Annotated in this window: 41 protein-coding genes and 1 tRNA gene (1 of these 42 running past the window's edge); 29 read left to right on the top strand and 13 right to left on the bottom strand. The window is 51.5% G+C overall.

All coding sequences use genetic code 11. The features are described from left to right. Nucleotides 1-151 precede the first annotated feature (151 nt). Nucleotides 152-706, top strand: coding sequence for a hypothetical protein (locus tag GKC03_05135; GenBank protein ID NYT11922.1), 555 nt, complete (start codon nt 152-154; stop codon nt 704-706). A gap of 197 nt (nt 707-903) precedes the next feature. On the opposite strand, the gene GKC03_05130 is transcribed toward GKC03_05135, so the two are convergent. Next, a tRNA-Pro gene (locus GKC03_05130) sits at nt 904-977 on the bottom strand. Nucleotides 978-1051: 74 nt separating this feature from the next. Continuing rightward, a complete protein-coding gene (locus GKC03_05125; protein ID NYT11921.1) occupies nt 1052-1828 on the bottom strand; it encodes a sulfite exporter TauE/SafE family protein in 777 nt (258 codons plus the stop codon). Between the two features lie 164 nt (nt 1829-1992). On the opposite strand from GKC03_05125, the gene GKC03_05120 reads away from it, so the two are divergent. The 9 genes from GKC03_05120 to hutH all read left to right on the top strand — a co-directional run bounded on the left by GKC03_05120 (nt 1993) and on the right by hutH (nt 9741). Next, on the top strand, nt 1993-2919 hold the full coding sequence (locus GKC03_05120) for a hypothetical protein (GenBank protein ID NYT11920.1): 927 nt from the start codon (nt 1993-1995) through the stop codon (nt 2917-2919). Between the two features lie 9 nt (nt 2920-2928). After that, a complete protein-coding gene (locus tag GKC03_05115; protein NYT11919.1) occupies nt 2929-3597 on the top strand; it encodes a hypothetical protein in 669 nt (222 codons plus the stop codon). A 65-nt stretch (nt 3598-3662) separates the two neighbouring features. Continuing rightward, a complete protein-coding gene (locus GKC03_05110) occupies nt 3663-4160 on the top strand; it encodes a redoxin domain-containing protein (GenBank protein ID NYT11918.1) in 498 nt (165 codons plus the stop codon). 49 nt (nt 4161-4209) lie between these two features. After that, complete coding sequence (locus GKC03_05105) at nt 4210-4713, top strand: redoxin domain-containing protein (protein ID NYT11917.1); 504 nt, start codon at nt 4210-4212, stop codon at nt 4711-4713. 102 nt (nt 4714-4815) lie between these two features. Then, on the top strand, nt 4816-5499 hold the full coding sequence (locus tag GKC03_05100) for a helix-turn-helix domain-containing protein (GenBank protein ID NYT11916.1): 684 nt from the start codon (nt 4816-4818) through the stop codon (nt 5497-5499). Nucleotides 5500-5512: 13 nt separating this feature from the next. Next, complete coding sequence (locus tag GKC03_05095) at nt 5513-6568, top strand: hydroxymethylglutaryl-CoA synthase (GenBank protein ID NYT11915.1); 1056 nt, start codon at nt 5513-5515, stop codon at nt 6566-6568. Then, on the top strand, nt 6568-7734 hold the full coding sequence (locus GKC03_05090) for a thiolase domain-containing protein (protein ID NYT11914.1): 1167 nt from the start codon (nt 6568-6570) through the stop codon (nt 7732-7734). The genes GKC03_05095 and GKC03_05090 overlap by 1 nt, the downstream gene beginning before the upstream one ends. Beyond that, the gene (locus tag GKC03_05085) at nt 7735-8151 is read left to right on the top strand and encodes a Zn-ribbon domain-containing OB-fold protein (GenBank protein ID NYT11913.1); all 417 of its coding nucleotides are present in this window, start codon (nt 7735-7737) and stop codon (nt 8149-8151) included. A gap of 66 nt (nt 8152-8217) precedes the next feature. Continuing rightward, the gene (gene hutH, locus GKC03_05080) at nt 8218-9741 is read left to right on the top strand and encodes a histidine ammonia-lyase (GenBank protein ID NYT11912.1); all 1524 of its coding nucleotides are present in this window, start codon (nt 8218-8220) and stop codon (nt 9739-9741) included. Here the strand turns inward: hutH and GKC03_05075 are convergent, their stop codons facing one another. Both GKC03_05075 and GKC03_05070 read right to left on the bottom strand, forming a co-directional pair. Then, nucleotides 9742-14073, bottom strand: a complete 4332-nt coding sequence (locus GKC03_05075) for a hypothetical protein (protein ID NYT11911.1) — start codon at nt 14071-14073, stop codon at nt 9742-9744. Between the two features lie 113 nt (nt 14074-14186). Beyond that, nucleotides 14187-14675: a hypothetical protein gene (locus GKC03_05070; GenBank protein NYT11910.1), complete on the bottom strand. Its 489-nt coding sequence runs from the start codon at nt 14673-14675 to the stop codon at nt 14187-14189. A 173-nt stretch (nt 14676-14848) separates the two neighbouring features. Here GKC03_05070 and GKC03_05065 point away from each other — a divergent pair, with 173 nt between their 5' ends. Both GKC03_05065 and GKC03_05060 read left to right on the top strand, forming a co-directional pair. Further along, entirely contained in the window at nt 14849-16075 is a 1227-nt protein-coding gene (locus tag GKC03_05065) for a threonine synthase (protein ID NYT11909.1), read from the top strand. Nucleotides 16076-16130: 55 nt separating this feature from the next. After that, entirely contained in the window at nt 16131-16841 is a 711-nt protein-coding gene (locus GKC03_05060; GenBank protein NYT11908.1) for an AAA family ATPase, read from the top strand. Here the strand turns inward: GKC03_05060 and GKC03_05055 are convergent. After that, complete coding sequence (locus GKC03_05055; protein ID NYT11907.1) at nt 16838-19018, bottom strand: DEAD/DEAH box helicase; 2181 nt, start codon at nt 19016-19018, stop codon at nt 16838-16840. The genes GKC03_05060 and GKC03_05055 overlap by 4 nt on opposite strands. Further along, a complete protein-coding gene (locus GKC03_05050) occupies nt 19008-19928 on the bottom strand; it encodes a DMT family transporter (protein NYT11906.1) in 921 nt (306 codons plus the stop codon). Before GKC03_05050 ends, GKC03_05055 begins: the two co-directional genes overlap by 11 nt. 236 nt (nt 19929-20164) lie before the next feature. Here GKC03_05050 and lonB point away from each other — a divergent pair, with 236 nt between their 5' ends. The 8 genes from lonB (at nt 20165) to GKC03_05010 (ending at nt 27040) form a co-directional block, all read left to right on the top strand. Beyond that, complete coding sequence (gene lonB / locus GKC03_05045) at nt 20165-22096, top strand: ATP-dependent protease LonB (protein NYT11905.1); 1932 nt, start codon at nt 20165-20167, stop codon at nt 22094-22096. A 91-nt stretch (nt 22097-22187) separates the two neighbouring features. Then, nucleotides 22188-22712 (top strand): nicotinamide-nucleotide adenylyltransferase, encoded by a 525-nt coding sequence (locus GKC03_05040; GenBank protein ID NYT11904.1) that lies wholly within the window; start codon nt 22188-22190, stop codon nt 22710-22712. Between the two features lie 8 nt (nt 22713-22720). Then, the gene (locus tag GKC03_05035; protein NYT11903.1) at nt 22721-23194 is read left to right on the top strand and encodes a CinA family protein; all 474 of its coding nucleotides are present in this window, start codon (nt 22721-22723) and stop codon (nt 23192-23194) included. Between the two features lie 69 nt (nt 23195-23263). After that, nucleotides 23264-23440, top strand: coding sequence for a hypothetical protein (locus GKC03_05030; GenBank protein ID NYT11902.1), 177 nt, complete (start codon nt 23264-23266; stop codon nt 23438-23440). Nucleotides 23441-23552: 112 nt separating this feature from the next. Further along, nucleotides 23553-24389 carry a recombinase RecA gene (locus GKC03_05025; GenBank protein ID NYT11901.1) on the top strand — a complete coding sequence of 279 codons (837 nt, stop codon included), beginning with the start codon at nt 23553-23555 and terminating at the stop codon, nt 24387-24389. Nucleotides 24390-24393: 4 nt separating this feature from the next. After that, nucleotides 24394-25089: a KaiC domain-containing protein gene (locus tag GKC03_05020; GenBank protein ID NYT11900.1), complete on the top strand. Its 696-nt coding sequence runs from the start codon at nt 24394-24396 to the stop codon at nt 25087-25089. A gap of 52 nt (nt 25090-25141) precedes the next feature. Further along, a complete protein-coding gene (locus GKC03_05015) occupies nt 25142-25495 on the top strand; it encodes an META domain-containing protein (protein NYT11899.1) in 354 nt (117 codons plus the stop codon). A gap of 99 nt (nt 25496-25594) precedes the next feature. Further along, a complete protein-coding gene (locus GKC03_05010) occupies nt 25595-27040 on the top strand; it encodes a bifunctional metallophosphatase/5'-nucleotidase (GenBank protein ID NYT11898.1) in 1446 nt (481 codons plus the stop codon). A 3-nt stretch (nt 27041-27043) separates the two neighbouring features. On the opposite strand, the gene GKC03_05005 is transcribed toward GKC03_05010, so the two are convergent. After that, the gene (locus GKC03_05005; protein ID NYT11897.1) at nt 27044-27910 is read right to left on the bottom strand and encodes a sulfurtransferase; all 867 of its coding nucleotides are present in this window, start codon (nt 27908-27910) and stop codon (nt 27044-27046) included. Between the two features lie 208 nt (nt 27911-28118). Here GKC03_05005 and GKC03_05000 point away from each other — a divergent pair, with 208 nt between their 5' ends. Further along, nucleotides 28119-29024 carry a phosphoribosylaminoimidazolesuccinocarboxamide synthase gene (locus GKC03_05000; protein NYT11896.1) on the top strand — a complete coding sequence of 302 codons (906 nt, stop codon included), beginning with the start codon at nt 28119-28121 and terminating at the stop codon, nt 29022-29024. Nucleotides 29025-29037: 13 nt separating this feature from the next. Further along, the gene (locus GKC03_04995) at nt 29038-29283 is read left to right on the top strand and encodes a MoaD/ThiS family protein (GenBank protein ID NYT11895.1); all 246 of its coding nucleotides are present in this window, start codon (nt 29038-29040) and stop codon (nt 29281-29283) included. Here GKC03_04995 and GKC03_04990 read toward each other — a convergent pair whose 3' ends face one another. Both GKC03_04990 and GKC03_04985 read right to left on the bottom strand, forming a co-directional pair. Next, complete coding sequence (locus GKC03_04990; GenBank protein NYT11894.1) at nt 29284-29709, bottom strand: UPF0179 family protein; 426 nt, start codon at nt 29707-29709, stop codon at nt 29284-29286. Between the two features lie 12 nt (nt 29710-29721). Further along, the gene (locus GKC03_04985; GenBank protein ID NYT11893.1) at nt 29722-30789 is read right to left on the bottom strand and encodes an NAD(P)-dependent glycerol-1-phosphate dehydrogenase; all 1068 of its coding nucleotides are present in this window, start codon (nt 30787-30789) and stop codon (nt 29722-29724) included. Nucleotides 30790-30860: 71 nt separating this feature from the next. On the opposite strand from GKC03_04985, the gene GKC03_04980 reads away from it, so the two are divergent. The 4 genes from GKC03_04980 (at nt 30861) to GKC03_04965 (ending at nt 36129) form a co-directional block, all read left to right on the top strand. Continuing rightward, complete coding sequence (locus tag GKC03_04980) at nt 30861-32060, top strand: DUF63 family protein (protein ID NYT11892.1); 1200 nt, start codon at nt 30861-30863, stop codon at nt 32058-32060. A gap of 559 nt (nt 32061-32619) precedes the next feature. Next, nucleotides 32620-34998: a GAF domain-containing protein gene (locus tag GKC03_04975; protein NYT11891.1), complete on the top strand. Its 2379-nt coding sequence runs from the start codon at nt 32620-32622 to the stop codon at nt 34996-34998. 94 nt (nt 34999-35092) lie between these two features. Further along, the gene (locus GKC03_04970) at nt 35093-35476 is read left to right on the top strand and encodes a response regulator (GenBank protein NYT11890.1); all 384 of its coding nucleotides are present in this window, start codon (nt 35093-35095) and stop codon (nt 35474-35476) included. Between the two features lie 77 nt (nt 35477-35553). Further along, a complete protein-coding gene (locus tag GKC03_04965) occupies nt 35554-36129 on the top strand; it encodes a flavodoxin family protein (protein NYT11889.1) in 576 nt (191 codons plus the stop codon). A gap of 6 nt (nt 36130-36135) precedes the next feature. Here the strand turns inward: GKC03_04965 and GKC03_04960 are convergent, their stop codons facing one another. Then, nucleotides 36136-37818 (bottom strand): response regulator, encoded by a 1683-nt coding sequence (locus tag GKC03_04960; protein ID NYT11888.1) that lies wholly within the window; start codon nt 37816-37818, stop codon nt 36136-36138. A 235-nt stretch (nt 37819-38053) separates the two neighbouring features. Then, nucleotides 38054-38779 carry a hypothetical protein gene (locus GKC03_04955; GenBank protein ID NYT11887.1) on the bottom strand — a complete coding sequence of 242 codons (726 nt, stop codon included), beginning with the start codon at nt 38777-38779 and terminating at the stop codon, nt 38054-38056. Between the two features lie 872 nt (nt 38780-39651). On the opposite strand from GKC03_04955, the gene GKC03_04950 reads away from it, so the two are divergent. Beyond that, nucleotides 39652-40395, top strand: a complete 744-nt coding sequence (locus tag GKC03_04950; protein ID NYT11886.1) for a hypothetical protein — start codon at nt 39652-39654, stop codon at nt 40393-40395. A gap of 2 nt (nt 40396-40397) precedes the next feature. Here the strand turns inward: GKC03_04950 and GKC03_04945 are convergent, their stop codons facing one another. Together GKC03_04945 and GKC03_04940 are read right to left on the bottom strand one after the other, a co-directional pair. Beyond that, nucleotides 40398-41444 carry a hypothetical protein gene (locus tag GKC03_04945; protein NYT11885.1) on the bottom strand — a complete coding sequence of 349 codons (1047 nt, stop codon included), beginning with the start codon at nt 41442-41444 and terminating at the stop codon, nt 40398-40400. Between the two features lie 42 nt (nt 41445-41486). Beyond that, complete coding sequence (locus tag GKC03_04940; GenBank protein NYT11884.1) at nt 41487-42329, bottom strand: flavodoxin family protein; 843 nt, start codon at nt 42327-42329, stop codon at nt 41487-41489. A gap of 117 nt (nt 42330-42446) precedes the next feature. Here GKC03_04940 and rfbD point away from each other — a divergent pair, with 117 nt between their 5' ends. Continuing rightward, nucleotides 42447-43370 (top strand): dTDP-4-dehydrorhamnose reductase, encoded by a 924-nt coding sequence (rfbD, locus tag GKC03_04935; GenBank protein ID NYT11883.1) that lies wholly within the window; start codon nt 42447-42449, stop codon nt 43368-43370. Continuing rightward, on the top strand, nt 43367-44416 hold the 5' portion of the coding sequence (locus GKC03_04930; protein NYT11882.1) for a glucose-1-phosphate thymidylyltransferase. It continues 24 nt past the right edge of the window; the window shows 1050 of its 1074 coding nt (coding positions 1-1050); the start codon lies at nt 43367-43369; the stop codon falls past the right edge of the window. Before rfbD ends, GKC03_04930 begins: the two co-directional genes overlap by 4 nt.

The raw sequence follows: 44416 nt of genomic DNA, 5'->3' as shown, positions 1-44416 counted from the left end.
ATCCCCAAGTCTCTAGAAGCCCTGTCTAGCAGATTGGTTCGACGATCAACGGACTCTTATCTAGTTAACTATCGTGAATACATTTAAATATAGTTTACTCAAAATGTGTTCTTAGGTCCCAATTTGGGGGACCTTTTAATGGAGGAGTAAAATGGCCAGATTAGTGAGAACGCTGCTCGTTGCTTTTGTAGCGACGGTCATGATCGCCATGGCATTTGCCGTGGCGATTGCCGCACCAGCTGCAGCAGCGACCACGCATACTCCTGATGAAGGAGTCAAGGTAACGGCAGGGGGATGGTTCATCTCCGAGAATAAGCCAGGCACAACTCTCGATTTGATAGGACATGAATGTTACTTCGGCGTCGTAGGAATGTACGACCTCAAGAAGGAGGAATGGAGAGGCCAGGGTTCATTCATGGACAAGAACTACTCAGATGGCACTCTGAAGGCGATCCTGACAATAGATGACGGTCAGGTCAAAGTGCCCAACACAGGGCTCTACTGGCTCTATGGGATTGCCCGGGTCTCCGTTGACCAAGAGAAAATTGGTGAGTACGCATTCACAATGACACTTGAAGACTGGGTTAATCCCTCAGGCGATCATTACTACACTGTCCAAATGCAAATAGACCTTCCCGGACCAGATTTCCTTGTATGGGTATCTGGGTATGATGATCTTGGCGGTGGCATTGTAGTATCCCACTAAACACCTTATTCTCTTTTTTTTATATCTGTCATTCCAACTTCTGGATTGTTTCATCTTCATATTCCTTGACCTTCAAGAGAATTAGAGCCTGGATCTTGATATTGAAAGAGGAAAGAGGAATGAGGACTTTCATTCTAGACCTCAAACCCTTGACCTTGTGATATTGCCGAAAAATAATGATCGGGATAGTGAACTAGTGGGGCTGCCCGGATTTGAACCGGAATCTATGACTCCCGAAGCCACAAGGATAACCAAGTTACCCCACAGCCCCCTGATCGATTGCCCCCAAAATCACGCCTCCATTTATATACATGTTGGTCAACCATCCATTTGGTCTTCTCTCAATCATTCAGGTAGGGAGGTCATCACCAGGATTATAGCGTTGATAGTCAGCATGGCCAGGACCAACCAGCGGAACTTGTCAGCCGGGACCCTATCGAATATCCTGATTCCCACCCACGCACCTATAAGTAGCGGGACCACTAGCACTAACGCCTCCGCAAGATAGGTAAGAGTCACGTCACCGCTGACTATCAAAATGGTAGCCCTGTATGCCATCAAGCTTCCGAAGAAGGCGGTGAATATTGCCTTCATCTCCTCGTTCTTCCATATTCCAGCGTAGACCATGAAGGCCCCATAGAGGATCATGGGCGGACCGGGAATGGCCACCGACCCACCAAGTATTCCTGCGATAAAACCCACGATCACACCCGTGATTTTGCCCGGCCTATAATCCGACTCCTCGATTCTCCTCTTGGCTCTATCAGAGAGCCGCACCGTGGCCAATAGCACCACGCCGATGAGCAGCACCAAGGCGATGGCCATTCTTATCGCATCCTCGTTCATCTCCTTGAAGAACAAGACGCCTATGGGCAGTCCCGCGGCAAGCCCAACTATGGGCACTATCCACTCTTTCCATCTGAAATGCTCCCGGACGCTCCACCACACCCTAGTGTTGGTGACAATGGCCAGAAAGGTGAAGACTATAGAGGCTGAGCTGGCACTTCTTATCAAGGGCAGTAGCCCCATGGATACCTGGGCGAAGCCGAATCCGGCGATAGCGTGCACCAATGCCGCCGTGAATATGATTGCTGAGGAGAGAAGGATGACCGCCCAATCCATTTGATACAACCCATGATGATACTAGGAATCGGTCATGATTATTATTTACCCCGTTAACCCTGTAATCTCGAACATCATCGCAAATGGATTTCCAGCGATATGCTCAGCAAAACATTAAGGCCCGAAGATACACATTTCCCTTCCTGATCTAGGGGCTTTGTACGATGGGCAAATATCTCTTCACTGGTCTGGCTATCTTGACCATTGCATTGATGGTCGCACTCTCACCACTCGCCTCCTCCTATGGTTCCTACTCAGGTAATCAGGAGTACGGTGCAACCAGCTGCCACGAGGTGGAGAGTACGGTCACCGTTACCATGGAATCAAATCCCACTGGCGGCATCATTTCACCCAACCAGCCTGTCAGGGTTTGGGTGAACGTTACCGGGGAGATCTCAGGTGACGAGCTAGGAGCGCTTATCTCCTCCAACACCGCAGAGGAGGGAAGTCTTCCCACCGAAAATGGATGGACAATTCTCACGGATCCAAGTGGCGAGACCCAGTACAACTATTACAAGGATCCAGAGTATGATGGTGAGGCTTCTTTCCTTTGGGTATTAGAGGCGCCCATGGAAAATGACACCTATCCGATTTATTCAAAGGTGGTGCATGCTGGCGATACCTTATACTCAAAGGCCGCTGGGCCGATTCTGTTCCAGGTGGGTGAACCTGTATCGGAACAGGTCGTCGTTCAAATCCTGGAGCCTGTTCATGGCTCGAGCGTGGGGGACTCCATCATCATCACCGCTATCGTGACCGTTCCCTCCTGGTCCGATGTGACTATAGAGTCAGTCAACCTAATCGTTGACTGGGAATTAGTTACGACGAAATACGAGAATCCATACTCATGGATTCTGGACACCAAGGAGTACGCAAATGGAAATCACATCATCGAGGTGATCGCCCACGACAGCATGGATGCTGCCCATTCTGCTACAGTCAATGTAACTGTGAACAATTTGGGCGACGATGATGTGCTTGGCAATCTTGGTCTTAACATGACCGCGGGGATCATGGCCTCACTCGCTCTTGTGTCTTTACTGACCCTATTGGTCCTCTACGCCAGGGACAGACTCAGAGGTGGTGGTTGATTGGTCAGTATGAGCTCGTTGCACACTATGACCGCAGAACTTCACACTGGTTTCCTGGTCCTTGCCTTCATCGGGATCGGGGGCACATTCCTTCTCCAGATAGTATGCTGGTTGGAACGACCCAAGTTCCTTCTGAACTTCGCCAGGAAGACAAGAGGTTACCTGGAAGCTGCGGGAATCGTCGCAGCTTTACTCGGAGTGGTTGCACTGCTGCTCTCCGCGATCACCGGATCCATTGCCTGGTCAACCGATATGCTATTAGGATCTCCTGAGGCAATGAACAAGATCGTGATGACCGCGGCAGCAACGACAATATGGGCAGGAGCGGTCTTCATCCGCCTCCGCTTCGGCAGGGGATTGTGGACCTGTCCCGCTATGGCTGGACTCTACGCCGGTCTGTCCCTCATCGGCATCGTACTAATCGGTATCACGGGTTCGATGGGTGCCCACATCACCACCGGAGAGAGCCTCTTGGATTTCCTTTGGGATCTTCTTGGGTTCGATCCCTCCCAGAGCATGATGGCCTCGGACCAGACCGCGATTATTATCGTTGTAATCTCAGCCATCATTATCGTTGGATGCTCATTGATCGCGATCAGGAGCGGTCTCTCCAAACAGTCATTCCGATGCGAGACAGGCACTTGCTCTTACTGGGACGAACCAAGGATCAGGGATTGACCGTATGCATTTTCCGCTGATCGGCAATGGTGCATTTCATTAGGTGGCAATGTATTCCAAGTCCAATGACCATCCAGCCAGATTCTCACCTCAAGGTTGGAATGAAAGCTCCAGATTTCTGCCTTCCTGGTTCGCCAACTTGCGATTTCAGATTGAGCCAAGAAGTCAAGAATGGTCCGGTGGTCGTGCACTTCTATGTTTCGGACTTCGGCATCATGTGCAACATCGTGATGAAGACGTTCGTGAAGTACAAGGACGAGTTCGATGACCTGGGAGTGCAATTCGTAGGCATTAGCGTCGACGATCCCCCCCTGCATGGAGTATGGAAGGGAAAGCTGAAGATCCCCTTCAAATTGCTCAGCGATGAGGAAGGCAAGGTTGCTAAGGAGTACGGGGTGCTTATGGAGGACGAGCTGTACTTCAAACTGGCAAATCGAGCTGTCTTCCTGGTCGATAAGGAAATGGAGATAAGATTTCGCTGGGTCGCTCATGATCCCGCTTACGAACCCAATTACGAGGAGGTCATGGAGGCCGTCCGTGACCTGGTAAAAGGTCACCCGTAATCATGTCGGGGGATTGAAGTTATCTACCTCTTGCTCCTTTTGAGGTATCATGCGCCAAAGGCCCGACTCCCACCTATGCACCGGAGAGGAAGCTCCGGATTTCAGGGTCATGGATGCCAATGAGCAATGGTTCAACCTGGGCGAGGAGCTTAAGTCGGGCCCCATAGTTCTGGTATTCTACCCAGCGGATTTTGGAGTGGTATGCTCAATCGAGATGAGGGAGTTCAAGGAGGCCAAGAAAGAGTTCGATTCGCGCGGCTACAGGGTTGTCTGGATAAACACCGATTCGATACGCTCCCATAGAGGATGGGGGGGCAAGATGAAGGTCCCATTCCGCATGCTCAGCGATGCCAACGGTAAGGCGTCAAAGCTCTTCGGGGTCTTCATAGAGAACGAGAACGGACTTCTCAAGAGATTTTCGAACAGGGCGATATTCGTGATACAGAAGGATGGATGCATCACATACAAGTGGGTGGCGGACCAACCCGCCGTCAGCCCTGATCTAACGGAGATCATCGCATCTCTCGATCGAAAAACGGATGTGAATCGTTGATTTGCGGTTAATGCCTGGACAATGTCGTTTTTCACATGAATTCGAATTATGTCGTATTCGGAATTCGACAAATTTAAATATACTTAGAATCTACCATCCAACATGCGTGAAGAGCTGAGGGAAAAGATCGCAGGAGAAATCACTCTCTCGGACGACGCTGGAAAGACCATAAGGAAATGGAGGGAGGAGTTCGCGATCTCCCAGCAGGAGCTGGCGAGGAAGCTCAGGGTTTCCCCCTCGGTCATCAGCGATTACGAGTCTGGAAGGAGGAAGTCCCCCGGCATCGTGATCGTCAGGCGCATCGTGAATGGACTTATCACAATAGATGAAGAGCACGGTTCGCCAACGATCAAGAAATACAACCTGGGGGAGAAGAGCGATTGCATCATCAGCATCAAGGAATTCAAGACCAGCATGTCGGCCGAGAAGTTCATGAGATTGGTGAATGGTGATAATCTCACCCACACCGTCTCGCTCAACCGTGATATCCACGGATTCACTGTGATAGACTCGATGAAGGCCATCACATCACTCTCATCTCTTGATTACCTCAAGATCTATGGGTGGAGCAGCGAGAGGGCTTTGATCTTCACTGGAGTCAAGTTCGGACGATCACCGATGATAGCGATAAGGGCCCATCCACTCAAACCGGCCCTGGTCGCCTATCACAAACCGGAACACGTGGATGATCTAGCTATCCGTCTTGCCACCCTTGAGGGAATTCCATTGATAAGAATCGATATGCCAGTCAAGACACTCGTTGAGAAACTCGAGAGCATTGACTAGGAGGAGGATCTTAATGGATGTAGGAATTGTAAGTTACGGAGCATATATCCCAAGGTACCGGATCGCCCCCCAAGAAATTGGAAAGGTATGGGGTACCGATGGGGAGGCTCTGAGCCGGGGGTTGCTCATTTTCAGCAAGTCGGTCCCATCTCCGGATGAGGATGTCATCACCATTTCGGTGGAGGCCGCCCGGAACATGATGAAAAGGGTCAACATCGATCCACAGGAGATCGGAGCGATCTATGTGGGATCGGAGTCGCACCCTTACGCTGTCAAGCCCAGCGGGACGATAGTGGCGGAGGCGATCGAGGCCTCGCCCAACCTGACCGTCGCTGACTTCGAATTCGCCTGTAAGGCCGGAACAGCGGCCATACAGACATGTATGGGCCTTGTCGGCTCTGGAATGGTGAAGTACGGTGTTGCCATTGGGGCGGACACCTCCCAGGGAGCTCCCGGCGACCCGCTGGAGTATTCAGCTTCAGCGGGTGGAGCGGCCTTCCTGATAGGGTCGCAGAAGCTCATTGCGAAGATCAATCACACCTCTTCGTACACCACCGACACCCCGGACTTCTGGAGGAGGGAGGGCCAGCCCTATCCATCCCACGAGGGGCGCTTCACGGGAGAGCCCGCTTACTTCAAGCACATCATAGCCAACGCCAAGTCCTTGATGGAGATGGCGAAGTCAAAACCCGAAGATTACGATTATGCGGTATTCCACCAGCCCAACGGCAAGTTCCCATTGAGGGTGGCCAAGCAGCTGGGATTCACAGAGGACCAGATCGAGGTTGGTCTGCTAACGCCCTTCATCGGGAACACCTATTCCGGATGCGTCCCCCTGGGGCTGTCGGCAATTCTCGACGTGGCCAAGCCCAATGAGCGTATCATGGCGATGGCATACGGTTCTGGGGCGGGGGCCGATGGCTTCGATATAACCGTTACCCCTGGGATAAAGCGTATCCGCAAGACCGCCGCTCCCACCGTGAGGGAACTGGTGGAGAACAAGAAGTTCATAGATTACGCAACTTACGCCAAGTTCCGCGGCAAGATCCTAATGAAGGGAGTGATCTGATGAGAGAGGTCGCGATTATTGGAATCGGCATAACAAGGTTTGGCGAGGTCTGGGATAGATCATTTAGAGACATCGGTATCGAGGCCGGTCTCGCTGCGGTCTACGACGCTAACCTCTCGGGGGAGGAGATCGATGCCCTCTATGTGGGCAACATGTCCGCCGGGAGATTCATCGATCAAGAGCACATAGGTGCGCTGATAGCCGACTACTCTGGCATGGCCAGGGATCACATCCCGGCCACCCGGATCGAGGCGGCTGGAGCATCTGGTGGGCTAGCTCTCAGGCAGGGATACATGGCCGTCGCTTCAGGCATTCACGATATTGTGGTGGTTGGCGGTGCGGAGAAGATGACCGACGTAGGGGACGTGGCTTCCAATGCCATCCAGGCTACGGCTGCGGATCAGCAGTGGGAGTCCATCATGGGGGCCACCTTTGCCTCGCTTCACGCCATCATCGCCCGCCGGCACATGTTCGAGTACGGTACCACCAGGGAGCAGATAGCCCAAGTTGCGGTAAAGAATCACAAGCACGGCTCGTTGAACCCCAAAGCCCAGTTCAGGCGGGAGATCAAGCTCGGGACGGTCCTTCACTCGTCCCCCGTGGCCGAGCCTCTAGGCATGTTCGACTGCGCTCCGAACTCCGACGGTGCGGCTGCCGTGGTCCTGTGTGCCATGGAGACCGCCGAGAAATACACCGATAAACCAGTCAAGATACTCTCATCAGCTCAGGCAAGTGACACTCTCGCCCTGCACCATCGGAAGGACATCTGCAGTTTCGAAGCGACAGCCGTGGCCGCAAGGAATGCCTACGAGATGGCGGGTATCAAAGCAAGTGATATCGATGTGGCGGAGGTCAACGACAACTTCACCATCTCTGAGATCCTGGCGATCGAGGACCTTGGATTCTTTAAGAAGGGCAAGGGAGGCCAGGCGACTGAGGAAGGTCAGACCGAGCTTGGTGGTAAGATTCCGATCAACACCTCAGGTGGACTTAAAGCGCGCGGAGATCCTATTGGCGCGACAGGCGTGGCCCAAGCGGTGGAGATAGTCGCCCAGCTCAGAGGAGAGGCGGACAAGCGTCAGGTCGATGGTGCGAAGATCGGCCTCGCCCAGAACGTGGGAGGAACGGGGTCGACAGTCGTTGTTCACATATTGGGGGTGGTCTAGATGCCAGCACCAAGATACTGGAGGGACAACCCCAGCAGGTACAACCTAATGGGTTCGAGATGCGGGAGTTGCGGCAAGATGTTCTTCCCTCCACGGTCCGTATGCCCCGACTGTCGTCGAAAATCCATCGGGAAGATGGAGAAGGTCCGCCTCAAGGGCGAAGGGGAGATCTTCTCGTACTCGGTGGTGCATGATGCACCGTCGCAGCTGGAGATACTGAAGCCTTACGTCATGGCCATGATCAAGCTGGACGAGGGCATCATGATCACAGCCCAGGTCATCGACTGCGAACCAACGGAAGTTGACATCGGGATGAGGGTTAGGTCCACACTGCGCAAGCTGGGGGACGAGGGTCCCGGCGGTGTGATCCACTACGGCTACAAGTTCGTGCCCGTTAACACCCGGCCCAGCGAGTGAAACCCGAAGGGGCCAATGCCCCCGATTGTTTTTTCTTCTCTTTCTCCCTAATCATTACGTGTTACCATGGACACTGTGGTGATCGACGGGGAGAATCTCACTCTAGAGATGTTAATAATGGTCTCTAGGGGAGAGGCGACCGTCCTTGTCTCAGATGAGGCCAGAACAAGAATCGCGAGAAGCAGGAAAAGCCTTGATAGTATCCTGGAAAGCGGAGAGATCGCGTACGGCGTGAACACGGGTGTGGGCGAGTTCGAGAATGTGGTGATCCCGAGAGATCTGATCACAACACTCCAGAGGAATCTGGTTCGGTCAACCGCAGCTGGTGTTGGCGAACCGCTACCCAAGGAGACCACGAAGGCCATGATGCTTCTCAGAGCCAACGCACTGGCAAAGGGTTACTCAGGGGTGAGGCTTGAACTCGTCGATCTCATAGTGGAGATGATCAACAGGGATGTGATACCCTTTGTCCCTCGAAAGGGATCAGTTGGGTCTTCTGGGGACCTGGTTCCACTGGCTCACATCGCGTTGGTGATAATGGGCGAGGGTGAAGCCTGGGCGGAGGGTGAGAGGCTCCTCGGTGGCCAAGCCCTTGAGACTGTAGGACTGAATCCAATTGAGTTGCAGGCAAAGGAGGGCTTGGCTCTCATCAACGGGACCCAGTTCATGTGTGCCATAGGATGCATTTGTTTGAATAGGGCCCTTCTGCTCCTGAAGGCGGCCCAGATCGCCCTTGCCATGTCCCTGGAATCACTTTCCGGAACGGACCACGCCTTCGACGAGCGTCTATTCAAGGTGAGGCCACACCCTGGACCGTTAGCGGTAGCCCGGAATCTCCGTTTGCTTCTTGAGGAGAGCGAGATCGTCGCATCCCATAGGGAATGCCTCAAGGTGCAGGACGCCTACACCTTGAGGTGCGGACCCCAGGTGCTAGGTGCCGTGATGGATTCCCTCGCAAGAGGGAAAGAGGTACTGGAGATCGAGATGAACAGCGCCACGGACAATCCGCTGATCTTCGATGGGGAGGCTCTCTCAGGAGGTAACTTCCATGGCGAGCCACTTGCCCTCCCCCTTGATGCAATGGGCCTAGCGGTCCACGAGATCGCTTCCTTTTCCGAGAGGAGGATCGCGCGGTTGCTGGACGGCAAGTTGAGCGGTCTGCCTCGCTTCCTAACCCGCGATGAAGGTGCGGACTCGGGATTGATGATAACCCAGTATGTCGCGGCCGCTCTCACCAGCGAGAGCAAGCTTATGGCGAACAGCGCCTCGGCGGATTCAATTCCTACCAGTGCCAATCAGGAGGATTTCAACAGCATGGGGTCCATCGCCGCCGAGAAGCTGGAGAGGATAACGGGAAACGCCGAGTTGGTGGTCGCTATCGAGCTTCTGTGTGCTGCCCAAGCCCTGGAATTTCACAGCATGAGGCCCGGCCTTGGTTCCAGAGAGGCACTTTCATTCATCAGGAGTGGTGTTGAAAGGGTGATAGAAGACCGTCCCTTGAGCAAGGAAATCGAATGGATAAGGGACATGATCATTAACGGTCGTCTTGTCAAAAGTGTGGAAGAAACGCTACCCAGCTCTCTGGAGTAGTTACTCGGCTTCCAGCTGGAATGAGGACTCCAGACCGAAGGTGTCCTCAGATAGTACCGGACGACAGGAAAGGCTGAAATTGACCTCGATGTCCCCCTTCCTAAGGGGCATTATTTCGAATTCAATCTCCCTGCTCTCGTTGCTCCTAAGCTTCTTAATGCTTTCCAGACCTCTCACCTCTATCTCGCCGGAAAGCTCGATGCGAACGTCTCTTGCCATGGCCTTGCTCTCATTGGAGATCACAACTCTGGCCCTCATCCACTGGTCTGACGCTGCCGGGTCAAGGAAGTTGATGTCTATTGCCAGCTCTGGTAGATATGATGCAGCCTCTTCCTCCGCCCTTGATAGAGCCTCTTTCATTGTCTCGATCGCAGCCTTGTAGTCGCTCTTCCTCTCCCCATCCGCTTTAGCGACCAGGCTTATCACCCATTCCATCACCAGTCCGTTGCGTCGGGCATTTTCTATGAGGCTCTCGCAGCGCATCTTCAGCTCCATGAACTCGCGCCGTTCATCCATGGCCACTCCTATACTGTCCTCTGCCTCCTTGATCATGAAGAAGGCCTCGTTCAGATTGCCAGTTCCCAGCAGTTCCCTTCCCTGGGAGAGCAGGTATTCACTAGTAGAAACATCCGCCCCGGATTTGCTGGCCACCTGGATCCTTCCAGAGATCTCTCCCAGCGTCGTCTCCATCCTTTTCTCGATGATCTCCCTGAGCTGGTCGAGATTCTGATTCAGGGTCTTGAATTCATCAGGCTTCAGTCGTTTCATCTCCGTTTGGCGAACGACCTTCTCCAGGGGATCGCTTTCGTTCAGTCCAAGATCGCAGTATAGGCGGTATAGAGCGCGCATATCCTGCTGTCGGGACTCCATCTTATTTTCGATTTTCTTGCCCAATGCGGTATCTCCCCGACTCAGATTGAGACTCGCTTCCTCGAAGTCCAGCTGTCTCAGTGAACGCTCAGCCTCGTCGAAGTAGCCAGATACTGAAGAGATGTCCACGCCTTCATTCGAAGCAGCTTCCATTCTCTTCCTGAGCTTACCGAGGTCTCCCATCCTACGATCGTACAGTTCCTCCAAGGACCTGAGCTCGTCCCTGCACCGTATGGCATCGGAGAAAGCCGCCGTGTAAGCTCCCTCCTCCAAGCGAGAAATGGCGCTGTCAAGCAGGTCCTCCACTTTCTGCGATATCAGGCCACGGTCCTTTGCCTTCGTTACCTTGGCCCTTGTTTCCTCCAGAGTGCCCGTGGCCAGTTTCTTCTGCTTGTCTAGGCGCTCCAGCTCCTCCTCTAGATTATCGAGAAGCGTCAATGCGTGGGTGAACTTCCATTCCTCCAGCATCTTCCGGAAGTCCGACTTCATCCTATTGGCCTGATTCAGATCCGAGCCCTCAACCTCCATGGCCCTCTGGGTGATCTCCAGGTTCTTGAACCTCTCCATGAGCTTCGTGCGGGCGGTCTCAGCAGCCTGGTCTGCCGACTTCTTGGCGAGCTCCATGGCGATTCCGCCCCTTCCAGCCTGGGCCTGATCCTTTGCTTGTCTCAGGATCTCCACCGCACCGGCAGGCTCCATTCCCGCCTTGCGTACGTTCGAGATGACAGCCGAAGCCCTGGCTATCCCTTCAGAGGCCTTCCTCTCGATGATGAGGCCCTGATCCAGTTCTTTCTTGACAAGGTCCACAGCCCTCAGGGCATCGTTAACCCTGTCCTCGCCCAGCAGCTTCTCAGCCCTATCGACTATGTTACCAATGGCGGAGACATCCGCGCCCAGCTCTCTTGCCCTGGTGATCATCTCACGAGCCCTGGATATCTCACCTTTCAATCCCTGCACGATCCGATCCCTCATATCCCGTCTGATATTCTTGGTGGACGCGAGTGCCTGGATATGCTGTCCCATGTCCAGGAGGGACTGGGCCTTACTCAGTTCCACTTCCTCTTTGGAAACATCCAGGTCCAGCCTCTTTCCAGTGGCGATCAGGTTCTTGACCTCCTGTATCCTTCTTGGCGCCATCAGGAGGGCCGTCTTGGACTCCGCCTCGCCTAAGGTCTTCCTGGCAAGCTCACTAGCCTTATCGTACTCACCTGCGTCGAATAGCACCCTGGTCTGCTGTAGGAACTGCTCGGAGCTGTTCACATCGACTCCGTTTGCCTTTGCTTCCTCGATCAGTCCTTCGATGTCCTGGAGGTACTCGCTCACTTCCTCGTGCTTATTAAGCAGGCCTCTGAGTTCCTCGTCCGCCTCCTGGAGGATATCATAGGCATCCGCGACTTGGTCATTCTCCAGGGAACTGGATACGCGCTGGGCAAGTTTCTCTACCCTCAGGATCTCCACGCCTTTCTTTCGGGCGGCAGAAATCGATCTTGAGAGGGAATTCATTCCCTTTCTGATATGTTCCCTGACAACTGATCCAGCAAGTTGAAGAACCTCGCTGGCAGCCAGGATGCCCTCTTTGGTCCTTCCGTCAAGTCTCAAAGCCTCCGCTTCTGCCACCCTTTCATTTATGGTGGCGCTCTCCGCTCCCAGCCCCTTGTTGATCTCGAGCAGTCTTCGAGCTTCATTTAGTTGGTTCTCCAAGACCGCGTTCTCCTGTTTCTCCAGTTCTTGAATGGCCTTGTTGGCCATCTTGAATGCCTTGTCGAAGTCCTTTCCGTCGAAGGCCGACATGGCGTCTTCCAGCATCAATCTGGAAGAGGTGATATTAGCCATGCCTTCGTACTTCTCTAGAAGATTTCTCGCATGATCGATGGTCTTCTCAGAGTTTATCTCAAGGAATTCCCTGATGTACATTCTGCATTTCTCGAGGGGATCGTCTACATCGGTGTAGTCACCACTGCGGACCCGTGCCATGATATCATCGATCATCGCACTCTCCTTGGTAACATCAGAGCCCATCCTCATGGCGGAGGCGAGCATCAACTCAGCTCTCATTATCTCGCTACCAAGGTACTGCTGAATCTCTTTGTCCAGCTCTTTCTGGGCTGCCTTCATCTGCTCTACTGATTCACCCAATTCCGCCTTTAGAGCCAGAGTCCTTGCCGATCTCATAGAGTCTTCCGCTCGGGAGCAGTCCAAACCGTACCGATCGGCCCGGATCATCAGATTCTCAGTCTTCACCAGTTCCATCTCCACTTCACGGAATCCTTCGAGCTCCCTTTCTAGAACAATGTCCGCCTGATGGATAAGGTCCAAAGCCCCCTGGAAGTCCCCACCTTGAATGGTCACCTTGGATTCCTCGATAAGTCCGATCGCCTTCTTGGTGTCATTGCCGGTTCTCTTGGCTATCTGAAGCTTGGGCTTGAGATTGTAGATCTGCGTGGCCAGCACATTCAGCTCGTTCTCGTTCACTTTGTCGATTACATCGCGGCATATCTCCAAAGCGTTCAGGTACTCTCCATCCCTGGTCAGTCCTCTCCCCCTGGCTATGGGGGACCCCAGCTCGGAAACTTCCTCCTCATAACGTGAGAGCAGTTCCAGCCTGCTCTCGAGAGAGTCGAATTCCTTCAACAAAGCCCTTGAGAATGACTTGCGGAACTCCCCCTCCGCGATTGTCAAGTCAGAAAGACCCTCCTCCATGTCAGCCTGAGCTATCCGCTCGTCTGCTTTCTGGATCTGGTCGGAGACCCTGGAAAGCTCGATGGAAACGGACTTGGATTCTTCCATTCCTTTCTGGAGTTCAAGCTTCCTCTTGTGGTAAAGATTGATGAGACCATCGCTCACCGATTCCAGGCAAGAGGTGAGCAGGTCAATTGATTCCACGAAGTCCCCGCTCTCAAGTGACCTTCTTGCCTGAGAGAGCTGCTCCCTTTCACTGTCGGTATTGATGTTCTCGTTCTCGGCCAGGAGCAGCAGGGACTGGGCTCTTTCGAATTCATCCGCCATCCTGGCGTTTATGAATCTCTCGGCCACATCCCAAGCGATGTTAGCCTCTGCGTAGGCATCGTCAAGATCCCCCTTCTCAAGGAGCCCAACAGCCTGCTCTATTGCGGCTGTAGGTTCCTTTGCATCGGTAGCCAGCTCTCCCATGTTGCTAAGCAGTTCCCTCGTGGTTTTGATAATGTTCTCGATCTCGTTTGCTTTGGCCTCACCAGATACCTCAATTGATTTGATGGCGAGACTCAGTGCTCCCTTGTAATCCTTCCTGGAAAATGCCTCACTCGCTTCCACGAGCAGCTTCTCTGCCCCGGCCGCGTTCGCCCCCATCCTCTTGGCGGATGCTATGAGTTCCTCTGACTCCTCGATTTTCTTCTCCGCCGCCTCGCGGTTCGCCGCGGCCTTCTTGGCCTGCTTCTCAAGCTGTTTGGTAAGCTCGAGCTGCTTGATGTATCCACCCGTCACTCATTTACACTCCAATCGCGCGATACCTGAATCAGATGGGGGAGCATTCTATTCAGTGTGGTCCACATTAATCTTTTCACGTGATTATCCCATTCGCAACGCTTAAACGAACCTCATCTCTTGATCAACTCTACGAAAGCCACTCTTTCAAGTACAAGGTCGATAGCCATATCCAATGGAATTGCGTCCAGTTCCTCTTCGGGGATGCCATACGCTATCAATTTCATACGTGTGCATTCAAGGACACAATCATCTCTTTTCAAGCCCAGGTCTTCGATTATCGAATCCGGATCTAGATCGAAAAGTACCAGTGCTACTGTCTGGGATCCAGGGGGGATGCCCATCTTGTCCAGTGCCTTTACTATCTGCCTCTCGCCAGAGGCGTAGAGTATAGTCTCCAACCCTAGTGATGAGGAGGAGTTCGTCCCTTGTTCGAACGCCCGCATGGCATGGACAGCGGCGGCGAGGAGATGGTCAATTCCGCAGACCAGCTCGGGATTCAGGGCCACGACAGATCCCTCTCCGATACTGTTGAGCCTTCCGTACAGCTCTTCAGGATCAGGGATATTTCCCTTAGCACCCGCTACCTCTATGCCGGACATTCGCACCCGTTATCGGGATGGATATTTATTCCATTATCGCAACCCAAGATCGCCCGGATCTTTTTTCTAATTCGATCTGACGAAACATTTATGCCGGAGCATCATCGTTGCGTTCGAACGCAGATCTGTCCTGGATGCTGTCTAAGGGGCAGCCTACAGAGGAGATTGATGAGATGGACTATGAATTGAGGTGCTGGGAGTGCGGACGCAAGATCGAGGATGAGTGGCTTAGCACCTGCCCTGCCTGCGATGGTCTGCTCACAATTGACCTGGATCTGGAGAAGCTGAAGGAGCTTCAGCCATTTGATCTCCGGAACAAGCCCCTCGGTGTTTGGAGATACGCTCCCTTCTTACCAGTAGAGGAGGAGAACGCCATCTCACTTCAGGAAGGAGGCACCCCGCTTTACAGGTGTGAATCCCTGGCATCCAAGATTGGAGTCAAGGACCTCAGGGTGAAGTATGACGGCGCCAATCCCACGGGCTCCTTCAAGGACAGGGGAATGACGGTGGGGGTGAGCAAGGCCGTTGAGCTTGGGGCGAAAAGCGTTGGATGCGCCTCAACAGGAAACACCTCAGCCTCCCTGTCCGCATACGCGGCCAAGGCCGGACTGGATTGCGTGGTCCTTCTCCCGGAAGGAAAGGTGGCGGCTGGCAAGCTGGCCCAGGCGATGTTCTATGGAGCCCGAATCGTGAGCATCGAGGGTAACTTCGACGATGCGCTGAGGGTGGTGAGGGAGCTGAGTGCCAAAGGTCATCTTTACCTACTGAACTCAATCAATCCATTTCGTCCGGAGGGTCAGAAATCGGTGGCCTTCGAGATCATCGATCAGCTTGGTTTCCAGCTACCGGACCGCATAGTCCTTCCAGTAGGCAACGCAGCGAACATATGGGCAGTCTACAAGGCTCTCAGAGAATGGGAGGCGATCGGCTGGATAGATCATGTTCCCATGCTGACCGGGGTGCAGGCATCCGGTTCGAAACCGATCACCAACGCTTTCCGCGAGGGTAGACGGGATTTCGATCCGGTCGAGCAACCTGAGACCGTGGCAACCGCCATCAGGATCGGCAATCCAGTCTCAGGAAAGAAAGCTCTCACCGCCATCTACGAGAGCGGCGGCTGCGCACTGGAGGTCTCGGACGCGGAGATACTGTCTGCCCAGAGGATGCTCGGGAGGACCGAGGGCGTGGGGGTGGAACCCGCGAGCGCCGCATCTGTGGCAGGAGTGCAGAAGATGGTGAGCGATGGGCTCATCGACAGAGACGAGAGGGTCGTCTGCATATGCACTGGGAACCTGCTCAAGGACCCCGATGTCATCATCTCGTCCTTTGGGGAGGTGGCCCAGATGCCCGCAGATGTTGATGCTGTGGCCAAGTTCCTCACCAATTCCAGCAGCAAGTGATATGGGAGTGCAAACGATTTTATCTCAGCCTGACAATCTAGAGCCGGGCGTCCCGATGGAATCTGAACCGCTGAAGAGACACAAGACTTATGTGAGCGGCTTCGATGAGAACATCGGTGGAGGCATTCCACAAGGGCATATCGTTTTCATCGCAGGCGTCACTGGCTCAATGAAATCGTCACTTGCGTACTCCATTCTGTTCAACAACGCCAAGAACGAAGGGGTGAACGGACTCTACATCTCTCTGGAGCAGAGCAGAGCCACACTGGTTCGTCAGATGGAGGGCATGGGATTCATTGGAGAGACCCTGGGTCGATTGGAAGTCTTGGACCTAGGGGAGATTCGACTCTCCTCGGAGAGCCCTGACTGGTTCGACACCTTCCGTTTCGCCGTGGGGGAGACCAAGCGACGTCTCAACTACGAACTTCTGATCATCGACTCCTTGGGGGCGCTGCAGATTATGTCCAGGTTCCAGAGCCCGAGGGAGGACATCTTCCGATTCTTTGAATGGTTGCGCTCACTCAAGATCACGACCTTCATCATTTCCGAGATGCCGGTCGGGCCTTATTCGTGCTACGGTACCATGGACACCGATTTCCTATCGGACGGCATCATACACATGTCCATGGCGCAGGTGGGGGACACTGAGGTCCACCGCCGCATACGGTGTGTGAAGATGAGGGACACCGACCACGCAAACTCCTACTTCTCCTTCCTTAAGAGCAAGTCCGGATTCTCTGTCACGAGAGCCATATCAGAGTTCTAAAAATCATCGAGCCTGAGCTGCCCACCCTGGGAAGAATCCTCCTCTTTGGTTTCTCCTCCGGATTCGTCCGCGACGATATCGATCACGCCGCCTACCTGTTCCTTGATCTTGATTGCCAGAGCATCTCCTATGCCCGGTATCCTTGAGATCACCCCGACGTCAGCTTTCTTGAGATCAGCCGCGCTCTTCAGGCCGCGGTCGAATAGCGCCCTTGCGCGTGCCCTTCCAACACCCCTCAGAGATGTGAGCTCCAGGAGCTCCTTCTTCACACCGTACCTGACCCTAGAGATCATCTCCGTGATCTCAGGGTAGGCGTCCTTGTTGAAGATGTTGGCCATCTCCCTCATCGAGTACAACAACCAGTCCGCCGTTTCCACCTTGTTGCGGAGATCTCCAGGGCCGATGCCATATTGCTTGAGAATGTCGTCCTCGTCCATCTCATCTATCCAGTTCTCCAGCAGCAGTGCGGTTTTGAGATCTGACAGGTAGAACTCGTACTCGGTGAGATCGTCGGGGATGGGCAGAAGCATCTCCTCCCCCCTGGTGAGAAGGACCTCCTCCACCCTTTCGTAATCGTTACGCCTCAGGTACATCGAGAGCATGTCTGGTGCAGAGCAGATCGCATGCAAAATGCCAAGAGAATGATTCTCTCCTCTCATTTTACGGAGCGCGTCCCTGAGCTGCACCGCTGACAGGGGATCGATGTATAGGTCAGACACCCGCTTGCCATAGAAGGTGGCTCTCAGTTCCATTTTCCCAAATATCATCTCCTCTCTCTGAAGAAAATCGAGAACATTATCCATAGAACTCTCCAGATGATAGAGCTCCGTCTGGTGTGCGAAAAAGGTGGTCCCCATGAAATCCAGGAGGGACTCCCTGGAGCTAGCGGTGCCCGTGGCCACCGTGGCAAGTATGTGGCTCCTCATGACAGGCTCGCTTCCAAGCTTTGAGTAGATCTCCTCAGTATCGTTCAGGAGGTAATTCTCCATGAGGAACTGCTTCTCCCCCTCATCCTTTGCCAGGAGTATGGCCTCCCCCCAGGGATCGTACCTTGGCCTACCGGCACGCCCGCACATCTGCTTGATCTCAAGGACTGGGATCGAGACATGGCCGTAGCCTCCTTCGTAGCGGTATACATCCCTTATCAAGACCCTCCTTGCTGGCAAATTGATACCCGCTGCAAGGGTAGGGGTGGCCACGATGCACTTGATATCCCCCTTTTTGAACGCTCTTTCCACTCCTCTCCTCTGCTCGTTGGTCAGGCCCGCGTTGTGGAATGCGATCCCCTTCCGGACGCAGGACTTCAATCTCCTGGCCATGGTGGTCTCTTCGTCCAGCTCTTCGGCCTCTCCCATCCCACCCCCGATGAGCTTCCTCATCCGAGCCGCGTATTTAGAGGCTAGCGACTCCGTGGAACGGCGTGTGTTCACGAAAACCAGGCACTGACCTCCCTCTTGCACTACGTCCCTGACCAGGCTCCATACTGGATCGTCTATGCATTCTATCTCGCGGGACGTGTTGTCCGTGAAGTGTATGGTGCCCTCAAGGAAAACCCCCTCCTTGAGAGGGACTGGCCTCCAGTCATCTGCCACCAGTTCGGCTTCGAGCCATTCCGCCAGCTCGGCCGCGTTCTTAATGGTGGCGGAGAGTGCGATTATCTGCAGGGAAGGATTGAACTTTCTGAACTTGGCCAGGGTGACCTCCAGGGTTGGCCCCCTTCCAGGATCATGGATGAGGTGAACCTCGTCAGCCACCACCAAGGATATCGAGGAGAGCCATCCGCTCCTGTGACGGAGGAGCGAATCAGCCTTCTCGGAGGTCGCGACTATTATATCGAAGTCCTCGAGCCTTGGGTCAGGAGTATCGTACTCACCCACGGATATGGCGGTCCTCACCCCTAGTGGTCTGAACATCTCCAGGTCATCGACCTTCTCTGAAGCAAGGGCCTTCAGGGGGACTATGTAGAGAACCTTACCCCCTTGGTCAAGAACGTGTCTTAGGGCCGCTAGGTAAGCGATCAGCGATTTTCCAGAGGCCGTTGGAACGGCGACGACCAGATTCTTTCCGGAAAGGGCGAGGGGTGCTGATCTCTCCTGTGGGGGATAGAGTTCCTCGATACCATGTTGAGCGAGTATTTCAGAGACCCCATCAGGTATGTCCAGCTGGTCAAGCCTCATGAGGGGCACCTCGTAAACGGCTTACCAATCGATATTGAGCGATCGCCACCCCCAGGATCACAACCCCGCCAAGCAGGAAAGTCTGGAGAGGAAGGATCTCCTCTATGATGAGGTAGGAGATGATGATGGCGAACACTGGAATCAAGTATATGAAGAAAGCCAGCTGAGATACCTCTTTTGTCTTCAGGACCCAATTGTAGAGGATGAAAGCAAGGCATCCAGGGAATACGGCAAGGAACAGTATAACGATCACGATCTGAGTATCGAACTGGTACGAGGCTCCGGGTTCAAGAGTTGCCATAAGTAGCAATAGAATGGACCCGATTATCAACATCCAACCCACAATCTCAACTGGGTTGTGCTTTCTCAGTGCCACCTTCGTCGCCACTCCCGATAGGGAGTAGCATATTGATGAGAGCACGACCACGAGATTCCCCACGAAGGTGGAATTCGAAAAATCTATGCCGTCCTGGGCGATGAGTAGGAAGGTCCCTATGATCGCTACGATGCTGCCCAGGATCTTGTCCGGGCCAAGCCCTTCACCTAAGAGTAGGACCGCGAAGATGAGGGTGAACACCGGTCCCGCGGCCTGAATGATAGAGGAGAGTGAGGCTGTGGTGAACTGCAGACCCACATTAAGAAGGGCATTGGGGAGCGCCAGTCCTATAATTCCGATGAAAGTGAGGACCTTCCAGTCATTCCGGAACTCCCTCAGTGACTCTCGAGGTGATTGGCGTAAGAACAGTACGACCACCATGATGACGGCCCCGATCCCGAATCTTATGGCAGCGAAACCGATGGGGGGGAGATAATCCAACCCCATCTTGATCAATGCGAACGATGAAGCCCACATCAAAACCGCCAGCAGGACCGCGGTCACGGCAATTGGCGAGTACCGATTTTCGGACACGCTTTCCAGAAAGAAGTTCGGTTTAATTAACCTAAGTGCTGGCAGAGTACTAGCAGTCATGAATTCGAAGTAGGATTAACGGCCCTTCAGAACCAGATCTTTTTTCTCATCTGGCTACTTTGACTAAAAACATATCTATATGGGAAAGCTTAATTAGTGGTAGCTTTATGAGACGAATTAGTAATGAACAGTGAAGGTGATCTATGAGTAATGAAGACTCGGGAATCGATGAATCTCTGGCAAATATCGAGGATTGGATTCCAACTCAAGATTTTCAGACCACTGCGGATATCAAGATTCCCGACAAGCTGGCTGACCAGGTTATCGGTCAGGATTCTGCCGTTGAGGTGATCAAGAAAGCGGCAGAGCAGAAGCGTCATGTCATGCTCATCGGCGACCCGGGCACTGGGAAGTCGATGCTCGCAAATTCAATGACGGAGTTCCTCCCCAGGGAGGAGTTACAGGATGTAATTGCCTATCACAACTCGGAGGATCCCAACGAGCCTAAGGTTAGGGTCGTTCCTGCTGGAAAAGGCAGGGAGATCGTAAATGCCCAGAAGAGAGAGGCCATGCAGCGAAAGCAGCAGAAAGCCTCCATGATGACGGCAATATTGTTCATGATCGTGGCCCTCACCGTGGTTCTATACATCCAATCTGGGATGAACGATCCTACCATAATCCTCATGGGCATCGTCGCTGCGGCCATCATCTTCTTCGCAATGAGATACTCAGGCAATAGATCTGAGAACTTCATGGTCCCGAAGCTGCTAGTAGCGCACGAAGACGGTGATATTCCTCCATTTATTGATGCGACCGGCGCTCACGCCGGTTCGCTGCTGGGAGATGTGAAACACGACCCATTCCAAAGCGGGGGTCTGGAGACACCAGCCCACGAGCGGTTGGAGGTCGGAGCCATTCACAAGGCCAACAAGGGCGTGCTGTTCATAGATGAGATCAACATGCTTCGCATGGAGAGCCAGCAGTCACTGCTTACCGCTCTTCAGGAGCACAAGTTCTCCATCACTGGACAGAGTGAGCGATCATCGGGCGCCATGGTGAAGAGCGAGGCCGTTCCCTGCGATTTCGTGCTGGTTTGCGCTGGAAACCTCGACGCTATCAGGGGAATGCACCCCGCCCTGCGTTCAAGGATTCGCGGTTACGGCTACGAGGTGTACATGAAGTCCACCATGCCCGATACCCACGAGAACAGGACCAAGCTCATACGATTCGTCGCACAGGAAGTCGCAAAGGACAAGAAGATCCCGCACTTCGACCGCACCGCGGTGAGTGAGATCCTGAAGGAGGCTCAGCGCCGCGCTGGTCGCAGGGGAACGCTGACCCTCAGACTGAGGGAGCTCGGGGGTCTGGTTCGCGTTGCAGGAGACATAGCCAGGGAAGAGCATTGCTCCATGGTGAATGCCGAGCATGTGCTAAAGGCGAAGTTGATAGCCAAGTCCCTGGAGCAGCAGATCGCGGACCGCTACATCGAGATGCGCAAGCTCTACCGCACATTCTCCATCGATGGTGAGGCAGTGGGCTCCGTGAACGGATTGGCCGCGCTTAACGCAGACAGCAGCATGTCTGAGTATTCGGGTATCGTCCTGCCCATAGTCGCTGAGGTGACGCCCGCTCAGACAAAGAGCGGCGGCAGGATCATAGCTACGGGCCAGCTCGGCGACATCGCTAAGGAGGCGGTCCAGAACGTATCCGCTCTGATCAAGAAATACACGGGTGAGGACATTAGCAACCACGATGTTCATGTCCAGTTCGTGGGCACCTACGAGGGAGTGGAGGGAGATTCCGCTTCCATATCGGTAGCGACGGCCGTTATCTCTGCTTTCGAGGACGTCCCAGTGGATCAGACAGTGGCCATGACCGGCTCGCTGAGCGTGAGGGGAGTGGTGCTGCCCGTGGGCGGAGTTACCGCAAAGATAGAAGCGGCGGCGGAGACCGGACTGAAGAAGGTTCTCATTCCCAAGGACAACCTCAAGGATGTTGTGCTTGAAGACCGCTATCGCGACGTGATCGAGGTCATTCCGGTAGAGAATCTCAACGAGGTCCTTAGATACGCCCTGGTGAGCGGCAAGAAGAAAGAAGGCCTCATGAACAAGCTCACCAAGCTGGTAGAGCTTGGACCGGGTCCTGCATCACGCATGCCTACCGCATGAAACACCTTCCAATTCTCAATTCATTCTTGTTTCTCAGCGAATCTCTTAAAATATTAGTATTGAGTTCCGTTTCATATCCAGAGGACCAATCATGAATACCGATGATTTCGTTGGTCTGATAATAGGCCGGTTCCAGCCATTCCACAAGGGTCACTTTGAGGTCATTAAGACCATTGCCAATGACTGCGATGCCATTGTGATCGGAATCGGAAGTGCGGAACTCTCCCACACAGTTGACAACCCCTTCACAGCTGGGGAGAGGCATCTCATGATCTCTCGGGCACTCAAGGAAGAGGGATTGAACGAATTCTACATCGTTCCCATAGTGGACATTCACCGCTACGCTGTCTGGGTATCACATGTCGAAGCCCTAGTACCTCCCTTCAATGCAATCTACTCCAACAATCCCCTCACACGACGACTGTTCAGGGAGGCAGGATATGAGGTGCGAAACTCACCTCTCTATAATCGAGAGATTTACTCAGGCACCGAGATCCGCAGGAGGATCATTGAGGGAGGGAATTGGGAGGACCTTGTCCCGAAGAGCGTGGCAGAGGTCATCATGGAGATAGATGGGGAGAGCAGGGTCAAGGACCTGAAGGATGGCCTATTCTAGGTGCGTTCATGATCGCAGAGAAGGTTGGGGAACTGCTAAGGGCTAAGAGCATCACCCTTGCGGTGGCAGAATCATTCACCGGCGGACTTGTTTCGAATATGATCACCGATGCACCGGGCTCCTCCGAGTACTTTCTTGTTGGCCTTGTGACTTACAGCAACGATTCAAAGAAATCCCTTCTGGGTGTGAAAGAATCGACCATGATCGAGTACGGCACGGTGAGCGAGGAGGTCGCCAGGGAGATGGCAATCGGAGTGAAGGAGATCGCGGGTGCTGATATGGGGCTCTCCACCACGGGCATCGCAGGACCTTCCGGAGGCACGGAGGAAAAGCCAGTTGGCTTGACTTATATCGGATTGTCCTATCGGAGTGAGATGTTCGTAGAGAAAATGATCCTTCCTGGAAGTCGGGAGGAGATTAAGAGGGCAGCGGCAATTCATGCGCTGGACAAAATCTTACAAGTCATTGAATGTGACGAATGATAGGAAGTTAGTCTCGGAATTCTCTCGGACGGAAAATATTAAAATCATAAACTCAAGTATAATTGCTCAGTGAAGGATATATCCAAGGCAATGGACAGGGCGGAGGAGTTATTGATCAACGGGCTGTACAGCAATGGTTCTTCCACATTCTTCGGGTTCGCCTATGCCATATTCTATTTTGTCAAGAGGCGTATAAACTCGGAAACGATGGTGGGAACCGAGACGACCTCCGAAATTGATAACTGAGATATATTACCGTTATCCACCGTTAGCAGATTCTAAGGCAAGGCCAGTTCATGTAAATCAAAGAAAAGGTCTTTAAATAGCGAGTAGGATACACCCGGAGTCAGGTGTTGGGATGGGTGCGCCAATCAAGAGAATCCCCACTGGGGTAGCTGATTTTGATTCCATAATCAACGGAGGATTTCCTGCCGGCTCGGTAGTGCTCCTACTTGGAGAACTGGGAGCTGGGCAGGTCGAGTTCTCGCTTACTTCCGCTGCAAAGCTGGCCCTGGTGAAGGACCACCCAGAATCCATGGACTATTTCCTGGGTAGGAGTCTGAAAAACCGGAAGCTGCCTGAGAAGCTCTGCTATGTGACCTTTGCCCGGTCCGAGGAGGACATCCTTCAGGAGATATCAATCTCCTTCAACGATGAGTTCTACGAGGCTTTCAAGAATAATGTGATCTTCAAGGACTTCTCCGCCAGCTATTTCAAGCACACACTGGTGCCAAGCAGCTGGACTGGGGAAATGTCCCTCTTCGGTACAAAGGCCGAGGACAATGTGCTGGAGGGACTGGTAGAATTCCTGGATGAGAACGCCCCGGAGAGCCTGATCATCATCGATTCGATCACTGATCTTGTAGTCAATGCCAAGATAGAGATCAATGACCTGATCTCCGTTCTTCGAGGCATGCAGCGCATGGCCAAGAGGTGGGGCGGGGTTATCTATCTCATTCTCGCAGTTGATATACTGGAGAAGAAGCTGCAGAAGATGATCATGGACTCGGTGGACGGTTCCCTAGTGTTTGAGTGGAGCAAGTTCCAGCAATCCTCGAAGAGGCAGCGCTACCTGTATGTGGAGAAGTTCATGAGCATTCTGCCCCATCTCGACAAAGAGAGGATAGCTAGGTTCGCGACTGTGGTCACCTCACAGAGTGGCCTGGTGGTCATCGACACAGAGAGGATAGGGTGATATCGTGGAGAGGGTAAAGACTGGAATATCTGGACTCGATGAGATGCTGGGGGGAGGTTTCCCCAAATCACACAATATTGTGGTGATGGGATCGTTCGGTACGGGAAAGACCACCTTCGGGTTGCAGTTCCTGTTCCAGGGAATCAAGGAGGGTGACAAGGGCATATTCATCACCCTCGAGGAGGACGAAGAATCCATCATCATGGATGGCCAGTCATTCGGCTGGGATCTTAGACCGGCCGTCGAGGGGGAACAGCTGGTAATAGTCAAGCTGGAACCTACGGATGCCCTATCCACGATATCAAGAATCAAGAGTGATCTTCCCAAGTTCATCAAGTCCTTCGGTGCTTCCAGGATTGTCATCGATTCCATCTCGCTACTCAACATGCTTTTCGAGACCGAGCACGAGAAACGCGCCAATCTCTTTGCCCTCACCCAGATGATAAAGGAGACGAACGCGACTTGTCTGATGACCGCTGAGGTGAACGACAAGAACCCCAATGCCTCCAGGGACGGTTTGGTCGAATACACCGCGGACGGTGTGGTGGTGCTCCAGTATGAGGAACCTGAGGACAAGGGGGAGATACTCCTGACCCTCAGGGTAGTCAAGATGCGACGCACCGACCACTCTCGCAGGATACGGCCCTATTCTATCGGTGATGGGGGAATACTCGTTCACACTGGGGCTGAGGTCTTCTGAATAGGAAATATGATATCGGTCTAGCTCCCAATCGAAATAAGTTGGAGCTTCCATGAATTCGAATAAGAGCAGCCTCCCAGTGATCGATCGCATCTGGAGCCTGGAGGAGATGGTTCTGGGGAAAAGGACCTTGAAAGCCGAAAAAGGACTGTTCACGCTCTTTCTAGAGGTCGATGGCAATGCCAGGATGAGAGTGGACTGCAACCGAGCCCATGGTTCCTATAGGTTGAGAAAAGACTCACTCTCTTTTGGACCGTTGGCAGCGACCAGGGCCTATTGCGGTGGTGAATCCCTTCACGATCATTTCCTTCAGCTCATAGAGGCGACACATTCATACCAGATACAAGGCGACAGGCTTACCCTGATCTCACTTGATGGCATGCTCATCTTCTCCCCTCTGGGATGAATAGATCCCTGAGATCTGATAATCATTCATCATTCAGAAAAACTAATGAGATTCAGAATCCAATATTCATCGGACAGTAGAAGAGTGGGGACCGATTGAATGACGGACAAGAAACTGACCATATTCCAAATGAATGATAGCCATGCCTATATCGAAGAGCACAATGAATTCTTCTGGCACGGCGACAAGGCGGAATATCACACCGTAGGAGGATTCTCCCGCATAGGTCATTTGATCAAGGAGGCCAAGGACGAGCGACCAGATTCCGTGCTCGCGTTGGACTGCGGCGATACCATTCATGGGACCTATCCCGCGGTCACGACCCAGGGGGAGGCGGTCGTACCGATTCTAAACGCAATGGAGTTCGATGCCATGACCGCCCACTGGGAGTTCGCCTATGGTCCCAAACAGCTCAAGAAATTATCCCAGAAACTGGATTTTCCTGTCCTGGGCATAAACTGCTACGACAGGAAGACTCGCCGACCATTCTTGGATCCGTATATCGTCAAGGAGATGGACGGACTCAATGTAGCAATCGTGGGACTGGCATCCAACATTGTGGACAAGACCATGCCCTCCTCGTTCAGCGAGGGACTGAGGTTCACCCTGGGGAGGTTCGAGCTTCCCAGCATAATAGGCAGGCTTCGTAAGGAAAGCAAGGCGGACCTTGTGATCCTCATCTCACACCTGGGCTTCCCTCAGGACATGATGATCGCGGAAGAGGTGGTGGGCATCGATGTGTTGTTGAGCGGCCATACTCACAACAGGCTCAGTCATCCAGTGAAAGTCAAAGATACCATCATCATCCAATCGGGGTGCCATGGTTCATTCCTGGGAAGATTGGATGTGAATATCGAAAGGGGCAGGATAAGGAGTTACGATCATAGCCTTATAACTATAACTCCTGACATCCCGCAGGATGAGCAGGTAGAAGGGTTGGTCCAGGATGCAGTAGGCCCATGCAAGGACCTCATATCGGAGGAGGTCGGACATTGCACCACTACCTTGAACCGCAACACCGTTCTGGAGGCGACCATGGACAACCTTCTCCTGCAGGCGATCCGCGAGGCAGCTGGAACGCAGCTAGCGTTCTCCAACGGATGGCGTTACGGATCCCCGGTCCCTCCCGGTAAGATCACTCTCAACGATCTGTGGAACATTGTTCCCACTAACCCCTCAGTTTCCACGGTCGACCTATCCGGAAAGGATATCTGGGACTTGATGGAGGATAGCCTGGATAGAACCTTTGCCCGGAACCCATTCGACCAGCAAGGTGGCTACGTTAAAAGATGTATAGGCCTCAACATCTACTTCAAGGTCGAGAATCCCAGGGGTCACCGCATCCAGGATATTTTCGTGGAGGGCGAACACATGGACCTCAATCGCTCATATTCGGCCGCATTCATGACCACCCAGGGAATCCCACTTGGTTACGGAATGCGGAGGATCGACCTGGGAGTGAGCGCTATAGACGCTCTGAAGGGCTACCTTTCGTCCAGGGATGCGGTCTCCGCTGAACTCACCGGGACTGTTGTGGCCGTCTAATCCTCACCTGGGATTTTTGCCTATCACCGTCGGGTTGTCCAGGTAAGAGATCCACTCCGTGAAGCTGCCCTCGTAGATCTTGACCTTAGGATGGCCAAGGTACCACTTCAGCAATGTGAACTCGTTGGTGGCTTCCCTTCCAGTACCGCAGGAGCAGATGATCATTTTGTCATTGGTAACTCCCTTCTCCTCAAGGATTGAGAGTATCTCATCATCGGGCTTGAGCTTCCTAGTGTTCTCCTTGGTCATGAGCGATGACCAAGGTAAGCTGATAGCTCCAGGAATGTGGCCTGGTCTGCCCCAGGGTCCGCCCCCTTCATAGAACGCGGGTGGTCTGGCGTCCAATAGGATCACATCATCCCTGTCTTTTGCCACTTTGAATTCCTCATATTCAATGAAGTACTCTTTGCGGACTGTGGGCATGAAGTCGCCCGTTTCGATCACCGGGAACAGCTGATCAATCTCACGACCTTCGGTCTTCCACTTGTCGATGCCCCCATCCAAGAGGAGAACATTGTCGTGACCGTACCTAGCAAGAGAGTAGGACATCATGGTCTGTTCCAAACCATCGCCCCATCCCTTGAATGGTCCCTTTCCGGTGTAGACCACCACAGGTCGATCATTGGTCACACCTGCCCTCCTGAAGTACGGCCCTACAACATCAGGGGGAAGGAAGACAGCAGGTTTGGTGACGCCGTATGCACGGATGAAATTCTCATTCAAGTAGACCGCCCCAGGAATGTGTTCCTGGAGATAGTCGTGTACGTTGGGCTGCACGTCCATGATGAGGATGTCATCGTCCAGATGCTCATCGAGCCAGTCGGTAGATACCCACTTTACCTTTCCCTTTCCAGAAGGATACGGATAGATTTTGCTCACTTGAATCTCCAATCAAAACAATCTTGAGTTACCGATATTTCAATTGTTCCTACATACTTAGAGCTTCACAATAGTGACGACATCTCTGCTGTCATGATTGAACTGGGTCATTTCAATCATCGGCGATGGCCGGTATTTCCGTTTCCGGGTTACCAAAAGAAATATGAACGCATATCCGTTTACTTTCGACGGTAATCTGATGAAGCTGGTTAGGACGGGAAAAGTCAAAGAGGTTTACGAGGTCGATGAGAATACCTTGGAGTTCGTTTTCACCGACAGTATCTCCGTATTCGATAAGATCATACCCACGACCATCCCTTTCAAGGGAGAGACCCTCTGCAGGACCGCCGCTTTCTGGTTCCAGCTTCTCAGGAAGAATGGAATCCGCACGCATTTCACTGAGCTGGTCCCACCCAATCGCATGAGGGTGAAGAAAGTCGAGGTCATTGACGATTATGATTCCCTGACCTGCTCCTCTACCAACTATCTCATACCGCTCGAGTTCATCTCCAGACAATATGTGGCAGGTTCGCTGTTCGAGAGGGTGAAGGGAGGAGAGATCACCGCGGAAGAACTGGGTTTCTCTCCCAATCACAAGGTGAAGTACGGTGAGAGGCTTCCCAAGACATTCTACGAGACCACGACGAAGTTGGAGAAGGTAGACCGTCTGCTCTCTCGTGATGAGGCCATTGATATCTCAGGACTAACCCAGGAGGAGTACGAGAGGGTTTTGGACATCACGAAGCGCATCGACGACTTGATCATGGAGGAGTCGGAGGAGCGTTGCCTCATCCACGTTGATGGAAAGAAGGAATTCGGATTCGATGAGAAGCGTCGACTCATGGTGGTCGATACCTTCGGTACTGCTGACGAGGATAGGTGGTGGGACGAGGACTGCTACCACGGGAACGAGTTTCTAGAACTCAGCAAGGAGTCGGTTAGGAAGTACTACAAGGAGATCGGCTACTACGATGAACTAATGAACGCTCGAAGGGCGGGGCTTACAGAACCAGAGATCCCTCCACTACCCGAGGGAAAGGTGGAGGAGTTCAGCGAACTCTACATCGAAATGTTCGAGCGGATCACCGGTGAGAGCTTCAGGTGATCTGGGGATTATCGTGCGCGTACGGGTGAAGTTCTATTCCTCTTTCAGAGAGGTTACAGGTACCCCCGAGATGTATTTGGACATGTCCATGGATTCGACTGTGAATGATCTCGTGGCCAAGCTCTTGAATATGTTCCCAAAATTGAGGTTGCAGAGCGATGAAATAGTCGTTTCTCTCAACAAGAGGAGCGTACCAATGGACTCGATCCTGAAAGAGGGCGATGAGGTCTCTTTTCTCCCCCCGGTCACTGGTGGGTGATCACTCTAGATCCACCTTTATCATCTTCATCTTATCCGGGCAATCTATGTCGCCATATATTGACGCCACCCTCCACTTGGAATTCTTGAGCATTCCATGTGGATGACAGAGCCTGTATTGGGCACAGCTAATGTTCTCGCACTTGGACTCTCCCAGGGTTATCATCGATCCCTCTATGGCGAACTTAGAGGCGATAGCGCATTGGACAGGTATCTTTTCTACTTCCACAACCCGGACACCATCCTCGTGAATTCGGCATTCGTGTTTCACTTCCCTGATTCCCTTGATCTTGTATGCGCATCCAGGATCTAGGTTGAAGCAAACAGCCTTCAATCGACATTCCCGGCAATCGGTCAGAGGACCTCTGTACACGAATTCCTCGCCTTCCTTGGCCTGATGTTCACCGATAAGTGTGATTATCACCATTGCGACACCTCCCTAGATGACCTCTGTTATGGCTGCGATCCTCTCGGCGGCCTCCCGGGTGAGACCCGAGTGACCAAGGATCGTGAAACGATCCTCCCTTATGGTATGGGCCATTAGGAGCGCGTCGATGATCTGCTCTTCCTTTACTCCCAGTGCCCTGGCGTTGACCGGTGCCCCTATCTTTCTAAGGGCGCCTCTGATCCGCTTCCAGTCCCCTCCGTGTAGGTACATCATCATGACGGCCCCCACCCCGCACTGTTCGCCGTGTAGTGCGGAACCCGGGGCTATGAGATCAAGCGCATGGGAGAACATGTGCTCCGATCCGCTTGTTGGCCGGGAGCTTCCTGCAACACTCATCGATATTCCGGAGATTATGATCGGGCGGATGGCCACCCACACGCTTTCCTCCAAGTTAGGCCTTATGAGGTCGGCGCTCTCAATGATCGTCTGCGAGGTGTAGCTTGCCAGGGCGTGTGCCGATCGGCTGAATTCCACGTTCCTCATTCTTCGGGCGAATTCCCAATCCATCAAAGCCGTGGTATTGGATATGACGTCGGCGCAGCCCGCGGCAAGAAGTCTGTAAGGCGCTTTCACGATTACGCTGGTGTCCGCCACCACTCCCAGTGGGACCTTTGCCTCCAGAGACCTCGATCCATTTTCGTTCCTAATAGATGCCCTGCCCGAAGCGATCCCATCATGCGATGCCGATGTTGGAATGCTCAGGAAGGCGAGACCGAGATCCTTGGCCGCAAGCTTGCATAGGTCGATCTTGCTGCCACCGCCTACTCCCAGAATGAAGCCAGCGTCAACCTCTTTACAGATCTCCTCCACCTGCTCTACATTGGAGTAGTTCGCCTCTCCTACAATGGCGAACTGGACCTCGAAGCCTGCGTCGTTCATTACATTAGCGACCTTGTCGCCCGCAAGCTTCTTCGTGAGGTTTCCTGTGACTATGACGCCGGTGCCTCTGAGCCCGAAGTCCTGGCAGACCTCCGGGATGCTGTCAAGCACGCCATGACCAGCCAGAACATTTCGGGGAAAAAGCATCGAGCGAGCCTTGGTGAAGTCACCTTCGTCCATCCAAGCACCCTAAGTGAAGGCCAATATATATCACTCTCTTTTTCTATTTTCCGGTTCTGAAGGTTCGATGTATGCTTACCAGATTCTACGAGAGGCATAAAATCCTCTTTTGGGGGCTCATCGCGATCATCCCCCTGGTGATCCTCGTATTGGGGTGCATTCTGGCACCAGAAATCTTCTGGGATGGTTTCCTATACAAGTATTTCTGGGGTCCCATTGTATCAGACCTTGAGGGAAGGCCGATCGAGGGTATAACCGAGGGGTATAACGTTGTGAACACGATCATCTATGCCCTCACCCTTGCACTTGCCCTGCTGGCCATGTACAAAGCCTTCAAGAGGTTCCGCATAAACATGGACATTGGCCTGATTGTAGCATCGATTCCTTTCTTCCTTTTTGGAGGAGTCTCCCGAGCTTTGGAAGACGCAGTTCTTTTCCGAGGAGGGCTGGGTTACTGGTTCATTTCCCCACTGATCTATGTACTCATTGCCACCCTTTTCATCTTCTCGGGAATCTTTGGATATCTTGCTCACAAGAGAACATCGGATGTGAAGGGGAGAACCCTACTCTACATTGTCCAAGTCGCAATCATCTTGGTCATATACTACTCGGTGACTATCATCTGGAGTGGAAATCTTGCATATACATTACCACCCTACATCCCATTCTTCATAGCCTTACTCTCAGTGTTTACGTTATATGTCCTCGCCTCAAAAGAGAAGGATCCCCTAAGGTCCTTCATTCTATGCACCGGCCTTCTTGTTCTACTGATCGCAATCTCATACGCTATCTCATTCGCTTTCGATCCCGAATGGCAGAGAATATTCTCATTGATCGAAGGCCACTCGCCTACCTTAAGACCAATGGAAGCAATAATCATACCTGGAATAGCCATCGTCTTATCGGCCATGCTATGGGCGGTAGGCAAGGCGGCACCAAGCAAGCTAGGCGTCCTTGCCGCTCCAACCAGTTTCCTTATGTTCCTGGCTCATTTCCTAGATGGTACCGCAACTTTCAGGGGTATAGATCTATACGGGTACGGAGAGAAGCATGTTCTTCCCACCTTGCTCATTGACCTAGCGGGGTCAGCCGCCGTGATGCTTCTGTTCAAGTTCTTACTTGTCCTGGCCATTATCATCCTGGTTGATGTTCTCTTCAGGGAAGATTTGAAGTCCTATCCAGGGCTCGCCAATATAATGAAGTTCGCGGTAATTTTCTTAGGGATGGCTCCAGGGACCAGGGATCTGGTGAGAATCTCACTTGGAGTCTGAGAGGATTGCTTGGTTCCAAATTAGATGTTTTCCTCTCAATGACGAGATAGAATGCCGTAGGGAATAGTAAAAAACGCTCGGGAAGGCGGTTGCAAGGCGTAACTGAGTACGACCGATTAGGAGGAGAATAGGGGGGGGGTGAGCCTTTCCCGAGCGCTCCGGAAAATGGGAATGAGGATTTCATATTTAATGATTCCTGTCATAATGAACTTTTTTCGAGTATTTTCTCTATAGCTCTTTTCTACCAGCGAATAACGGAGGTTTTTCAAACTAAAAAATAGAAAGTATTTTATATTGAATTATACTCCCCCCAATCCATTTTTGACAATTTTTTACCATTATTAGTATGAATTTGATTGGAAAAATCGATACTTCGTAAAGAATCCCTCTTTCAGGATACCAAAAAGATATTTCTCATCGTCTCATAAAATGCAGACTTCGGTTTTCATCCTCCAACTCTTATATAGTGGCTCAAGATTACAATAACAGCATCGGGACGTTGCCAGTGCGCTTCAGGTGGATCGGGGGAAGGTCCTCTGACCGAAAAAGGTGATTCCCATTGAGAGCTGTTGAGCATTTCATCATCATCGTGGATATAAAGGGAAGAATAACTTGGATGGACAGAAACTCCAAGAACCTAATCCCAGATGGGATTCAAGGAAGTCTGTCTATCTTCGATATTCTTCAGGAGCAGGACCATTCCACCGTTGAGATGGCTCTCGCAGTAGCGATGGACAGTGGAAGGGAGGAGAGAACCTCAGCCCGGCTTTTGAAAACTTCGTCTGGCCAAATCGATGTCACGCTCTGGATAGATCCTCTTGAAGGCAATGATAATCTATGCACCGTGGTCATCTCCAGACCCACTTCCGAATCCGATCTGGAATTCATGGACCTCCACTCATTTGTCCTTACTGTTGACGAGGCCATGGACAAGGTCCAATCCCCGGTAATCTCTGCCGATCAGCATGCAAGAATACTGATGCTCAACCTGGCTGCTGAGGAGCTTTCGGGTTTCACCACCCGAGAGGTTCTGGGAAAGAACATCAGCACTCTCTTTACTCTTGAAGCGGGGTCCTCGGATGATTTTAAAAAAGCACTTGAAGCTGTTATGAAAGGGGACGTTAGGAATATCAATGCCCCTCTCCAAACCAAGGCGGGTAAGATAATTGATCAATCCTGGAGAATCACATATGCTGTGATCGGGGAGGAGGGAGAAGGTATACTGATGGCATTCGGCTATGATCCTCAGAAGGTCCCCAAAAACGTTGATTCAGTTGCAGAATTCGAAGATAATCTTTCATTGCTTGTCTCCAGGTCAGCGGATCTCGCAGGGGCTCTTGATCCTTCAGGGAAGGTAGATGAAGACCTCATTCGCCTGGTAGAGGCACAGTCGCTTCATTTCGGGATAATTCATGTGGATGGTCTGGACAATGGAACCATGATCTTCCACGCAGGTGCGGACAGGGCTAGAGCCGAGGGCATTCTCGATTCACCATTGCTCGATCTAGAAGAACTTTCAAGAATGGAGAAGCCCGTCGTCGTAGAGCTAGACCCTTGGGCTCACAGAGGAAAAATGCCACAAGCGGTCAATTCGATCCTATATATTCCAATAGGTTCTGGGACCTCATCAAGGGGATTTGCGATATTTGGGACCGAGGGCTCACTGAGGCGCTGGGAATCTCGAACTCCCATTCTGCAAATATTCTGCAATCAGATCTTGGCATCCCTGAGACATTCGGGACTGATCAAGATGCTCGCTAGCAGAACCATGGAGCTTCAAAGCCTCTATGAGGTATCCCATATTCTTACCTCGACGCTTGATATTGAGACCCTCTTGCAGGAAGTGGTGGAAAAAGGATGTTCTTTAGCTAACGCCAACAGATGTGATGTATATCGCACAGATGAGAGAACTGATCTACCTGTGTTGTTGAAGAGCCATGTTTTAGATGAAGGCCTCTCAGGATCTGAGTTAGACGATCTGACCATATTGGAAGTTACGAAGACTGGCAAGAGCATCGTTAATAACGAGGTGGCTGAAGAAAATAACCCATTCAGCATAAAGAGTTCTATGATTGGTGTTCCTCTTATCGTTGCGGGAGAGGTAGCAGGAGCGATGGCCCTTTACAGGTGTGCTTCGCAGTTCACTGAAAGGGACCTCAAAGTAATGGAATTGTTTGCCACCGCTACCGCCCTAGCGCTGAGGAATGCAAGCCTTTACGAGAAGTTGAACGGAACCGCCCTGGAGCTTCAAGCCTACAATGATTTTCTTGCCCATGACGTGGCCAACTACAATGTGCCCATTCATGGCTATCTCGAGATACTTTTATCGAACCCCTGCCTCGATGAGAAACAAAAGGGTTATGTCTGGAAGGCCTTGAAGCAGTCAGATAACATCACATCTCTCGTTTCGAATGTGAGAAGGTTGGCAGAGATCAGGCTGAGAGAGAGAAGCAAAGAGATGAAACCGGTGGACATAGTCCCCATCCTATCCCAGATCATAGCTGACCATTCAAACACCATATGCGAGGGCACGGTCATCCGATTCGAACCATCGATTGAGAGCGCAATGGTGAAAGGTGACGAAGAAGTCAGGGATATCTTTATGAACCTGCTCAAGAACGCTTGTCAGTATGGAGGAGGTTCAATTGTTGAGATATCGGTTTCGAGACACCTTGAAGATGGAATGGCCTACTGGAAGGTGGACTTCTCGGACCAAGGCAAGGGAATACCTGACGAATGGAAGAAGAGGATATTCCAACGATTCTGGGAAACAGATTCTGATCGCCGGGCCGAGACCAAGGGTTTGGGGCTATGTGTAGTCCAAGCATTATGCCAATACTATGGAGGAATGGTCTGGGTTAGTGACAGAGTCGAGGGAAAACCATCCTCCGGATCTGTTTTCTCTGTCATTCTTCCCATAGCAATGAATCCTAGCTGATCGTTGGTTCGGCATGCTTTCTAGCAATCCTTTCCCTGATAGGAGAAGATAAAGCAATATATCTTTGACACTTTTCACTATAAGAGAAGGACTCATGAACAAAGATCTCCACAGGATATTGATAGTCGAGGACAATGAGGAACATGTCGCTCTCGATAGAGAATACCTTCCAGAGAATGAATTCTATGTGGATTCGGCTCCGGATAAGCACACGGCCTTACAGAAGCTCAAGAATAAGAGCTATGACTTAGTGGTATTGGACTATCAGTTACCTGATGGCAACGGCATTGAGCTCTTGATTGAGATGAAATCCCTGGGAATCGATGTACCAGTAATCTTACTCACCAATTATGATGAACCTGACCTGAGCTTCGAAGCTCGAAAACTGGGCGCCGTTGATTACTGGGTAAAGGGATACCAATATTTCACCCAGCTGAGGGAGCGTATCCTTGAGAGCATCGATAGCAGTGACCTCTGAGTTTCTCAATCTCCCTATGTTACGCAATGCAAATGATATTGTACCATTTTATTCATAATTCAGGCAAGAGGAGAGCAATGGTCAGGGTAGTGGGAATATCCGGATCACCAAGGAAGGGAGGCAATACGGACATCCTTCTGGACAAAGCGCTCGAGGGCGCGAGAGAGGTTGGTGGGGAGGTACTGAAGATACGGTTGAATGATCTCTCTATGAAGGGATGTCAGGAGTGCGGAGCCTGTCAGACAACGGGAAAGTGCGTGCTGGATGATGATATGCAGAAGCTATATCGCCTCCTAGAGGAGCTTGATGTCCTCATCATCGCGTCTCCGGTATTCTTCTCTGGATTAAGTAGTCAGACCAAGATGATGATAGACCGTTGCCAGAGCCTCTGGGCCCGCAAGTACAGGCTCAACAATCCAATAGCTACCGATGGAAGGAGGCGGGGAGCATTCCTCTCAGTCGGGGGAATGAAGAGGTCGGACTTCTCAGGCGCGATTTCAACTATTAAGGTGTTCTTCACTAGCATCGATATAAAATACATTGGAGAACTCACATTTCCGGGCATCGACTACAAGGGCCAGATCAACGAGCATCCATCCGCAATGGATGAAGCTCTTATTCTTGGAAAGAAACTGGTATTATCCAATAAATGAGCTGTTTCAGGAATCTACCGGATCACCTCTCATTATGGTGATGAGACACTTCTCATCCTCATTGGCCAGGGTACTTTCCTGAGAGACTCTCACCTCGCCGAGAGCCCTTTTGGCAAAACGGGCCGAGATGCTCTTTGTGAGCATGCATATAACGGGATTCTTCCTTGTCTCGTTCTGCCAAGGACACTTGTACCCGCAGATGGTGATAATGTCATCTTCAATAGTGTAATCGAACTTCCCGCCCATCTCGTTCAGCACGGCAGCGATGCTCCTGGCGATGCCGTCGGGAGTATCCTCTCCCTCTCTGACATAGTTGTCATACAGAGCCTCCTCAAGCTTCCTGGATAGTATCAGTATGAACTCGTTCTTATCCTCTTGGGGGAGTTTTCGCTTCAGCAGGAGCGGTATCACATCGATGAGTACGTCCCTGATCCTACCTTGGGCTTCAAGAACCTCAGAACGGATCCTTTCTTTTTCGACCTCTTTCTTGGTGGTGAGATCTCTGGAAATGCAAGAATATCCAATAAGCCGTTCAGAGGCATCCTTGAGAGGGGAAAGAGTGATTGCTACCTCAACCAACCTTCCTTCCTTGTTTTGTCGGAAAGTCTCAAAATTACTGACTATTCCCCCGTTCCTAACCTCATCGAACATGGCCTTGGATTCACCCCTTCTGTCTTGCGGTACATTGACTAGTGTTTTCCCCATGGCCTCCTCCGCCTCCCACCCGTATATGGCCGTGGCAGCTGGATTCCACCCTATTACGCACCCTTTGAGATCGTAGGTGATTATCGCATCAGCCGTATTCTCCACAAGGTTTTGTAGATAGCTCCTGGTCGCTTCGATGTTCTCGAAGGTCATAGCGTTATTGAGTATGGTTCCCACCTGAGCACCCATTATGGTCAGGAGTCTCCTATCCTCTTCGTCTAGGAATTCCGATCCTTTCCCGGCTAGTACGAGGATGCCCATGACGTTATTCCCGAAAAGGAAGGGTACTGCCGCCCACATCGCCCCTCCGTGGTTGGAGTTGGTCTTCCTCAATACCGTCAGCTGCATATCAGTGGCCTCTCTGACGATCGGATGTTCTGGTGAGAGTCTGGCGAAGTCATTTTTGAACTTATCTGTCACTCCGTTCCATCTCCTAAGGATCCACTCTCCATCCTCCTTGGTGTAGATCGCTCCGGATTTGATGTTGAAGAATTCCAATGTTCTGCTTAGCACAAGATTGAGGATGGTATCGATATTGAATGTCTTGACCATCTCATTGGAAATGTCATTGAGGAAGGTGATCTGCTCCAGCATACTTCGGTTCTGCATCTTCAGCTCCTGGTAATGGATTGCCCCGTTCAGCGCATCCAGTAGCTTTTCTGCTTTGAATGGTTTGGCAATATAATCAAAAGCCTTTCCTTTGATGGCCTTTATCGCAGTATCCACCGAAGCATAGGCCGTCATGATGATGACCTCCGTATCTGGGCTGATCTCCTCGATCTTCTCCATTACTTCGATTCCAGTCATGTCCTGAAGTTGCACATCGATAATGGCCACATTGTAGAAATCTTCAGAGATCCTCTTGAGACCTTCCTCTCCGCTACCTGCAATGTCGACCTCGTATCCTTTCGAGGTCAAAACTTCTCTGAGTATCTCCTGGATACCCTTTTCGTCGTCGATAACCATCAGTCTCTTGGAGGGCATCTCACTCTCAACTCCGTTTGATTCTAAGCAATCTATTGGATACCCCGAATATGACCTTCCCTCTTTCCGGCTGTCTGGAGGAGCCGGAAATCATATTAAAACTGGATATTAAGCTAGGTATAAAAACTGTCCCGTTACAAAACAGATTCTCATACTGGCTAGTTAGAATCAGGATAAGATGTTAGAAAAAGAAAAGGAAAAACGAAAAGGGTTTTCCTTGCTTTCACTTGAGTCTTTACCAGACAAATGCGCGCTCGGGACCAGCTTTGTAGGTCCAGATCATCATTATCATGTTGACGATACCAACGATGATCCACAGCCAGACCCACTCATCTTGGGTTAGAGCTCCCTGAACATCACTGACGAAATTGCCCCATGATGTCGAAGCAGCTCCAACAAAGATTCCTCCCATGATCATGTAGTACCAAGTGGTAATCATGGATAGAATGAGGTTGATCTGGTGTATTCTCGCACTGCACTTACCGTGGATCAACAGGCCCCAAGTCGTAGCCGTGATACCATAAACCCACAGCCCAAGGTTGAAGTCCCATGTGACTCCCATGTTAGCTGCGAATGGTATCAATATAAACTGGGTTGTCGCACCCCATAGAGCAGCGTCTCCAATGGGTCTCCAGTCCCAGCCCCGTGTTGCACAGAAGAATGTTCCCAAGAATAGGAAACCATACAGCGCGGGGACAACGGAGAACATCAAAGACCAGCTGCTAAGGCCCAGTGGGCCGAACGGGTCAGCTGCGAAGTGCCACACTGCCATTGTTAGCAGTGCGATAGCTGCAGCAAGACAACCCATGGCTCCGATGGCCTGCTCGGGAACAAGTTCCCCTTCGGCGGGTTTAGATCCCCACCATGCAGATCCAGCTCGGACGCCACTGGTATAGAATATCCAGTGACAGAGACCATAGACTAGTCCCATCATACCGAAAACTATTGCTGGGTTTGCCATAGTTTTCCCCCTAAGTGGTCGTCCTCAGACGGCCATAGCAATAGGTTACTTGTTTCTTGATACTTAAAGGTAGCGATATTGCCCCTTACTAAGGTAAAGCATACCTTCAAGGCGTTTAATATATGTTAGATGTAAGATATTGGCCAGTACCCTAATTTTTGAACTAATATACTATCTTTTTCGATAATTAAATCTTCCCTGTCATAATCTATCAGGGAGACCATGAAATGAGTAGCCAGCATATCAAGATAAGAGTAGTAATATTTATTAGTAATTTAATATTTATATTCTTTTTATCGAAGCTCTTTTCGGATTTCATGGATTTATGAAATCTAAAGTATCTGGGTATCATTTTATATGGATAATTTACAGCTATAAGCGGCCCACGAGGTCATTAGATGTGGTTCATTATTATCGAATTTCGATAATCATTTCTTATTTTTAAGCCAGTGTGAATAAAATTTTGTCTAAATGTAAAGAAATTCAGTGTAATATACAAGAAAATACAATGAATCTTAACTCTGTTCAATATGGGGGAATTTTTTCGCAGTCTAGAAAATACCTTTACATTTGTAAAATAGGAATTTCAAGTCCTAATCAGTGTTACCCAGGCTCCTAAGATTATCAGAAACGCCCCACTCTTGAAATCAATCCTCCTTCTTGCGTTTATCATTTGTATATACTGCCGACAATCTCTTTAAAATTATCCTAAATCTGTTCGGAAGGAACCATTTTATCGAAATATCGGGTTTTTCGTTTTTGGAACAAGGAAAATACCGGAAGTCCTATCCAAAGTTACCTTAACATATCAAGTGTGGCAGAACTTATTTTACCTATTATATCATTAAAATGGCGAGCCAAAGGTTGAGATCATGTCTCCCACTAGCTTTGGAAGGGAACCCTCTTCATTATATGGGTACTTCACAGCATTCTTCAATACTGCACCATTGCCTTCCAGGGCAATGCTCGTTCTCTATTTCGCTCTCTATCTTTTCACTCCACTCTTTGCCAATCCAGGTGGGTCCTCAGCTGAATTGATATCCGGAGTCGGTTTTGGGATACTGAGTGCAGTTCTACTTTTTGCTGCGTTGGCCATCCTCATTTTCAACCGTTCACTCTTTGGCAAGCAAAGGATGGTCGGAATGGCGGTTTTCCTGATCATGGTCTCACCTCTCACCGTCCTTGCTATCTCCATATTGGTAAGCACGCTGGCAGGAATTACCGGTGTCCCTGTGTTGAGAGCGGCGTCATCCGCACTCATCATAATCCCACTCATCTTCATGGTGACAATCCTCTTTGAAGGGGTGCTCCACTATCATAACCGGGCAAGGGAACCTCTCCTCCTGATGGCTTTTGCATTCATCTCCATCTTCCTCATGATGTACACCTTCGCCACCATACTTTATATGAATAATCTGGTCGTTTCCAATACCGGCGATTTCGCTTCATTCTACGACGTTTTCTACTTCAGCGGAGTCACATGGACAACAGTGGGCTACGGCGACTTCATCCCTTCAGGAATAGGCAAGGCATTGGCGATATTCGAATCAATGCTGGGGTGGGTATTGATGTCCCTAATAACTGCGATATTCATACGGATCCTATCGTCAGATTGAATCTAGTGATGGGGTAGGGCCTCCGGCATCCTTCGCTCTGAATAATCCGAAGATGGCATGGAATCCTCGGTTGGCTCAGCATCCTCTGGCTCTTCGATGATGCTCTCGATTACTGGAGTGAAAGGATCAACCAAGGCTCCTTTGAATCCCCGCTCTTGGAGGGTTTCGAAATCCGTCTCGCGCACTCCTCCACCGATCAATATCTCACCTTCATATCCTTCAAGATAGTCCACCAGATGCTCCGAATATCCTTCTCTCTTTCCTAGTCTAGGGAGATCAATGATGGCCAATCGTTCAAAACCAGTGTCGAATAGAAACCGCACGAGTCGACCTAGGTCCGTAGGCCCAGCATCAGATCGATCCCATCTCACCTCCCTGTCGATGTATATGCAGGGGACACATCGATCGGATAGATCGAATATCTCTTCGAAGAGCTTCGTGGAAGGGCAACTGAGGGTACCTGCGACAGCCCAGGAGATGTCCATGGCGAAGCTATCAAACAGGTCCTGCACATCTCTTATTCCAATGTCGAGCCACATTTCATAGCGGTGTTTGATGAGCTTCTTGAGAGCCATGAAATTCGGTTTACCATCGTTCATACCAGAGAGGTCCATCAGGAACATCTCGCGGGCGTTATACCTCTTTCCAGAGACGGCTCTCCAGTAATCAAGGAAGGGAACGCTGAATTCCAAAGGTTCGAGTCGATTCTCATTCCAGTTCACATTGACGACTCTGGCCACCTTTCCTATCGGGAGCTCCATAGGACCCATCCTGAATAGGGGTCCAGTGTTCAGGGGCACGATGGGCACTCTAAGGAAGTCCTCCACGGGTAGATCCTGGGTTTGCGATTCGGCAGATTCTCTAAAGTCCTGGACCTCGTAGCTTGAATGAAAATCAAGTGGGACAGACTCCTTCCCGCAATCAAGGCACCAGTACTTACCGTCCTTGTGGTCCAGTTGGGCCATCGGTCCTCCAAATAGAATCTTAGGCTCGATCCTTGTGGAGCCACAGTATGAGCAGGCCCTGATCCTCTGTTCCTTTTCTTCCATCCACTTCAGCGAAGGAAGACACCTCAGATAATCCTTTCGAAGCTAGGGGTCATCCTCGGAGAATAGATCGTCTTCCTCATCTTCCATAGGGTATCTCTCCCTCGCCAGACTGCGTGGGCATCGGAGAGGATGCTTCTTTTCCCTACCGTCCTGTACCTCATGATGTCCTTCAAGGGCAGGATGGATCTCATCTTCCGAGAAGAGAAGGTCCTCTTCATCCTCATTAGAATACATCAAGTCCTTTCCCCAGACCTCCACCCCTCGACCTTCAATCGTCCTCTCCTCAACCTGCTGTTCTGAGACCATATCCTCTCCCAGGATCAGGCTGGCTATTGCTGAGGTGAGGTTCCTGGCGTAGCAACTTTCTGCAATATCCTTGTTGTCTGCGACTGGCACCACAAAGGCCATGGTCTTCTGGAAACGGAGCAGGTCGCTGAAGAACCTGGAGTATCTTGAAGCAGTCTCGTCATAGACAATGCAACCTTGGTCGTTATTGCATGTGAACACCGCCAGCATCCCCTTACTAGGGGGCATGGTGGTGTTGAAGGGGGCTCCATTTCCCTCTTTCCTGACCAGGAAGGCATACAACCGGTCCAGGAAGCATTTCATTCTCCCCGATTCCGCGCCCATGTAGATCGGAGAGCCCAACATGAGGATGTCGGCCTCCCTGATCCTGTCATAGAGAGATTTCATATCGTCGTCGACCGCGCACTCTCCCGATTCCTTGCAGACCATGCAAGCCCTGCAGTCTTCGATGTCCAGATCGATCAGATGTATGAACTCGCATGAGCAGCCCATTTCTACCCCGGTCTCCATGAGGAATTTCAGGAGGGCGCTCGTTCTCCCATCCTTTCGAGGGCTTCCGTTGATGGCCAGGATATTCATCTAACTCCAGACCCTAAGAAGCGATATCCAATATAATCCTGTTGAGTTCTCTAAATCGATGTGGGATCACAACGGCTCCACGAAATTTTTTATCAATCAGTGGCCATTTCTTTCCTCATGAGGAGAGTGGCAGTGGTGGGCTCCTCTGGGCTGGTCGGCTACCACATCATTAAAGAAGCAGAGTCCAGAGGCTGGAATGTACTGGGTACCTTTCTGACGAATGATCCCGGAGTCATATCATGCTCAAGCCTGGACATACTGGACCCGGAGGGGGTGAATGATCTGTTGAGTCGATTCCAACCAGAAGGTGTAATCCTAGCGGCTGCTGTCAGCGATGTCGATGAGTGTGAGCGAAATCCGGGGGTGGCTTGGAATGTCAACGTGGAGGGAACACTGAATGTGGCCGAGGTCTGTGCGAGACTTGGGTGCCCCATGCTCTTCATCTCTTCTGACTACGTATTCAACGGGTTGAAGGACTCCCCGTATCGTGAAGAGGATTTACCGGATCCCCTCAACATATATGGACGAACTAAACTGGAAGGAGAACGGCTTGTGCTTGAAGCGTCAGTCCAAAATATTGTCTGTAGAGTCTCAGTGGTCTTTGGATGGCAGGGCACTTCAGTTCGGGACAACATCGTCCTCAAGGTCCTTCGCAGGTTGAAAGCTAATGAGGAAGTATCACTCTTCAATGACCAGTGGAACACTCCTACCTACGCTCCGGAGGCCGCCTCCCTCATGCTTGACCTGTTGTCCAAGGATAGAGGAACGATCTCGATGTTCGAGGGTGAGGGTAGAGGCATCTTCCATTTGTCTGGAAGAGAGTGCGTCTCACGCTACGAGCTGGGTATGCTGGTAGCTGATGTTTTTGATCTTGATCACAATCTGATACGGCCCTTGAGCATGGAGAAAGCCGGTATGTCAGCACCAAGGCCCAGAATCTCCTGTCTTTCGGTAGTAAAGGTGGAAGCAGAATTAAATACGAGTATCACCTCGTTGAGGGAAGCACTTGAGGATATGCGTTCTAGGGAGGGAGAGAGCTGAAGGGACTCATACTCGCCGGCGGGAGTGGAACGAGGCTCAGGCCGCTCACACACACAGGGCCAAAGCAGCTCATTCCAATTGCCAACAAGCCGAACATCCTGTACTGCTTAGAGGATCTTAGAGAGGCGGGAATAACTGAAATCGGCGTCATACTGGGCCAGAACATGCCAGACAAGGTCAAGGCGCTGCTGGGTGACGGCTCGGAATACGGGGTGAGGATGACCTACATCACCCAAGGAGAACCGATGGGAATCGCCCACGCCGTGGGATGTGCAGAGGAGTTCATCGGTGGCGAGCCATTCTGCGTCTACCTGGGTGACAACATACTCAAGGGCGGAATACGCTACATGAAGGAGCGGTTCGAGCACTCGGACCTTGAGGCACTGGTGGCCCTCTGCGAAGTGGATCAGCCACAGAAGTTCGGTATTGCCGAGTTGGACGAGAACGGTGAGATCAAGTCCATAGTGGAGAAGCCTAAGGACCCTAAGAGCAATCTCGCCATGATAGGCATCTACTTCCTCAGAAAGAGCATCTTCCCCATCATTGACAGCCTGAAACCCTCTTGGAGAAACGAGCTGGAGATCACCGAGGCCATAGATGGTATCAGGACGAAATACGGTCGTGTAGAAGCGATGAGGGTCAAGGGTTGGTGGAAGGACACTGGCAAACCGGAAGACATCCTTTTTGCGAATCACCTGGTGCTTGAAGATCTTGAGGGAGAGATAAACGGAAGGATAGAGGATGGGGTGATGATTCGCGGACGCGTTTCCATTGGGGGCGATACCTTGATCAAGAAGGGAACCGTGATCAGGGGCCCCGTCAGCATAGGTAGCGGTTGCGTGATAGGTCCAGACAGTTATATCGGGCCATACACCTCCATAGGAGATAGGGTGATCATCAAAGGCGGGGAGATTGAGTCATCCATTGTGATAGAGGGTACTATGATAGATTGTCAAGTTAAGATCGTAGACTCTCTCATCGGTAGTGCATCGACAATAGTCTCCTCAAACGGCCGTCTTCCAAAGGGCTATCGTTTCGTGATAGGT

The organism is Methanomassiliicoccales archaeon, from assembly GCA_013415695.1.
Lineage (GTDB): Archaea > Thermoplasmatota > Thermoplasmata > Methanomassiliicoccales > JAAEEP01 > JAAEEP01.
Note: the sequence above shows the minus strand (reverse complement) of the source record. Positions and strands in the feature narration are given on the sequence as shown.

Excerpts from the sequence above, each read along its gene's own strand:
- GKC03_05135 (NYT11922.1), top strand. The coding sequence starts at position 152 with ATGGCCAGATTAGTGAGAACGCTGCTCGTTGCTTTTGTAGCGACGGTC.
- GKC03_05125 (NYT11921.1), bottom strand. The coding sequence starts at position 1,828 with ATGGATTGGGCGGTCATCCTTCTCTCCTCAGCAATCATATTCACGGCG.
- GKC03_05120 (NYT11920.1), top strand. The coding sequence starts at position 1,993 with ATGGGCAAATATCTCTTCACTGGTCTGGCTATCTTGACCATTGCATTG.
- GKC03_05115 (NYT11919.1), top strand. The coding sequence starts at position 2,929 with ATGAGCTCGTTGCACACTATGACCGCAGAACTTCACACTGGTTTCCTG.
- GKC03_05110 (NYT11918.1), top strand. The coding sequence starts at position 3,663 with ATGACCATCCAGCCAGATTCTCACCTCAAGGTTGGAATGAAAGCTCCA.
- GKC03_05105 (NYT11917.1), top strand. The coding sequence starts at position 4,210 with ATGCGCCAAAGGCCCGACTCCCACCTATGCACCGGAGAGGAAGCTCCG.
- GKC03_05100 (NYT11916.1), top strand. The coding sequence starts at position 4,816 with ATGCGTGAAGAGCTGAGGGAAAAGATCGCAGGAGAAATCACTCTCTCG.
- GKC03_05095 (NYT11915.1), top strand. The coding sequence starts at position 5,513 with ATGGATGTAGGAATTGTAAGTTACGGAGCATATATCCCAAGGTACCGG.
- GKC03_05090 (NYT11914.1), top strand. The coding sequence starts at position 6,568 with ATGAGAGAGGTCGCGATTATTGGAATCGGCATAACAAGGTTTGGCGAG.
- GKC03_05085 (NYT11913.1), top strand. The coding sequence starts at position 7,735 with ATGCCAGCACCAAGATACTGGAGGGACAACCCCAGCAGGTACAACCTA.
- hutH (NYT11912.1), top strand. The coding sequence starts at position 8,218 with ATGGACACTGTGGTGATCGACGGGGAGAATCTCACTCTAGAGATGTTA.
- GKC03_05070 (NYT11910.1), bottom strand. The coding sequence starts at position 14,675 with ATGTCCGGCATAGAGGTAGCGGGTGCTAAGGGAAATATCCCTGATCCT.
- GKC03_05065 (NYT11909.1), top strand. The coding sequence starts at position 14,849 with ATGGACTATGAATTGAGGTGCTGGGAGTGCGGACGCAAGATCGAGGAT.
- GKC03_05060 (NYT11908.1), top strand. The coding sequence starts at position 16,131 with ATGGAATCTGAACCGCTGAAGAGACACAAGACTTATGTGAGCGGCTTC.
- GKC03_05055 (NYT11907.1), bottom strand. The coding sequence starts at position 19,018 with ATGAGGCTTGACCAGCTGGACATACCTGATGGGGTCTCTGAAATACTC.
- GKC03_05040 (NYT11904.1), top strand. The coding sequence starts at position 22,188 with ATGAATACCGATGATTTCGTTGGTCTGATAATAGGCCGGTTCCAGCCA.
- GKC03_05035 (NYT11903.1), top strand. The coding sequence starts at position 22,721 with ATGATCGCAGAGAAGGTTGGGGAACTGCTAAGGGCTAAGAGCATCACC.
- GKC03_05025 (NYT11901.1), top strand. The coding sequence starts at position 23,553 with ATGGGTGCGCCAATCAAGAGAATCCCCACTGGGGTAGCTGATTTTGAT.
- GKC03_05015 (NYT11899.1), top strand. The coding sequence starts at position 25,142 with ATGAATTCGAATAAGAGCAGCCTCCCAGTGATCGATCGCATCTGGAGC.
- GKC03_05010 (NYT11898.1), top strand. The coding sequence starts at position 25,595 with ATGACGGACAAGAAACTGACCATATTCCAAATGAATGATAGCCATGCC.
- GKC03_05000 (NYT11896.1), top strand. The coding sequence starts at position 28,119 with ATGAAGCTGGTTAGGACGGGAAAAGTCAAAGAGGTTTACGAGGTCGAT.
- GKC03_04990 (NYT11894.1), bottom strand. The coding sequence starts at position 29,709 with ATGGTGATAATCACACTTATCGGTGAACATCAGGCCAAGGAAGGCGAG.
- GKC03_04985 (NYT11893.1), bottom strand. The coding sequence starts at position 30,789 with ATGGACGAAGGTGACTTCACCAAGGCTCGCTCGATGCTTTTTCCCCGA.
- GKC03_04980 (NYT11892.1), top strand. The coding sequence starts at position 30,861 with ATGCTTACCAGATTCTACGAGAGGCATAAAATCCTCTTTTGGGGGCTC.
- GKC03_04970 (NYT11890.1), top strand. The coding sequence starts at position 35,093 with ATGAACAAAGATCTCCACAGGATATTGATAGTCGAGGACAATGAGGAA.
- GKC03_04965 (NYT11889.1), top strand. The coding sequence starts at position 35,554 with ATGGTCAGGGTAGTGGGAATATCCGGATCACCAAGGAAGGGAGGCAAT.
- GKC03_04960 (NYT11888.1), bottom strand. The coding sequence starts at position 37,818 with ATGCCCTCCAAGAGACTGATGGTTATCGACGACGAAAAGGGTATCCAG.
- GKC03_04955 (NYT11887.1), bottom strand. The coding sequence starts at position 38,779 with ATGGCAAACCCAGCAATAGTTTTCGGTATGATGGGACTAGTCTATGGT.
- GKC03_04950 (NYT11886.1), top strand. The coding sequence starts at position 39,652 with ATGTCTCCCACTAGCTTTGGAAGGGAACCCTCTTCATTATATGGGTAC.
- GKC03_04945 (NYT11885.1), bottom strand. The coding sequence starts at position 41,444 with ATGGAAGAAAAGGAACAGAGGATCAGGGCCTGCTCATACTGTGGCTCC.
- GKC03_04940 (NYT11884.1), bottom strand. The coding sequence starts at position 42,329 with ATGAATATCCTGGCCATCAACGGAAGCCCTCGAAAGGATGGGAGAACG.
- rfbD (NYT11883.1), top strand. The coding sequence starts at position 42,447 with ATGAGGAGAGTGGCAGTGGTGGGCTCCTCTGGGCTGGTCGGCTACCAC.